This is a genomic window from Streptomyces sp. NPDC058691 (assembly GCF_042714775.1).
In the GTDB taxonomy this organism is placed as follows: Bacteria; Actinomycetota; Actinomycetes; order Streptomycetales; family Streptomycetaceae; genus Actinacidiphila.
In genome coordinates this window covers 91305-147155 of the sequence record NZ_JBHXSO010000012.1, presented here as the reverse complement: position 1 = coordinate 147155, position 55851 = coordinate 91305, and the positions used below count along the sequence as shown (strand labels likewise).

The following is a 55851-nucleotide window of genomic DNA, read 5'->3' as shown; positions in this document are numbered from 1 at the left end:
GTGAGCTCAGCAAAGACTCGACCCCCGTCGCGGCCGTGCGGCGGGGGTCGACTCACGGTGGAGGCTCCGCCTGGGGGTTGAGCGGAGGCCTCTACTTCCACACAATCTGATGCCGCTCTTGGAGGCGCGCACGCCGGGCGCAGCCGATTGCGTGAGGGCGGCGGCCCAACCCTGAGGGGGCTGTGGTTCCGCTGGGCTGGACCGCATCACCAGGATGCGGCCACCTCCGGCAGTCGGTCACGGGTGACGGCGACAGAGCCTGCCGCTACGCGGCAACAGGGGCTCTGTCATGGCTGGCGTCCGAAGGGAGCCCAGCGTGCCTGCCGCTCCCCACCCTGCCCACCACGTCAGCAGGCGCCTGTCGATCGCCGCCTCTCGGGTGACGGCGTCCGGCGCAGTCCTGAACGGAGACCCGGGACTACGCCGGACTGCTTGTCGCGCGGCCGCGCCGGAAACAGAAGCGCGGCTGCGACGAGTGAAGCCCCTCTTCCAGAATGCGCCTCAAATCCGCCGGGGTCAGCTTCGCCACCTGGAATTTGTCGCAGGGCCGCCGTGGACCACCCACTGCGTGGACTACCTCCGTACGCGTCACGGCGGCATCGGACACGATGGCGAGCCAGCCTAAACGCAGGGTGACCAGACTCGGGTGCGTGAGTGCGGGTAGGCGGACAGGTGGAATGACCGAAATTACAGGAGATGGTCCGTATGTCTCGCACACAGCCCGGCATCGAGCAGCACCCGGATCTGCTGGAGCTTCGCGCCGATTACGAGCGTGCGACCGCGACCAATCGCGGTCAAGCAGTGGAAGCGATGGGCCTGCTCATAGGTACCTACCTGGCTGCTTCACCGTGGATCGCGGGCTTCAACGCGATATTCGGCTTCAACACGCTGTCGACGATCGCCGTCAACAACCTCATCGCCGGCATCGCGTACGCACTGCTCATGGGCGGCGTGGGACGAGGCTTCGAGCGCACTCACTCCAAGGCCTGGGCGGCGGCCGTCATCGCCCTGTGGACGATCATCTCGCCCTGGGTTGTCGCGGGTGATGTCAGCAACTGGCGCACCATCACCAACAACGTGATCGTCGGTGTGATCGGCCTGGTGGTCGCACTCGCAGCGGCAACTACGCGTCCCGGCAGTACTCGCACGAAGGGGCACCCGATGTCGGACACCCCTGGAGGAATGAAGCGCGGCTGACACAGGCCTGTCGGCGGATCGGCACCGCAGGCCTGCCGGATGGCGCCCAGGCACGCGCTGTGGATCCTCGCCGCGGATAAGGCCAGGTGTCATCACGCTCCGTCAAGTCGATCGTCGGATTCCGCGCAAGCCCGGGCAACGCCGATATGGCAGGCCCAGCTTCGGGGACCGCCTTCCGATGCCCCACCGGCTGCTCACAGCGCCTGGATCACTGGTGCCTGTGGGCAGCCGATCGGCAGCCTGCTGCGTTGTCCGGAGTTGCAGCGAGCGCAGTCGAGGGAAGGCAGCCGCGGCTTGGGCATTGGCCCCGACGCTGGCTTCGGACTAGTTCCCGTGGCGCTGCTGGTGGCTGCTTTTACGTAGCCGGGCGGTCTGGCCGGTGAGGCTGGCGAGGATGGCGGCGAGCTCGGGATGGGCTGTCTCCAGGTGGGGATGTACGGCGGCGAGCGGGTCCACTAGGGCTGCCGCGTCGTCGTAGGCCAAGGCTCGGTCCACGGCTGAGACAGCGGGGTGTGCCGATTCGGGGAGGTCGGTCAGGGCGGTCACTCGTGCTGCGAGCCGACGGAGATCTGCGGCATTGTCACGTGCCCAGACGATGACTGAGCGATCGGCGGCCCGGCGGTCGCGGGTGGCCTTGACCCGCTGCTCCCCTGTGGTGCCGGCCGCTCCCGGCCGTAGGCGCAGATAGCGGCGTTCGGCCGCCTGCCGGCTCGCGACGCCGAGCGGCTCGGCCAGGTCGGCCCAGCTCGCACCAGCGGCGCGGGCGGTCTCGATCAGGCCGCTTTCCCAGCGGGCGAGTTGCTCGCGCACCTCACGCAGAAGGATGAGTGAGGCCAGTGCCTCCCGCGGCCCCTCGTCGGGGGTGGGTTGTGCCGCGGTGTCGTCGGCGGTGCGGGCGACGCGAAGGGCCTCCTCGATGGTGGCCAGGGCGGTCGCGGCGGCGGGGAGAGGAACGGCTCGGTCGCCGGGCGTTCGGGCAGGCGGGTCGGTCGCCAACGAAGGGGCTCCCTTGCTCGTCATCCTTTCGACGACGTCTTTTTTGTCATCGCTTGGATGACATGCTACAACGGAAGGCAGGTGAAGCGCATTGGCAGCTACTGCCCGAACGCTTGGAGGTGTTTCACGATGTTGATGCGCACCGACCCCTTCCGTGAACTGGACCGTCTGGCCCAGCAGATGCTGGGAGCGACCGGCACCTGGTCCAGGCCCACAGCCATGCCCATGGACGCTTACCGCGACGGCGACCAGTACGTGATCGTCTTCGACCTGCCCGGCATCTCGCCTGAGGCGATCGACATCGACGTGGAACGGAACATGCTCACCGTCAAGGCCGAGCGACGGCCCACAGCCAACGCCGAGAACGTGCAGATGGAGCTGTCCGAGCGGCCGCTGGGTGTCTTCTCCCGACAGCTGGTGCTCGCCGACACCCTCGACACCGAGCACATCCAGGCCGACTACGACGCCGGCGTTCTCACGCTGCGCATCCCCGTCGCGGAACGGGCCAAGCCCCGCAAGATCTCCATCACCTCGTCCGGCGACCGCAAGCAGATCAGCGGCTGATCCCGGAACCGGACGCAACCCCGCACCACACCGGCAGCGGAGGACGGGCGGCCATTCCTGCGCCATCCCGGCCCGTCCTCCGCGCCAGACAGCAAGGGGGCAGACCCGTGGTCATGCGATCCGAAGCGTTCCTGGCGCGGGTCCAGGAACGTGGTGAGTACTCCACACCGCAGGAGGCGGACCGGGCGGCCCGCGTGGTCCTGGCCCTACTGGGCGCGCACGTAGTCGGCGAGGAACGTGCCGAGCTCGCCGCACGGCTCCCGGAGACATACGCGCTCATCCTGCTCAACCCCATGCAGGCCACCGAACCACTGGACGCGGAGCGGTTCGTGCGGGCCACCGCCGCCTGGATCGAGGGCGCCACTGACCAGACCGCACGGTGGGACGTGGGCGCGGTGCTCAGCGTGGCCGCCGAGGAGGCCGGACCAGACCTTCTGCGACGGCTCCTGCTGCAACTGCCACCCGGCTACGACCTGCTGTTCGGCCACCTTGAACCCGGCTGACCCCGGTAGGCAAGAGCGAACGCCTTCCTCCCCTCCCTCCCATCACATCCAGTGCACAGAAGAGAAAGGGCACCCGCGATGTCCCAGCAGCCCCAGGCAGCGCGCCCTGCAGCGGCGATGTCGTTCGAGCACATGGTCGAGCACGTGCGGTATGAGGGCGCCTACGCCACGAGCGAACGGGCCGAGCAGGCCGTACGCGACGTTCTCGCCGCCCTCGGCCGGCAGCTCACCGGCGAAGAACGCGTCGCCCTGGCCGCCCGGCTTCCCCTCGAGGCCGCCCTTGAGCTCACCGCCCAGATCACCGCCACCACCCCCCGGACCGGCTTCGGCTTCGTCAGCGACCTGGCCAAACGCACCGGCGGCACCCCGGCCACAGCACGCTGGGATGCCGGCACCGTCTTCACCGTCATCGCCCAACTTGCCGGGGACGACCTTGTCACCCGCATCCTGAACCAGCTGCCCAACGGCTACGCACTACTGTTCGGCCGCGCCGAACTCACACTCTCTGCCTGACCCCGCACACCGCGGCCTGACCCGAACTCGGCAGCCGGAAGTCGGCACCAGGCCCGCAGGCTCCGGGCCGCCCCACGGATGCGTCAGTCTCCGGCAAGCAGGTACACAACCGGCACGGGAATGCAGACGGCCGCAGTGACGAGCACGACTGCCACGACGGCGCAGAGCCGGTTACGCAGTGCGTTGTAGCGCCGGTCGTATTCAGCGTTCAATTCGGTCCCGCGCCGCGAGATGCGGGTCAGCATTTTGCGAGCTAGGTCGAGGCGTTCGGCGATATAGAGCCGGACAACTTCGTCCCGCTGGGCGGTGGTCAGCCATGGCATGCGGTCGGCGAAGGCTGAAGCCGCGGCCTGGGCGTCGCCGATCTCGGCGTGCCACGACAGAAAATTTTCGCATTGCGCAATGCCCTCAGCGGCGGCCGGATCGCCGCCAGCGCTGCGAAGATCGCGCCCGGTCACGTCTGGCCGTCCTCGCCAAGGGGCTTCGCGATTCCCTTGCCGGGTTCGATGACGTCGCGGCGGCCGGCGTTGAGCTCCTGGTCCATAGCGGCGATGTCGGGGTGGTGCAGGTCGAAGGCGGGTGATTCGGAGCGGATCTTCGGCAGGGTCAGGAAGTTGTGCCGTGGCGGGGGGCAGGAGGTGGCCCATTCCAGGGATCGTCCGTAGCCCCAGGGGTCGTCGACCTCGACCGGCTTGCCGTAGCGGGCGGACTTCCACACGTTGTAGACGAACGGCAGCGTGGACAGGCCCAGCAAGAAGGCGCCGAGCGAGGAGATGGTGTTCAAGGTGGTGAAGCCGTCGGCTGCCAGGTAGTCCGCGTAGCGGCGGGGCATACCGTTCGCGCCGAGCCAGTGCTGGACCAGGAAGGTGGTGTGGAAGCCGATGAACAGCGTCCAGAAGTGGATCTTGCCGAGGCGTTCGTCCAGCATCCTGCCGGTGAACTTCGGCCACCAGAAATGGAACCCGGCGAACATGGCGAACACCACGGTGCCGAAGACGACGTAGTGGAAGTGGGCGACCACGAAGTAGGAGTCGGTGACGTGGAAGTCAAGCGGTGGCGAGGCCAGGATGACGCCGGTCAGGCCGCCGAACAGGAACGTGACCAGGAACCCGAGCGCCCACAGCATGGGCGTTTCAAAGCTCAGGTTCCCCTTCCACATGGTGCCGATCCAGTTGAAGAACTTCACCCCGGTCGGCACCGCGATCAGGTAGGTAAAGAAGGCGAAGAACGGCAGCAGGACCGCGCCGGTGGCGAACATGTGGTGCGCCCAGACCGTCGCCGACAAGCCCGCAATCGAGATGGTCGCGGCGATCAGGCTCACGTAGCCGAAGACGGGCTTGCGGGCGAAGACCGGGATGACCTCGGTGATGATGCCGAAGAACGGCAGCGCGATGATGTACACCTCCGGGTGGCCGAAGAACCAGAACAGGTGCTGCCACAGCAGCGGTCCGCCATTTTCCGGGTCGAAGACGTGAGCGCCGAACTTACGGTCCGCGTACAGGGCCAGCAGGGAGGCGGCCAGCACCGGGAACGCGAACAGCACCAGCACGGAGGTCAGCAGGATATTCCAGGTGAAGATCGGCATCCGGAACATGGTCATGCCGGGGCAGCGCATGCAGATGACGGTCGTCACGAAGTTGACCGCGCCCAAGATGGTGCCGAAGCCGGACATCGCCAGGCCCAGTACCCACATGTTGCCCCCCGCGTAGGGGGTGCGTTCGCCACTCGACAGCGGGGCGTAGGCGGTCCAGCCGAAGTCGGCGGCGCCCTGGGTGGTGAGGAAGCCGGCCACGGCGATCAGTGACCCGAACAGGAACAGCCAGTACGACAGCATGTTCAGCCGGGGGAACGCGACATCGGGTGAACCGATCTGCAGGGGCATGATCGCGTTCGCGAACCCGGCGAACAGCGGCGTGGCGAACATCAGCAGCATCATCGTGCCGTGCATGGTGAACGACTGGTTGTACTGCTCGTTCGACATGATCTGCGTACCCGGGCGGGCCAGCTCCGCCCGCATCAACAGCGCCAGAACCCCGCCGAACAGGAAGAACCCGAACGCGCTGCCCAGATAGAGCGACCCGATCTTCTTGTGGTCGGTCGTCGTCAGCCAGTCGACGATCACCGCCCCAGGCCTGGGCCGGACGGATCCCGCCGCCTGAGTCGGCTCCACCTGTACCGCCATAGCCACTCCTCACCTGTTTGGCCTACACCGACGGGCACCCTCCGCTGGAGCATCAAAGTGCATCAAGCCCGCCGCTTCAGGTGGTGCAGGCGCATCACGACACTCCTTGGTAACGGCCCGTTCCTCTCGCACCGGGGATTACGCCGCCGGTGGGCGCGGTTATCAGGAGCCCGCGTATGTCCTGACACGGAATCGGGCGACGGGCAGCGAGAAGCGATCCTGAAAACATCGGCGCAGCTGACCTGCACCCTGAGGCCATTCCGAACGACGCGCTCAATTGGTCCGCTTCCGATCCTGCGAAGTGGCTCGCTGCGTGGAACGTTGTGTCGCGCCCGGCTCAGGTGTCGCGGTCCATGGCTTTGCGGATCGTCTCGCGGGTGCGGTCCATCAGCGCCGCTACCGGTCCAGCGGCAATGTTCTTGGTGGCGCTCTCCACCCCCGGGTGCGGGTGCGTGGGTGCCATCTTCTCGGCGGCCTTGACGGCTTTGGCCATCGCTGCGAGCCGCTGCGGGCTGGTGGTGCGCCGCAGCTGGGCGAATTCGTACCGTTCCTCGGCCCTGGCGTGCTTGAGCACGTCGTCGCGCAGAGCCAGCAGGATGGGCATGAACTTCGGATCGTCGGTGTCCATCTCGTCAAGAGAGCTAAGTGTTTCCTTGGCAGCCCTCTCCTCCTCCAGCCGGTCCTGGACCACCTGGTCCCCGCCGTCGAAGGCGATGCGTGCCGCGGGGTGGACCACTTCTTCTTCGGCGGTCTCGTGCACGGCCAGCAGCCGTACCAGCTTCTGGAACGCCTCCCGTCGCGCGTCCCCTTGGCTGGTGCGAACTTCGTCGAACAAGTTGTGAATGTCGCCGTGCTGGCGCGTCAACAACGCGACTACGTCATCGCCGGCTACCGGGTCGCCGGTCCGGGCTTCCTGGGTCACGAGGGTCTCCTCTCACTGAATCCGTCAAGGCGACACTGCCGCCGTCCACGAGGCGCGGCCGGGACCAGCGGGACTATCGCTGGGGGTCGACCGGGTGCGGGCCTTCGGTTTCCTCGCGGTAATCCCGGCCGAACATCTCCTCGTGCTGCACCATCACCCGCTCGCTGGGAGGCGCCTCGCCCTCGTGGAGACGCTCTTGCATCTCCTCGAACCGCTCGTGCGCCTCACGTACGTAGCCGGTGCCCAAGGTCGTCAAGTCCATCTGCGTGGCCAGCAGCTCCCGCAGGTAGGCTTTGTTCGGCTCGAAGGTCAGCACATTGGGCAAGGCGGGGGCCAAGACTTCTTCCGGTTCGCGGCCGTCGTGGCGGCGCATCAGATCGCATGCCAGGCGCAAATGCTCCAGTTCCATGTTCAGGTGCAGCTCCCAAATGGCCTTCACCTTGGGGTAATGCAGGCTGACCCAGCCGGGTGGCCGTCGCGGAGCCACTTCGCAGTGCAAGTGAGCCGAACCTGCGCGTCCGGTCTTCCACCGATATCGAACCCATATGGCCGATTTGATGGAGTCATGGCGGGCGAAAGATCGCGTCAGCGCCCAGGCTCGATATGTAGCAGAACGGACTCCGCAACCCCCCGGGTGGAGTCGAGCTACCGCTGGCCCCCGCTGCGGCGAAGCGGCGGGGGCCGCCATGCCCGACCCAGAGCATGACGGCCCCGTCTGTCGGCATGGCAGCGCTCCCGGCGTAGCGAAGACGTGAGAAGGGGGCCGGCCCGCGGGTAGTCGTGGCCGACGGGCGCTGCTCGAGCCCCGGAGACCGTCGCCGTTAGCATCCGCCACGACGGATCCGGGCGCCCGCGGAACACCGGTTGGCTCTCGTCCGCGGGACTGCCGCACACACGCCGCGCCGCTAGACCCGTTCGTCGCGGCTGATCTCGGGATCGCGTCCGAGCCGTCCATGAACAAAAACCAAGATCTTCACGTGGCCGCCTTGGTCGGGTTACAGGTGCTGCCTGCGGCCCGAACTGTCACGCCGCGTCGCGTTGGCCCAGCTCGAGGCGCTGCCGCAGTGCTACCTCATGCAGAGCGGCAAGGGGCGTTAAGAGGTCGGGATGACGCAGCAGGGCCGTTGCCTGCTGATCATGGTCGTCGGGGCTGGTCAGTCGGCGGAAGTCGAAGACCAGTCCCGCCGCATGCTCGCATCCCGCCACTGCTGCCACGGCATGCTCGGCCACGGCAGGAGCAATGAGCAGACAGGCCGCCCAGCTGGCCACCACTTCATCGACCCAGGTCCGCCATGCGCGGTCTGCCGACTCGCGACCCGGCGCATCGGCTCCTACCAACCAGTCGAGCCTGCCCGAGCCGCCTGGTCCGGCCAATGTGACCCAAGCAGCGTCCGTGCCGGTCGGGTACCGCAGCCACGCGGCAACCGTCACCGCCTGGCGGGCCTGGGTCTGTGCCAGCGAAGCCGCCCATGCGCCGCCGGTATGCGGCGGGTAAGAACGCAGGAGCCATTGGGCGGTGGCTGCTATTACCGGGGAGAGATCCGCATTCATCCCGCAGCTCCTGCTCCATTCGACGGAGACCGCCCCGTCACCGGCGGCGACGCGAATCTACCTGGAGTAGAAAACGGGCAAAATGACCCACGTCACAGCTGCTGGTACAGCGAGAGGATCCGCCCGTCCGGAAGGACAGCTGGCGCCCTTCACGGGGGACCCCAACCCCGGCTGGCCGGTCCTCCTCCCCAAGCGGTCAGGTCAGCCCGAGGTGGAGGGGTCTGGAGCGACGTGGTCTCCTACTCCTTCGCGGAAGGCACTGCCAGCGGATCGCGCGGCGCGTCTGCCTTCGCCTTGTGCATCTGCTCGCCCAGCTCGGTCAGCAGGTTACGGCCCATGGCCTTGCGTACCTCCGGGAACCAGTCCTGCTCTTCCTCCTCGACGTGGTGGCGAACGTTCTCCATCAGGACGGTCATCTTCGCCTTGAAGCGTTCGTCCTTGGGATCCATGTCCTTCAGCTCCGACAGCATCCACACCACGGCATGGTGTTCCTCGACGCTCTCCAGCACGTGATCGCTGGTGTCAGGCGCCGCCTCCCGGGCGGCCGGGTAGAAGATCTTCTCCTCGATCCAGGCATGAACCGTAAGCTCGCCGATCACCTCATCGACGATCGCGCGCTGCTCCTCGTAGGCGTCATCATCAGCCTTCTCGAAACGCTTGAACAGCTTCTCGACCGTCTTATGGTCGTCCCGAAGCAGCACAATGCCGTCCACGGAGCCTCCCTCGTCCTGTGAGATGGCGGCCACCGCTCGCCGGCGCCGCTCACTCCGCCTACCCCCAAAGGCGCATTCAAGGGACGGCACCCGTCGGAAGGCACCCGAACAGGCGGCCCGGCAGAGGCGTAGATCCATCGCCATCTCACCTCGAGCAAGGACACACTGACCGGCTGCGTTCACGACCCCGGTCGCGCGCGTAGGGGAACGCAGCTTCCAGAGCTGCTCGGACGATCACCCGAGCCAGCACCACGCGACGCGCGCACATCCATTGGAGTGACCGCAGTCCTCACGTCGACGCGCCACACCCTCACCCGGCCGGCAGTCGGCTTCAGTGAGGAATGCGCACCGTGTCAGTCGCTTGCCGGGGCGCTCCGCAGGACCCCGCCAGGCCGTCACAACCCAGGCGGGGTCCTACGCAATCACCGCCCACGGCTCGTGCTGTGATTGCCGCCGGCGGGCGGTGAGGACGGCTTCCCCTCGCCGCCACCGGACCGATACTCGGCACCCGTTCTTGAATCGAGAGCTTGATCTCGATCTCGGAGGCGCCACGCCGGGCGCCGCCGATGGTGTAAAAGCGACCTCGCGCTGAGGGAGCTCCGGTTCCGCTGGACGCGACTGCACCCCACCAGGATGTGGATACCTCCGACAGCAAGCCTCAGCAGACAGCGACAGAGCCCCTGCCACTGCCCGGCGACTGGGGGCTCTGTCATGACCGGCGACGGGAGGGGGCCCAGTCTTTGCGTGCCGCTCCCACCCTGCCCAGCCTTGCTGCTAGGCGCCCGTCGATTGCCGCCTCTCGGGTGAAGGTGTCCGGCGCAGCCCTATGCGGAGACCCGGGACTGCGCCGGACCGCTTCTCCGCGCGGCTCCGCCCGAGGCGGAAACGCGGCTGGGGCGAACGGGTCCGCGCTTCCAGATGCGCCTCCATCCGGCCGGGGTCATCGAGGCCGGGAAGGCGGCCGTGATCGTGTGCCTGCCGGCGGAGGCCGGGGGCCGCCGCGTCTCATCGACGGCACTATCCTCGGCGTGGCCCACAGCCCGACTGATCTGCCGGAGTTCCTGCGCCGCGCAGGCCTCGACCTGGACACCGTGGACCTGGCGGCTGGTCCGGCATCACCGTCCATCGGTTCCCCCTGCGCTGCTACAGCCCCGGTCGCTGCCTGCGGTGCACCCGTTTGCAGACGACGGACGCCCCGCCGGGGGCCGACGCCTTGCGGCTCGTCCACGTCGCCGTCGAGGTCGATTACCTCACCGTCCAGCGTCCAAAAATCTATGCTGGCCGAAGTAGACATTGGGCGGTGGCGTGGCTATGGTTTCTCTCGTAGCCCAGAGAGACAGCAGAGCCTGGCAGAGACGACCTGCCGGGCAGCAGTACAGCTAGTTGTGGTGCGCAGGACGGTGCGGTGGTGGAGTTCCGGAGCCAGAGCGGTTGCAGGACGGCGACGGGACTGGCGGCCGGACCGGGTGGCCCGCAGTGATCAGGGGCCACCGTGAGCAGGACCTGTAAGTGCAGGTGCAGTACCCAGCAGTGAAGTCAGTGAGCAGTACCTCGGTGAAGGCGTCGGCTGCGGACGCGCGCACCGGGAGGTTCGGCAGTGGGGTTCTAAGCCAGAGCAGACGCAGGACGGGCGACGGGGCTGGCTGCCGGAAAGTGGCGGTGCGGCAGGTCACTGAGCAGTTCGCATCACCAGCAGTACGCAGGAGAGCAGTACCCGCAGTAGGTAAGAGATCGATTCCAGAGGGAAGAACGGAGGAGCAAAGCGCCATCAGGATCGCCCGGGCGGACGTCGTGAGCCCGGGTACCGCAGGACATCGATAGTGAGGTGGTCTCCGGTCACGCATCCGCGATCCCCGCACCCCCGACTGCATTCCGGTCGGGTGGACGGAAACAGTAGGCCGGCGCAGTAGCAGGGCCGGCAGATGGTGTAGCAGTTCCTTCGGGGCCCTGGTGCCATACGGCACCAGGGCCCCTCAGCGCGGTTTCACAGAGAGGTGCAATGACAGCAGACGACTCGTTCGGCCGTCTCGACGACGACGACTACCCCGCCTACACCATGGGACGGGCTGCCGAGATGCTCGGCACCACGCAGGGCTTCCTCCGTGCCATCGGCGAAGCCCGCCTGATCACCCCGCTCCGCTCCGAGGGCGGACATCGCCGCTACTCCCGCTACCAGTTGCGCATCGCCGCCCGCGCCCGGGAACTCGTCGACCACGGGACCCCCATCGAGGCCGCCTGCCGCATCATCGTGCTCGAAGACCAGCTCGAAGAAGCCCAGCGCATCAACGCCGAATACCGTCGCGCGGCCGACATCTGACCCCGCAGTCCGGGGCAACGTGCGGGCCGCGCATTCCTCCGCCGACTCCAGAAGACGAGCACATGATCGCCGAAGAGACTCAGCCGCCGGCACATGGGCGGGAGGCCCAGCCGCGCCCCAGCACCGGCGCCACGCCCGACGCCCTGCGTACTCCCGCACCTGATGGGCCTGTTGGCGCACCCGGTCGGCTGACTGCCGGGCAGAGCGCCGCCGGCCTGGAAGGCGGGGTGGAGCGCGCGGCGGCTGCGCTGAAGCCGAGGATGCGCGGCTGGCTGCACGCCGGCGTGTTCCCCCTCGCGCTGGTCGGCGGCATCGTCCTGATCGCCGTTTCGCGCTCGGCCGCGGCAATTGCGGCCTGCTCGGTGTACGCGCTGTCGGCCTGCCTGCTGTTCGGCACCAGCGCGGTCTACCACCGCGGAACGTGGGGTCCCCGTGGGGAGGCGGTCCTACGCCGGCTTGACCACGCGAACATCTTCCTGATCATCGCCGGCACGTACACCCCGCTGGCGGTACTGCTGCTGCCCGCGGGCCGACAGCTGGTGCTGCTGGCCGTGGTGTGGGCAGGTGCCCTGGCCGGCATCGCCTTCCGCATGCTGTGGATCGGGGCTCCCCGGTGGCTGTACACCCCCTGCTACCTCGTCTTGGGCTGGGTTGCCGTCTTCTACCTGCCCGACTTCGCGCGCACCGGCGGCACCGCGGTGGTCGAGCTCGTCATGGGCGGCGGCCTGCTCTACACCGCGGGCGCCGTCGTGTACGGACTCAAGCGCCCCGACCCCTCACCGGCCTGGTTCGGCTTCCACGAGGTCTTCCACGCCTTCACCATCGCCGCCTTCACCGCGCACTACACAGCCATCATCCTGGCAGCCACATGACTGCGTTCGACACATGCCGAAGCGCAGGACTAACTAGTTGGGCGAGCCCCAGCCGGTCCGGGAGAGGCTGGTGAGCGAGGCAGGCCCGAGGTCCCGTGGTGCAATGCAAGAGTGACCTGCACCCCACCAGGATGCGGCCACCTCCGACAGCGACAGAGCCCCCTGCCGCTGCCCGGCGACATGGGGCTCTGTCATGGCCGGCGATGGGGGCCCAGTCTTTGCCTGCCGCTCCCACCCTGCCCAGCCTCGCTGCCAGGCGCCCGTCGTTTGCCGCCTCTCGGGTGAAGGTGTCCGGCGCAGCCCTGTGCGGAGACCCGGGACTGCGCCGGACCGCTTATCCGCGCGGCCCCGCCCGAGGCGGAAACGCAGCTGGGGCGGACGGGTCCGCACTTCCAGAATGCGCCTCCATTCGGCCAGGGTCATCGAGGCCAGGAATGCCACGTGCTCGTGTGCCCGCCGACGGAGACCGGGGACCGCCGCGGGCGGCAGGCTGCGGCTGCTCGGATGCTGTGCTCACGATCAGCCCCTTGGTGTTACGCCCGTTCGGCTTCGGACTTGCCTCGCCGCTACGTCGGTCCGCACGCCCTACGTGACGACCCGTGCTCGCGCTCTGGGGTACGTGGCCCCCGCTCTGTTCACCACATCCCCCCGGCGGCCGTTCCGCATAACCTGCGGACAGCGAGCACCTAACTCGCTCTCAACTAGCGCGCGCCTCCAGGACCTCGTGCCGTATCGCCGAAGGTCCTTGGGGCGCCGCCCTGTCGCGGAACGGGATCCACGCAGGTCTCGCACTCACCGTCTGCCCGCCGCCTGGATGCTGGCCTCCAAGGCCGCGATCAGGTCGACGGCCGGGACCGGCTCGGCCGGCTCTTCCACGGTGCCGCCGGTCATCTTCGCGACGACCAACTGTTCCAAGGCGTGCGCGTACTCGTCATGCAGATCGGCGATGTCCACCCCGGCCAGCTGCTCCATCAGCATCTCGGCGAGCTGCAGTTCGCGCTCGGTCACCGGCGCAGCCGACGACAGGTCGTCCGGTTCGCGGATCTCCTCGGGCCACAGCAGCGTGTGGAGCACGGGCATCCCCCGCCGTGGCCGCAACACGGCCAGCCTCTCGCACGTCCTCAGCGTGACCTTGGCGACGGCGACCGTGCCGCGCCTGGCCAGGGCCTCAACCAGCGGCGCGTAAGGGCGTTGCGCCGCGTCTCCGCTCGCCCCGACCCAGTACGGCTTCGCGTAGAGCACGGGGTCGACGTCGGCCTCGCCGACGCAGCCCAGCACGTCAACGGTGCGCTTCGTCGGCAGGAGCCAGGCGGCCAGATCCTCATTGAGGAGCACCACCATCCGGCCGCTCCCAGCCCCCGAGCGATCTCCGACTGCGGAACCGGAGAGCCAAGCGCCGATCGCCGCGTCGAGGGCGTCGCCGTCCACGCGCTGCAGGACCCGGCGTATGGCCGCTTCCGATGGGCGAGGGATCGATGGGCTCGCGGCGGGTGCCGCCGAGAGCCGTGAGTGCAGCTAAGAGGGCATCGGCGGCCCACTCCGCGTTCATGGTCAGGAACGTTGTGCCGGTCTGCGGGCGGTATTCGGGGCGTGACCGGCGTCGTGCTGGAGTCAAGCCATGCCCCTGCACGTTGTGGGCGAAGCGCCCCCGTGTCACAAAGTCGGTCCGAGGTGGCGGCGGAACCAGTCGAGTGCCGCTGTGCTGGACTCCTTGAACCCGGACAGATATGGGTCGAAGTGACCGCCGGGCAGCAGCGCCAGACGCTTGGGCTCCAGCGCACGCTCGTAGGCGGCCAGGGCCAGGTCCGTCACGGTGACGGTGTCGTGTTCGCCGACCACGAGCAGCAGCGGTGTGGGTGAGACCCGACTGATCCAGGCGCCGGGTTCGTACATGCGGGCTGCACGCGTGGAGCGTACAGTCACCTGGTTCTCCCACGCCCCGGCCGGCACCGGCTGAAGGTAGAAGTCGATCGCATCCCTGGCGCGGTATGCGGCCGGTACGGCGGGGTCGTCGCTGACGACCGCCTGGGTGCGCGGCGGCTCGCCGCGGAACTGGGCCCTCTCGTCCTCGGCGAACACCTCCTCCAGGCCGCTGATGGCCTCAGGCAGGACTCGGCGCAGACCCTGTTCGAATCCGCTGATTGTGGGCACCTGCGCGACCACGCATCGCAGCCGTCGATCGGTGGCCCCGAGCACGATGGCGTGGCCGCCCGCGTAACTGGTACCCCACAGACCGATCCGGTCGATGTCGACCTCCGGCCGACTCTCGAGGAACGAGATGGCGCGGCGCCAGTCGGCGATTTGCCGCCAGGGGTCCACGTCATGGCGGGGGACGCCGTCGCTGGCACCGAAGCCTCGGTGGTCGTGCAGAAGGACCACGAAGCCGTTCTCGGCGAAGACCTCGGCGAAGCGCTCCAGCCCGAACTCCTTAACGCCCGCATAGCCGTGGGCCATGGTGATCGCAGGATGAGGACCAGGACTGTCCGGGAGGTACAGCCAGCCTCGAAGGGTGACGCCACCCTCTGCAGGAAATGCAACATCTGTGCGTTGTGTCATGATCGCTCTTTTTGTATGGCCGGTCGCGTGGGCAATCGGTCGCCGTTGTGGAAGTGTGTCGGGTCGATGCGGTCGAGCAAGCGATCCCGGAGTTCGGCCGAAAAGCGGAGTACCGCGCCGAGCGGTCGGTGATGGATTGTCACTCGTTCGATGCGTCCGCGCTCGTCCTTCGTCAGGATGGTCACGCCCTCCATGCGGGTTCCTCCGGAAGCCGTGGCTCTCCACTCCAGGTAGGTGCGCAGCCCCTCGGTGGCCTCGTGGGTGAATGTGAGGGAGTCGTAGATCCCGCTGGCGGCCGCCATCACTTGTTTGACCTGCTCACGGCCCTCGATCGGCCGGGTGAGTATGCTCGCGTCGAGCACGGCCTCCTCAGCGAGCGCCTCCCCGAAGGAGTCGGTGCTCTTGTCGGCGAAGGCCGTCGTCCACCGCTGCGGTGCTACATGGCCCGAGGTGTCACCCGGGGGCGATGTCTTGACCAGGAGCGCGTCCAGCAGTGCAGCGACCGCAGTCGGCTGCTCGATGTGCGGCCAGTGACCGGCGCCGTCCACCGTCTCCGATATGGCATCGCCGAACCGCCCGAGCACTCCTCGAACGACCACCTCGGCGGTGACGAATCCGTCGTCGGCGCCTCGGATCACCAGCACCGGCCCGGTGTAGCCGCTGGGCTTCTTGCCGTCCGGGTGTCCGGTGTCCCAGCAGCCCACGGCGGCACGTACCACCTCGGGACGCATCCGGCAGCCGACCACGATGACCCGGTCGAGGTCCGCCTCGCCGAAGCTGGTGGAAAGCTGCTGTCGCACAGCTCGCTGGGCGCTCGGATCGCCCCCCAGTGCACGGAAGGGCTCGATGGTCTCCTCCGGAAGGTGCGTGCCGGCGAGGGGGATGGGCGCCACCAGAACCAGGCCGAGAGTTCGCTCGGGGCGCGCCGCGGCAACGAGTTCCACGATCGGCGCGGCCATGCTCTGGCCGACGAGCACGACCGGCTTGCCGAGGGTGTCCACTACGGCCCCGACCTCTGACACGAACCGCTCCAGCGTGAACGGGCCGTTCGCCTCGGTGCGCTCACCGAATCCAGCCAGGTCGAGCTGGACGGTCTCCACGTCCGCGCTGCCCAGTTCCCCGATCATGCCGTCCCAGACGTGCTGGTCGTCCAGGAAGCCGTGGACGAGGACCACTGCCCGGCTCCCGGTGCCGTTGCGCCGGAACCTGACGTCGGTGTCCCCGACGCGCTCGATCTTCATGTGCCTCACTCCTTGCTGGCAACCGCCGTGACTCCAGAGGGAGACCACTGAGCAGTGTCGATCGGTGACCAACCGGCCGACCGTCCGGCGACACGGGCAACGCGCCGACGCTCGCGAGCGTCAAGTACGCCCCTGTCGAACGGAGTGGTGAAGACGTTGTCGACCAGGGGGTATTCGGCGGCCAAGCGGCCGGTGACGGGCAGGGCTCTGCCCGGGCTTCGAGCAGAAACCGTCTCTGACGTGGAACCGTGCGTACTCTCCCCGTACGACATTTGCGTGGGCTCCCACTGCATGATTCGGTTCACCACGTACTCGGTGTGACGTCTAGGCCAAGATGATCATCTGCGGCGTTCCATGTTGTTTCTTGCTTGCGTCGATGGGTCGGAGTGACTGGCGGAGCCACGGAATTGAATCGCCATAACGCTGGCACTTCACGCAAGGGTCGCAATCTGTGCCCGCAATGCGGATGGGCGGGCGACGCTCCAGGGACTATCGCGAACATGGCATCGCCGCCGAAAAGCGCCCTGCTGCGTCGATCGGGGGAATCCCGACTGAAGAGCCGGGGAGTGCACCGCGCGGGCACAACAAGTCCAGGAACTGTTGCGCAGCGTCGCTGGCCCACGGCGCCTGATACTGCGTCGTTGGGATCGTTCACGCACACGCCCGGTACGCGGGACAACCTCCGACGCCATTCTGGCAACATGCTCAACCCTTGACGGATCTGGCCGAGCCCCACAGTGCGCCTCGGTTGATCCGGTCAGGGTGGAGTTCCAGTATTCCACGGTAGAGGTCGAGGGTGCTCGATGTGCGCTCAGCGACCGCCTCGAAGTCGTGGATGTACTGCCGGGTCTCGGCGATGGTCCGCGGATCGTCAGGGCGACCGGAGTTCTTATGTCCTGCTACCACCACCCGCGGGTTGAGCGCGGCTATGCCGTCCAGGGCTTCGAGCCATGACCGGCGGCCCTCGGCGGACGATTCGGCGAGGTAGAGGTGGACGTCGTTGTAGACGGCGTCACCGGCCACGAGCAGGTCGATTGAGGGCACATGCAGGCATGTGGTGTCGTCGGTGTCCGTGTGACCGAGCCCCACGACGACGAGATCGTTGCCCTCCAGTTCCAGGCGGTCGCCGGCCAGCGGCTCCGCGGCCACGAGCCTGTCCGGAATCTGGCCGGGGAAACGCTTGTCCCAGAACGACGCGACGAACTCGGGGGCCATCTGCCTCTTCATCTGTTCGACCACGGCCGGCGTCGCGACGGCCTGCGCGTGCGGGAAGCGCTCAAGCAGGGCGCCGAGTCCGAACCAGTGGTCACCGTGGCCGTGGGTTACGAAGACTGTGGTGAGGTTCTTGCCGCTCGCGGCGACCCAGTCGACCAGTCGGTCGGTCTGCTCGACGGTCATCAGCGCGTCGACGAGCACCGCGTCATGCTCGCCCGTGATCAGGGTTGCCGTGGTCGGTGACCACATTCGGCGAGGAAGGTCGGGCGGGATGTCCTCGATCTCGGTGGGGATCGACGGTGTTACGTGGACCTGATAGTCCAGCGGCGTTCCGGGCATCGTGACTCCCTTGAGTCGATCAGACGGTCACGTGAGGGATGTAGCAGTCGCTCGTATCGCTCGGGGCGTAGGACTCGCTGACACTCACCATCTGCATGTAACGTACATCTATATCGCAACAGAACCAAAACCTATATGGTTATGTTGAGTGTGCACGGTTCTGAGCAGCCCCAGGCAAGGGAACGGCCACACCCATATCGGGGTGCATGGAGTTGGCGCCGTCGCTGACGGTGTCGAGGCCCATGAAGAAATAGGTGAGATTAATACACTTAACTCTAGCGTTCAGAGGTGGAACAGCGCCGGGTCGACGCTACGGGCGATGTCGTCTCGACCTGCGGCCCTAAGCGGGCACCACCCAATCGGATATGCGGCACCGTTCGGCACAGCATGTGAACGGGAAGCCGCGTGGACCACACGTACCCCTTCGAGGAGACGTCATCATGACCGCATCCCAGCCAAGCTCTCTCGCCTACGAGGTCTATGTCCTGGACGGGACCCCCAGGGCCGGCGACGAGCGTCTGCCGAACGGCGACCGGCTCGTCTCGTCGCCGCTTTCGGTGACGCTCATATTCGGCGAGGAAGACGCCGTACTGGTCGACCCGCCCCTCACCGTCGAACAAACCGAGAAGATCGGCGACTGGATCGAGCGGTCCGGCAAGCGCCTGGCATACATCTTCGCCACCCACGGACACGGTGATCACTGGTTCGGCACGGCAGAGCTGCTGAAACGGTTCCCCGGCGCCACCGTCTACGCCACCGAGGGCACGATCAAGGTCATGCACGAGCAGGCGACGGTGGGACGTGCAGACCTGTGGGACAAGCAGTTCCCCGGCCTGATCCCCGACACCCCGGTCCTGGCCGAGCCCATCCCGGACGAGGGCTTCCTGCTGGAGGGCAACATCATCCGGGCCGTCGAGGTCGGGCACACCGACACCGACGAGACCTCGGTGCTGCATGTACCGTCCATCGGCCTCGTCGTGGCCGGGGACGTCGCCTACAACGGTGTGCACCAGTACGTCCTCGAAGGCGGCGACGGCGGACTCCAGAAATGGCTCACAGCCCTGGATCGCGTCGCGGAGCTCGAGCCGCGTGCCGTCGTGGCGGGCCACAAGAACAAGGACCTCCCCGACGACCCCGCCATCCTCGACGAGACCCGGCAGTACTTGCTCGACGCCATCCGGGTGCTCGGCGAAAGCGCCACAGCCCGCGAGTACTTCGACCGAATGACAGCGCACTATCCGGATCGGCTCAACCCCGGACCGGTCTGGTACGGCGCGCTCGGACTGCTTGGAGGCTGACCCGGCGCGTTCGCGGCAGCCAACAGTGGCGCAGGACGCGCGGCGCCGAGGGGGACGAGGGGCGCGGGGCGATGGCGCCGTCACTATCCCCCTGCCGGCCGGTGCTGCGCCGCCTGCAGCGAGGTGCGGGCGGGGTGCGCCGGAGCCCCCCGACGCCGGGGAGTGTCAGGAAGCTCCCGGACCGCGGTTTCGGACGGGTCAGCGCCGCGAGTTCGGCGTTGGCACGCTCGGTGACCTGGGCGAGGACACGGCTTGCGGCGGCCAGGTCCGCGGCGGGAATCCCGTCCCGGGCGCGGGTACTGACGGGGCGGTCTCCGCGCCGACGGCGGCCCATCAGTTCCCGGCCCGCGCCCGTGGGGCGAAGACGCGCGCCGACCTCATAGACCTTCGCGATGCCCGTACCGGTGAAGATCTTGCCCTCATCGCCCCAGTCGACCTGAGCTTGGGCCCCCGGGATCACCTCGAAGCACCGGTGCACGCCGGCCAACTCCTTCGGCGATGCCTGTATGCCAGGCGCTTGCCGGACCGCTCGATCCAGTCGCCGATCTTCTCGGTCTGTTCGACGGTAAGGGGCGGGTCGACCAGTACGGCGTCTTCCTCGCCGAATATGAGCGTCACCGAAAGCGGCGACGAAACAAGCCGGTCGCCGTTCGGCAAACGCTCGTCGCCGGCCCTGGGGGTCCCGTCCAGGACATAGACCTCGTAGGCGAGAGAGCTTGGCTGGGATGCGGTCATGATGACGTCTCCTCGAAGGGGTACGTGCGGTCCACGCGGCTTCCCGATCGCGCAACGGAACCACCGCATCACGCCGTTGACGAGTCTGTGCAGGTCAGGGATCCGACCGGGACAGCGAAGCAGCCAAACCCGTGATCTCAGCTCGGCACAGTCCCTGGATCCGTCACGCCGTTGCCGCCAGGACCAGCCTGTCCATGCTGCGATGTATCGGCATGCTCGAGCCGGTCAGCGGAACGCCCGTCCCGCCCCGGCGCATAGCCACGATCTCCGCCGCGATCGACAGAGCGGTCTCCTCGGGCGTCCGGGCGCCGAGATCGAGGCCGATAGGCGACCTCAGCCGTGTCAGGTCCCGCTCGCTCACGCCTTCCTCGCGCAACCGTCGGTCGCGGTCCTCGTGGGTGCGGTGCGAGCCCATCGCGCCGACGTAGGCAACCGGTAGTCGCAGGGCCTCTGTGAGTAGGGGGATGTCGAACTTGGCGTCGTGTGTGAGTACGCACAGGACCGTGCGGGCGTCGGTCGCGGTGCGCTGCAGGTAGCGGTGCGGCCAGTCGACCACGACCTTGTCCGCCTCCGGGAAGCGAGCCTGTGTGGCGAAGACGGGCCGGGCGTCGCACACGGTCACGTGGTAGCCGAGGAACTTGCCCACGCGCACCAGCGCCGCCGCGAAGTCGATCGCTCCGAAGACGATCATGCGGGGTGCGGGGAGGGACAACTCGACGAGGAGGGTGAGGCCGCCGGGGCAGTGCGATCCGTCCTCCGACAGTTCGACCGTGCCGGTGCGGCCGCCGTCGAGCATGGCCCGGGCCTGAGTCGCCGCGGTCCGGTCCAGTTCCTGGTGGCCGCCGAGGGATCCTTCGTACGATCCGTCGGGGCGGACGAGCACGGCCTTCCCGAGGAGGTCGGCAGGGCCGCGGGTCACCCGGGCGAGTGCCGCCGGCTCGCCCGTGAAGGCGGCCCACAGCACGGATCGGAGCACGGCTCGCTCCTGCCCGTCCGCGCGGACCGGTGTGACCATGATGTCGATGGTCCCGCCGCAGGTCAGGCCGACTGCGAAGGCGTCCTCGTCGCTGTAGCCGAACCGCTCGCAGTGGGTCTCGCCGTCCTTCAGCGCCTGGACGCACAGCTCGTAGACCGCTCCTTCGACACAGCCGCCGGACACGGAGCCGATGACCGTGCCCTCGCTGTCGACAGCGAGGGCGGCGCCGGGACCGCGGGGCGCACTGCCTCCGGTGGCCACGACGGTGGCGACGGCGAAGTCCTGGCCCTCTTCGGTCCAGCGGTGCAGGTCCTCCGCGATCTCAAGCATTCTGCGTCTCCGTGCCCGCCATCAGGACGCGGTCGAGCCGGATGGGCAGATGCCGGTGACGGACGCCGGTCGCGTGCCAGACAGCGTTGGCGATCGCCGCCGCCGTGCCGACGATGCCGATCTCGCCGATGCCCTTGATGCCGATCGGGTCGTCCGGGTCCGGGCCCTCGTTCAGCCACTCCACCTCGATGCGCGGCACGTCCGCGTTCGCGGCGAAGTGATAGCCGGCCCAGTCGGCCCCGACCAGACCGCCCGAGAGCCGGTCCCGGACAGCCTCCTCGTGCAGGGCCATCGACAGACCCCAGGTCATGCCGCCGATGAGTTGGTTGCGGGCGGTGAGCGGATTGACGATGACACCCGCCGCGAACATGCCGAGCAGCCGCCGTACGCGCACCTCACCCGTGGCGGTGTCCACGGCGACCTCAGCGAACTGCGCACCGAAGGCGTGCCGTTCCTTCTTCGCGAGGGCGGCGAGGTTCGCCGCCGTGTTCGACCGGATGGTGATGCCCTCCACCGGGACGTCCGGGCTGCCGGCGATGCGCCCGCGGAGCTCCTCTGCGGCCTCCGCCACCGCCCAGCCCCAGGAGCGACTGCCCATCGACCCGCCAGCGATGATGGCCGGCCCGAAGTCGCTGTCCCCGACGTGTACTCGGATGCTGTCCGCCGGCACCCCCAGAGCGTCGGCGGCGATCAGGCGGAGCGCGGTCCGTGCTCCGGTGCCGATGTCCGCCGCGGCGATGCGCACGGTGAAGGTGCCGTCCGCTTCCGCCGTCGCGGTGGCCGTGGACGGCGCCGCCAGCGTGTAGAAGGTGGCCGCCGCCGTGCCGGTGCCGAGCAGCCAGCGCCCCTCACGACGCAGGCCCGGACGCGAATCCCGGTCCGCCCAGCCGAACCGGCGGCCACCTTCCCGCATGCAGGCGACCAGGTGGTTGCTGCTGAACGGCAGCCCGGAAATGGGCCCCGCCTCGGGCTCGTTGAGGGCGCGCAACTCGATCGGGTCGACGCCGCACTTCTCGGCGAGTTCGTCGATCGCCGATTCCAGGGCGAAGGAACCGGGTGCCTCCGACGGCGCGCGCATGTACGTGGGGGTCGGCACGTCGAGGCGTACGACCTCGTTGGCCGTGTGGTGCGCGTCGGCTTCGTACATGACACGACCGACCCCGGCGGCCGCCTCGACGAACTGGTACACGGAGGACGTCTGGCTCAGGGAGCGGTGCTCCAGCGCGCGCAGCCGCCCATTGGCGTCGGCGCCCAGCCTGATGTGCTGCCTGGTCGGGCTGCGGTAGCCGGTCAGAGAGAACACCTGGCGGCGGGTCATGACGACCCGGACCGGGCGCCGCAGGACGCGCGCGGCCATCACGGCGGCCACCTGATGGGGGCGCATGTCCACCTTGCCGCCGAAGCCGCCGCCGACGTGGTCCGATCGCACCCGGACCGAGGCGGGGTCGAGTGAGAACAGTCCCGCGAGATCGGTGGCGACCCGGAACGCACCTTGGTTGGAGTCGGCCACCTCGAGCCGGTCACCGTCCCAGAAAACCGTCACGGCGTGCGGCTCCATGGCGCTGTGGTGCTCTTCCGGTGTCGTGTACTCGGCGTCCACGACGACGGCGGACGCGGCGAGCTCGGCCTCCAGGTCGCCCTTCTCCGCCACCGCCGCCCCGGCCGGACCGGGCGCGATGTACGCGTCCGGACGGTCCGAGGAGAACGCGACGTCGAACGGCTCCTCCTCGTAGCGCACGACGAGCGCCTCGGCGGCCTCTCTGGCCTGCTCGGACGTCTCGGCGACGACCAGCGCCACCGGCCAGCCCATGTGCGGGACCCTGTCGTTCTGGAAGACCAGCGCGATCGGGTCCAGCGTCATTCCCTTGGGGTTGAGGTGGTCGACGTTGATGCGCGGGGCGTTGCCGTGGTGGAGGACGGTGAGCACACCCGGCATGCCGAGGACGGCAGCAGTGTCCACCGACCGGATGCGGCCGCGCGTGATGGTCGACACTGCCAGCCAGCCATGGGCGAGTCCGCTGAAGGAGACCTCTCCTGCGTAGCGGGCGGCTCCGGTGACCTTGTCCCGGCCTTCCAGACGGGGGTGCGCCGTGCCGATGGCACCCTTCGCCGCCTGCGCCGCGATCGTGTCGGATGTCATCGGGCGGTCTCCTCGGCGAGTTCGGACAGTACGGCCACGACCAGGTTGCGCATCAGAGTCACCTTGTAGGCGTTGTGCGGGAGCGGCCGCGCGGCCGCCAGTTCGGCGTCGGCGGCGGCGGCGAAGGTCTCGGCGTCGGCCGGGGCGCCCGCCAGCGCCCGCTCGGCTGCAGCAGCCCGCCAGGGCCGGGACGCGACGGCGCCGAAAGCGAGGCGCACATCGGCTACGACGCCGTCCTGGACGTCGAGAGCAGCGGCGATCGAGCTTGTGGCGAAGGCGTACGAGGCGCGCTCGCGCACTTTGCGGTAGCGGGAGTTGGCGGCCACGGGCGCAGCCGGGAGCGTGATGCCGGTGATCAGGGCGCCCGGCGGCAGGGTGGTCTCTTGGTGCGGGGTGTCGCGCACGGGCAGATAGAAGTCGCTCAGGGGTATCTTGCCCGGCCCGTCGGCCGTCTCGTACGAGACGACGGCGTCGAAGGCCGCCAGGGCCACGCCCATGTCGGACGGGTGGGTGGCCACGCAGTGCTCGGTGGTGTCCAGGATGGCGTGGTTGTGATGCACGCCCTCGACGGCGGGGCAGCCGCTGCCGGGGACACGCTTGTTGCAGGGGCTGGTCACGTCGGCGAAGTAGCCGCAGCGGGTGCGCTGGAGCAGGTTCCCGCCGACGGTGGCCATGTTGCGCAGCTGGCCTGAGGCGCCGGCCAGTACCGCCTGCGACAGTGCCGGGTAGCGGCGGCGCACTTCGGGGTGGGCGGCGAGGTCGCTGTTGGTGACGGTCGCGCCGATGCGCAGACCGCCGTCCTCGGTCACCTCGATCCGGTCGAGGGGGAGCTCGCGGATGTCGACAAGCCGGGCGGGTCGTTCGATGCCGGTCTTCATCAGGTCGACGAGGTTGGTGCCGCCGGCGAGGAAGCGGGCGGTCGGATCGGCGTCGAGCAGGGCGAGGGCGCCGGGGACGTCGTGCGCGCGCTGGTAACCGAACTCCCTCATGCCATCTTCTCCTTGGTCTCGGCGGCCGCACGGGCGACGGCCTGGACGATCGAGACGTATGCGCCGCAGCGGCACAGGTTGCCGCTCATCCGCTCCCGGATCTCCGCGGGCGACAGCGGCGGCGGCCCGGCCTCGGGTCGCACATCCCCGGTGGCGGCGCTCGGCCAGCCCGCCGCGTGCTCCTCGATCACCGCGATCGCGGAACAGATCTGCCCGGGTGTGCAGTAGCCGCACTGGTACCCGTCGAGGTCGAGGAACGCCTGCTGCACCGGGTGCAGTTCGCCGTCCTCGGCCACACCCTCGATGGTGGTGATCTCGCGTCCGTCGGCCGCCACGGCCAACTGCAGGCAGGACACCGCTCGGCGCCCGTCAAGCAGGACGGTGCACGCGCCGCACTGCCCTTGGTCGCACCCCTTCTTGGAGCCGGTCAGGTTGAGGCGTTCGCGCAGGGCGTCCAGGAGGGTGGTGCGGTGGTCGATGGTCAGCGTGTGCTTCGCGCCGTTGACTTTCAACGTCACGGCACTGGTCATGGAGGGGGGCATGATCATCTTCTTTCGCATGTCTGGAACACGAGACGCTCCGGCGGGTGGGCTGGCGGGTCCCGGCCGCTCGTATATGTGATCCCACCAGCGGTTCTGGAGGGAGAGCACGCTGTTCCGGGTACTGGCAGGTCCCCCCAATGGAGATACAGCGTCGGAGTCCGGCGGTGGCTTCGTGCCGCCGATGCCCCGGCGAGCACTCGGCGGATCCACGATTGGCCTGCCGCTGATCGGCCGCCTGGTTTCGCCGCGTTCAGGGGCGATGGAACAGTCCGGAACGCCGCTGCGGGTGGGAGCCGCGGGCACAGGCGGATGCGTTGCTCATCCGCCTGTGCCCGCCGGCGACGCTCGTGGTCACCCACGCACCTGCTCGGCCTTCCCGGCAGGCGAGACTTCCTCGTGCTCCGAGCCCCCCACGACCGTCGGCTGCGCGCCTGTGGCGGGGAGCTCCAGTTCGGAGCGACGCCGCCCGGGGAGCACGATCGCGGTCACGATGGCCGCCGCGCAGATCACGACTCCCAGCACGGCGGCGACGGTGTAGCCGCCGGCCTCCGGCAAGACTGTTCCGGACGGGGTGCGGGATTCGAGTACCACGGCGCTCAGTGCGCTTCCGGTGGTGAAACCGACGTAGCGGAGGACCTGGTTGAAGCCGATGGCGCTGCCGACCTCGCTGTGCGGCACCGCGGTGACGACCATTTCGGGTATCAAGGCGAAGGCGGTGCCCACGCCCAGGCCTGCCACGCCCATCACGGCGAACAGCTCCCACAGGCCGGTCCGGGCCAGCCCGAACATCAGCATCGACGCCAGGATGACGGCGCAGGACAGCGGCAGCGTCAGGTGCCAGGACACGCGGTGTGCCACCTGCTGGACGACCTTGTTCGCCACCAGGGTGCCGACCGAGAAAGGCAGCAGGATCAGCCCGGCGACGACGATCGACACCCCGAAGCCGTGGCCGGGGCTCTGGGGCGTCTGGGCCAGCCGGGTGACCAAGGAGAGCAGAAGGTACGTTCCCGTGCCCGCGATGAGTCCAACGACGGCCGCGGTCAGCACGACGCGGTTCCCGAGCTGGCGCAGATTCACCAGCGGGTTGTCGGTCCGCAGCTCGACCGTGATCCAGACTGCCAGGCACACCAGCGACGCGGCGAGCATGCCCAGCAGCGCCGGCGATGTCCAGCCCCACGACTCGCCCTCGCTGAGCACGAGCAGGAGGCCGGCCAGGACTGTCCCGAAGAGCACGGCGCTCAACAGATCCAGCGGGCGCGGACTCAGATGCCGGGTGCCCGGTACAACGAGCACGGCCGCCACCAGGGCGGCGGCGCTGACCGCCGCACCGAACCAGAAACTGGCGTGGAACCCGAATTCCTCGGCGATCAGGCCAGTCAGCGGATAGCCCAGGCCGACGCCGGCCACGACCGTCACCGACAGCAGCCCGATGGCCGAACGGGAACGGTGCGCCGGCAGGCTCTGCCGGGCGGTCGCGATGGACAGCGGGATCAGGCCGAGGCCCACGCCCTGCAGCCCTCTGCCCACGATGAGGCAGCCGAACCCGAACGGAAGGGCTGCCAGCACATTCCCCACCATGACGATCGCCAGCGTGCCCAGGATCGTCGCGCGCCGCAGCGGACCGTCTCCCATCCGGCCCATGGCTGGTGTGGCGACCGCTCCGACCAGCAAGGTGATGGTCAGGGACCATTGGGCTTCCGTGAGCGACACGTGTTCGGCGGCGGCGATGGTGGGGATCAGCGGCGCCCCGAGGCTGCTGATCACCGCCACCACGGCGCTCAGGTAGACGAGCACCGGTGCCAGTGCTCGTCCGCGCCAGGTGCTGGATGATCCGTGTGATGCCATGACTGCTCTTCCATCCTTGTCTCCCTCACCGCGGTGGCGAGCGGGCTCGCAGCCATGGACCAGGGCACCGGTGCGCGAAGCGCGGGCACTGACACGTCGGCGGATGACGCGGGAGGATCTTGGATTGTTCCTGGGTGTGTCGTGAGTTCGACGCCCCGGGCTTGACACGCGGAGCGGTGGTGCCGGGGTGCAGGACGCTGTTCAGCCATCAGCGAGGAGGGCACGGGTGCCGTGTCCAGGCCGGAACGCGCCGAAGCGTCCGGCCTGGACACCGGACGGCACGTGAGTGCCTCCTCGGGGGACGACCCTGAAGCGCCGTGCGGGGAACTCGACGAGGGCCGATTTCGCATGCGCGCTCGTCCGTTGTCCCCACGCTAGGCGCGGGTCCAGGATTGAGGCAGGCTCTGGTATTACCCGGAAGACCAGGCACTGTCACCGGCAGAGGAAGGGGCCTTTCCTGGAGAACGGCTGGATGCGTCAGCCGGCGCCACCCGGGTCGACCGCCTCGATCCGCCGCTCCTTGCAGGGGCGGGGGCCGGCCGCGCGACGCCGGGCGTTCCGTTACGAGGGATAGGGGCCTGCGTGCTCATCGACACCTATGGCCGCGTGGCCACCGACCTCAGAGTCTCCTTGACCGATCGGTGCAACCTGCGGTGCACGTACTGCATGCCCGAGGAGGGCCTGCAGTGGCTGGCCAAGCCGGACCTGCTCACGGACGACGAGATCGTCCGCCTGATCGACATCGCGGTCACCGCCTTGGGCATTCGAGAGGTCCGCTTCACGGAGAGCCGCTGCTGCGTCCCGGACTGGTCGGCATCATCGAGCGGGTCGCGGCCCTGCACCGCCGCCCCCGGATGTCTCTGACCACCAATGGCATCGGGCTCGCACGCACCGCGATCGCGCTGAAGGCGGCAGGCCTGGACCGGGTCAACGTCTCCCTCGACACCCTGCGGCCCGAAGTCTTCAGAGCGCTCACCCGCCGGGACCGCCACAAGGACGTCGTCGACGGCCTCCGAGCCGCCCGCGACACAGGCCTGACCCCGGTCAAGGTCAACTCTGTCCTGATGCCAGGCCTGAACGAGGACGAGGCCCCGGACCTCCTGGCATGGGCCGTCGAGCAGGACTACGAACTGCGTTTCATCGAGCAGATGCCCCTGGACGCCCAGCACGGCTGGAAACGCGAGGGCATGGTCACCGCAGGTGACATTCTCGCGGCCCTGCGCACACGTTTCGAGCTCACCCCGGAGGGCGTGGGCGAACGCGGCTCGGCACCCGCCGAACGCTGGCTGGTCGACGGCGGCCCGCACCGCGTCGGCGTCATCGCCTCCGTCACCCGCCCGTTCTGCGCAGCCTGCGACCGGACCCGCCTCACGGCCGACGGCCAGATTCGGACGTGCCTGTTCGCCGCCGAAGAGACGGACCTGCGCACTGCCCTTCGCACGGACGCACCGGACGAGGAGATCGCCCGTCTCTGGCGCCTCGCGATGTGGGACAAGAAGGCAGGCTCCGGCCTGGACGACCCGACGTTCCTGCAGCCGGAGCGGCCGATGTCGGCGATCGGGGGCTGAGTGCGCAGCCTGTCCACGCGGACCAGACAGCGCGCTCGGCGGACCCCGTCGACCGGGCGTGGCGCGGAGGATCCCGGATCGCCTCTGAACGGCCCGCTCCCACCAGACGAGGTCGACCGACTTGATATGGAGAGGGACGGGTTGACCCCGTGGTTTCGCCTGTCCCGGACCGAACCGCGGCACGATGGAGGCACAGCACCCATGAACGACCACCCCGGTAAGTGCGCGGCGCGGGATCCCATCAAACTCATCGCTGTCCGGGAGACGCCGCTGTCCGTCGACGAGGTGTTCAAGGCCGTTGGCGACGACGCGGCCGGAGGCGTCGCACTGTTCGTGGGAACCGTACGAAACCACGACGGAGGAGCGGACGTCGACGAACTCGCGTACTCGTGCCATCCCAGTGCCGAGGCGGAGATGCGGCGGATCGCCGAGGAGGTGGTCGCGGAGTATCCGGTGCGAGCGCTGGCCGCTGTCCACCGGGTGGGGGACCTCGGGGTCGGGGATCTCGCCGTCGTCCTGGCGGTCGCCTGCACGCATCGCGGCGAGGCCTTCGAGGCCTGCCGGAAGCTCATCGACGACCTCAAGCGCGAAGTGCCGATCTGGAAGCGTCAGCGCTTCTCGGAGGGTACCGAGGAATGGGTCGGCGCCGGCTGAGGCCTCTGTCGGTGCGGGCGCGCGACGGGGGTGAGCGTTCGTCAGCCCGGATGGTTGCCGCTCGGCCGGGCGTGCACCCCGAACATGTGTGGCCGTGCGATCTTGTCGCGTGAACCGCCCCGTGTGGCCACCGCGACGAGGCAGGTACCGCCATTACCTGGAAGCTCAGGCACTGCCACCAGTCGGCGGAACAGCGTTTGCTGGGGAAGGGCCGTTCAGGACGACCGACGCCCCTAGGGGCGACCTGCCCCAGCCGGGCAGCCGAACGGCGACGATGCGAAGGGCAGTGCCTTTCAGCCAGGTCGTCCGTCCCGAGTCGCGGGCCCCGACGACCATCTCAGACCTCAAGGAATCGATCATGAACCACACCACTCCGGGAGATCCGGAAACCTCCCGCATCGACCCCGGCGCCATGGGCATGTCTTCCCACCACACCGGTACAGGCAGCGGCATGCGGTACATCATCATCGGAGCGGGAGCGATCGGCGGTTCCATCGGGGCGCGGCTCGCCGAGGCGGGACACGAGGTGGTCCTGGTTGCGCGGGGTGCTCACTACACCGCGCTGAAGTCGGGCGGACTGCGCTTCCGTACTCCGGACGGGGAACGCACCCTCCGGGTGCCCGTGGTCGAAGGCCCGGACGAGCTGGGCGAGTTGCGTGCGGACGACGTGCTCGTGCTGGCCGTCAAGACACAGGACAGCGGGGCCGCGCTGGACACGTGGGGTTCGGTGCCCGTGACGGGCGGCGGCACGGCCGGGGAGCGGCTGCCAGTGGTCTGCGTGCAGAACGGCGTCGAGGGTCAGCGGATCGCGCTGCGACACTTCCGCCGCGTATACGGCGCCTGCGTCTGGCTGCCGGCCACCTTCGTCGAACCGGGTGTGGTCTCCGCGCTCGGCGCCCCGCTCACCGGCGTTTTGCACCTCGGGCGCCACCCCGATCGCGTCGACGACACCGTCCGCCGGATCGCCGCTGACCTGGAGACCGCCCGCTTCGAGGCCCCCGTGGTTCCGGACGTCGCACGCTGGCAGTACGCCAAACTGCTGGGCAACCTCGCCAACGCGATCAACGCTTTGAGCTGGCCGGTCGCCGGACAAGAGGCGTGGCGGCTGTATGCGCAGGTGCGGGCGGAGGGAGAGTCGGTGCTCAGGACCGCCGGGATCCCGTACGCGGACACGGAGGAACAGCAGCAGGCGTACGGTGACAAGGTGCGCTGGTCCGGAGGGGGCGCCGGCTCCTCCTGGCAGTCCCTCACCCGTGGCACCGGCACGATCGAAGCCGACTACCTCAATGGCGAGATCGTCCTGCTCGGCCGACTGCACGGCGTTCCGACCCCGCTGAACGAGCTCCTGCAACGCCTTGCCACCACGTTCGCGCGTGAGCGGCGGCCCGCCGGATCACTGCCCCTGACGGAGCTGCTGCGACTCGCCGACGCGGCGGTGGCCGCAGTCGCAGATGGTCGTTACGCAGGTGTCGAAGCGGATCACGCGGCGGGTTCCTCGCTGCAAGGCTGGTGACGATCTTGGGTTCTGGCCCCACTGTATGAGTGGTGGGGCCAGAACTTCCCCCCACGCGTGACCCCGTCATGGCCAGGGCAATCGGAGGCTGACGAGGTAGAGACGGCTGGTGGCGCCGCTGTGCCCGCCGCCACCGGTCGGGCGTGGCCACAATGTCAGTAGATCAAAGCGTGCGGCTGAACAAGTCCAGCAACGCTGTCCAGTGGCGTTCGGTAGCCTCCTCGCTGTGGCTGCTGGTGTCGGCCTGGGTGTAGCCGTGCTGGGCACCGGCGTAGATCTCGCCCCGGTGGCGGACCCCCGCGGCGCTCAGGGCCCTGTCCAAGCGGTCGATCTGCTCGGCCGGGTTCGCCGCGTCCTCGTCGGCGTGGCCGAAGTACAGCTCCGCTGTGATGCGGTCGGCAAGCAGGTGCGGGCTGTCCGGAGCGTCGGTGGCCAGGTGAGCGCCGTGGAACCCGGCCGCCGCCGCGATCCGGTCCGGGTACGTTCCCGCAGTGCGCAGGGCGAGCCCAGCGCCCATGCAGTAGCCGGTGACCCCGACGGGCTTCCTAGCGGTCAGCGGGGAGGCGGCCAGCCAGTCCAGGTAGGCGGCGGCGTCCCGCATCGCCCGGTCGGGCGTCAGCTTCTCCATGATCGGCAGGATGCTCTGCACGATCTCCGGACGCCGGGCAAGGTCGATGAACTCCGGCAGTTGCACCACAGGCGCCTTGCCGTGGCGGTAGAAGACGTTGGGCACCAGCACGACGTGTCCGGCCGCGGCAAGCCCGTCGGCCATGGCCTTCAGGTGCGGGCGCAGCCCGAACGCGTCCATGTAGAGCAAAACGGCGGGGTACGGGCCACCCCCGGCCGGGTGGGTCAGATAAGCGTCGGCAGTCCCATCGGGAGTGGGAATGCCGACGGAAGATCCCTGCGCAGTGCTACTCATGGAGTGTCCTTAAGAAATACGAGGCGCTGTCGCGCCTCAGTCACCAACCGCCCACTGGCCAAAGTCCGCAGGACCGGGAGACGGGACAGAGGCCGTCCCGAGAATGGCCATCAGAGGGGTGCGGCTCGAAGCTGCCAGTCACGAACCATCCGCCGTGACGAGGTGTGTCAGCGTTCGATTAGCTGCCTCGCCTTGTCGCTTTCGTCGCTCCCGGCGGCCGGGGGCAGGCTGTCGAGCTTGGCCAGTTGGTCGGCGGTCAGCTGGACGGTGTCGGCGGCGGTGTTCTCCTCGACGCGGGCGACCCGCTTGGTGCCGGGGATCGGGACGATGTGCTCGTCCTTGGCCAGCAGCCAGGCCAGGGCGACCTGGGCCGGTGTGGCGCCGGCCTCGTCGGCGAGGGCCCGCACCTCGTCGGCCAGGGCCAGGTTGCGCCGGAAGTTCTCGCCCTGGAAACGCGGGCTGGTGCGGCGCCAGTCGCCTTCGTCGAACTGCTCGGGCGAGCGGAGTGTGCCGGTGAGGAAGCCGTGGCCGAGCGGGGAGTACGGCACGAAGCCGATGCCCAGCTCGCGCAGCGCGGGCAGCACCCGCTCCTCAACCTCGCGGTTCCACAGCGAGTACGACGACTGGACCGCCGTCACAGGGTGCACGGCGTGGGCCCGGCGGATCGTGTCGGGACCGGCCTCGGACAGGCCGAAATGCAGGACCTTGCCCTCCCGCACCAGCTCCGCGACCGTGCCCGCCACGTCCTCGATCGGCGTGCCCGGGTCGACGCGGTGCTGGTAGTACAGGTCGATGTGGTCGGTCCCGAGCCGCTTGAGCGAGCCTTCGACCGCGGCGCGGAGGTTGGCCGGGCTGCTGTCGAGCACATACACGCCGCCGCCCGCGTCCGCGTGCGAGACCTGGCCGAACTTGGTCGCCAGCACCACCTCGTCGCGACGGCCGGCCAGCGCCCTGCCGACGAGTTCCTCGTTGACGTACGGTCCGTAGACCTCGGCAGTGTCGATCAGCGTGACACCCAGGTCGACCGCCCGCCGGATAGTGCGGACGGACTCGGCGTCGTCGCTGCCGGCGCCGGTGTAGTAGGACGACATGCCCATCGTGCCCAGGCCGATGCGGGAGACCTTCAAATTTCCCAGAGTGGTGTGGTTCATGATCGCTTTCTCGGGATCGGAGGTGGTCGACGTGGAACGCGACTCGGAACGGACGAGGCCACCGAGGATGTCGGCGCCGTAGCGCTGCCCCGGCCACGTCCTCGCTGCTCAGGCTCTCTTTTGTGGCCATCGCCCTAGGGCGATGGCCGTCCTGAGCGGTGGTCCCCAGAAAACGCCATTTCGCCGGCCGGTGGCAGTGCCTGACCTTCCAGGTAACGGCAGTACCTGCCTCACGACGGACCTCTCGCCTAGCGTGGAGACCATGGACGACCACGCCGAGATCAAGGAGTTCCTCGCCTCCCGCCGGGCCCGCATCACCCCCGAGCAGGCCGGGCTGCCCGCCTACGGCGGCCACCGGCGGGTCAAGGGGCTGCGCCGCGAGGAGGTCGCGATGCTGGCCGGCGTCTCGGTCGACTACTACGTGCGACTGGAACGCGGGAACCTCTCGGGAGCCTCCGACAGCGTCCTGGACGGCGTCGCCCGCGCCCTGCACCTCGATGACGCCGAACGCCAGTACCTGCACGACCTCGCCCGCCGCGCCCCCGCACCGGCCGCGGCCCGCCGCCGCGCCCCCGCCAGGCGCCTGCGGCCCGCCCTCCAGTACATGCTGGACGCCATCGGCGACGCGCCCGCGTTCATCCACAACGAACGCCAGGACCTGCTGATCACCAACCACCTGGCCCGTGCCCTGTACGCACCCCTCCTCGCCGACCCGCGCCGCCCGGCCAACATCGCCAGGTTCATCTACCTCGACCCGGCCGCCCGCGCGTTCCTCCCCGACTGGGACAGAGCTGCCGACGACATCGCCGCGATGCTCCGCGGCGAAGCTGGCCGCAACCCGTACAACAAGGACCTCAGCGACCTCATCGGGGAGCTGTCCACCCGCAGCGAGATCTTCCGGAAGCGTTGGGCCGCTCACAATGTGCGGCAGCATCGCACCGGTCCCAAGAAGCTGCACCATCCGGCCGTCGGAGAACTGGAACTGAACTTCGAAACGATGTCGCTGTCATCTGACGCCGCCCTCACGCTTGTGATCTACACCGCCGCTCCCGGCACATCCAGCGCCGACGCTCTGCGTCTCCTGTCCGCCTGGGCTGCAACCCAGGACCAGACGGAACCTGACACAACCAAGGAACGCAACATCTGACCGATGACGACAGCGCATGTGCCCATGGGTCCCCCCTCGACACCGACATCGATTGACACTGCGAGGGTCGGCTAGACGCGCGAGACCTTTGGCATGCCGACCGTGGCGGATGGGGTGGTGGCAGGATCATCGCCGCATTGCCCACCGAGTTGTCGCTGACCCGGCCCCGACAGCGGTCCCGCTGGGTCCAGCCGCACGATCCAGGGCCAAGGCCCAAGCGCCTGCCCTCTCCTCCGGCCTCACCGTGGGTACCGCCCCCGCGATCCCCGGCAGGCGGACGGTTGGGCCTTGTGTCTTCAAGAAGGAAGGTGCGGGTGTCGGCGATCGAACCGGGCAGTCATCGGCAGCATCGTCGGCCTGGCCCTGGTCGCGCTGATCTTCGCCCGACCGGAGAAGCCGGCCGCCTGACGCGCGCAGTCGTCAACGGTGGGCAAACGCCGTAGGGCTCCAATATCACGGCCCCCACGGCGGTATCGTGCCGCGGAAGTACGGGCCATCTCCGTTTCTCAAGGTTTCTCTGTCGCTCGGATGCTGGCCTCCAGCGCCGCCATGAGGTCGACGGCCGGAACCGGCTCGGCCGGCTCATCCACCTCGGTGCCGTTCATCTTCGCGGCGACCAGTTGCTCCAGAGCGGCCGCGTACTCGTCGTGCAGGTCCTCGATGTCGACCCCCGCCAACTGCTCCATCAGCATCTCGGCAAGCTGCACTTCCCGCTCGGTGACCGGGGCCGCCGACGACAGGTCGTCCGGCTCGCGGATCTCCTCCGGCCACAGCAGGGTGTGCAGCACGAGCATGCCGCGCCTCGGGCGGAGCACCGCCAGGCGTTCCCGGGTCCGCAGTGTCACTTTGGCGACGGCAACGGCGCCATGCCGTGCCAGCGCCTCCACGAGAAGCGCGTAGGGGCGTTGGCCCTGTTCGCCGGCCGGGCCGACCCAATACGGCTTGGCGTACAAGACCGGGTCGACATCGCGTTCGTCGACGAACCCGAGGACGTCGACCGTCTTCCGTGTCGGCAGGGGGAGCGCGGCCAGGTCCTCGTCGAGGAGCACGACCGTGCGGCCGTCGGGACGCTCCCAGCCGCGCGCGATCTCCGACTGCGGGACCTCCACGTCCTCGCTCTCGCAGACCCTCCGGTGCCTGATCCTGGACCCGTCACGCGCATGAACCTGATGAAACCCCGCCCCATGTTCGTCAGTCGCGCTGAAGAGCTGCACCGGGAGCGTGACCAGGCCGAAGCTGACGTACCCGGACCAGATCGCGCGCATACGGACAGCGTGCGGCCCGGGGCGGTTCGCCGCGCGGCGGGCTACTCCTCCCCGGCGAAGACCTGCATCCGGCAGCGCACCAGGCCGTCAGGCAGGTCGATGACCATGCTGCTGCCGCCTTCCCCAGATCGCGCGTTGATCCACGCCTTCACCCGCGCTACCTGCTCGACCGGACCCTGAAGGACGACGTCGACCGCATGGGGCCCGGAAGGCGGGAAGAGCTCCGCTTCGATTTCGCTCACCACTCCACAACGGGCCCAGGCTGGCCCGGGTCACCCGATCCAGGCATGACGCGGATCGCGGCCGGGTTCCACCAGTAGGTGCGCCAGTAGATCACCGGCCAGTTGTCGCCCTCCAGGAACTTCACCTTGCACTGCACCGCGTGGCGGCCGTCCTTGTACCGGATTTTGTGCCAGACCAGGGCGTCATGCCACCGGCCGCCTACCCGGACCTGCACCCGCGGCTGCTTCCACGGATCGAAGCCCTCGTACCGGCCGACGTCGTTCGACTCGACGTCGGTCCTGTGGACGCGGACGGCGTCACCGTCGTGGAAGTGCTCCTCGACCGGGCTGGTCCCCAATAGGGACGCCCGGAGCTCGAAGGCCTCCAGGTCCCACCAGAACCATGCCGTACGCCGCCCGTCCGGCAGTGCGGGCCACAGCATCAGGTGCACGGCCTCGCGGCCGTCGGCGTACCGGCGGCGCTCCCCCACCCGGCCACGGTAGGAGCGGCCTGCCACTCGCAACCCCACCCGCTGCTGCTCCTCGGCCGGATACGTCTCGACGTACGCGGGGACCTCCCCGGGCTGCCGGGGCGGCACCTCCACCGCATCACGCCACTCGCTCACGCGTTCGACTGTAGGGGGCTCGGTGACCCCGGCCAAGCCCGCCCGCCTCCGGCCACCCGTATGGGTTACTCCCCGGCGTAGTCCTCGCCGTACGCCGCTTTCCGCAGCGCACGACCCAGGTCGTAGGAGCCAAACTCGGCCTCAAGCCCGGACTCCTCGATCCCTGCCCGCAGCTCCACCGCCACCGTCCGCCACGCATCCATCAGCCGGTCACTCTCCGCCCGCGTCTCCTCGTCCCACTCCAGCACCGGGCGCTGCGTCCCGCGCTGGTGCACGCCGATCGCCTTTCGCGCCTCGTCGAAGGAACACTGCAGGTCAGCAAGGGCCTCCGGGACAGAGATCGTCTTCTTGGAATCGGCAAGGTGGACTGAGATGACGGCCATGCCGGGGACCCTAACCCCGACCACTGACAACCACCCCGGCCGCGAGAGCTGCCCGATTCCGGTGCTCAGCCAGCGGTGGTGACGTCGGGGCGCGGCCCGAAGGCTCGTGAGCAGCGCGGGTGCGAGATCGGCCACGCCGCCGCCTGCTCCACCGTGCGGAGCGTGCCGGTGGCCTTGTCCGGGTCCTTGTGGCTGGTCCAGCCGCATCCGGCGCCGTCGAAGACCTCCATGTGCGTCACGCCGGCTTCTCGGGCCCGGTTGAGGGTGCCCGCGTTGTAGGCCACTGCGCTCTTGGCGAGCGTCGCCGCCTCGGCCCACGCCTGCACCGGGTACCGGGCGCCGTGGCAGTAGATGACGTAGGCCAGCCGGCGCTCGGAAGCGAGCCGCTCGGCGAGGGACCTCGCGGCCTGCAGCGCCGTGGTGTTCCCTGCGGCCAGCAACGGCACCTCCCGGCGTGCAGCCTCCCGTACGGCCCGGTAGAACGCGCCGGCAAGGCGCTGCTCCTCCTGGGCGCGCACCAGGAATTCGGCGTAGGAGTCGGCGAGCGCCTGCGGGGCCTCGGTGTGGATGAGGGGCCACGTGAACCTGCCGCCCACGGCCTCGGCGGCGGCCTGGGCGCTCTGCTCGTACTACCAGCCCCAGAGATCGCCACCGCGGCTGGCGTGATCCGGAAGCCGATACGTGTCCCGACAGTCTTTGATCAGGTCCGCTGCACTCTTCCTCAGCCGAGAAGACTGCCCCTATTCTTCACGCGAGCGCGACAAGTTAATGGGGCTGGGGGGTCCGAACGTGCCAAGTGAGGCCACGAGTTGGCAGAAGGAGCAGGTCAGCCGGGCGTACGTACATGCCCTGGCCACTCAGGGCGGTTATACGATCGGCGAATGGAACGTAGACAAGGACGGCGTCGACGTCACGTTGCGTTCGCGGGGGTTGATGATCGACATTCAGCTCAAGTGCACGCAGAACCCGCGGGTCACGCGTGACGGGTACAGCTTCGATCTGGACGTCGAGACCTACGACAAACTTCGGCATCCCGAACGGTCAGCCCCGGGACACCTGGCGCTGCTGATCGTCCCGCCCGATGTCGGTCGCTGGATCACTCACCAGCAGGAATCGATAGTTCTGGCCTGCCACGGTTACTGGGCCGCCCTCCAAGGGATGCTGTCGGCCGATGGGAAGACCACCACCATCAAGATCCCGCGCCAGCAGGAGCTCACGGTGAAGGCGATGGGGACCATGTTCGATGCTGCGCGTCGAATAACCCTTGGAGCGTCGCGGGGGTTGAACTGACGTGGTTGACACCGAGCCGGACTTCGGCCCCAATGAGATCCGAAGCTACTTACAGGTCAACGGCTGGACACCCGTGGATGGCGGCCCGCTGGCAGAACTGTGGAGTCTGCCCGGCCTCTCGGACGAGGTCGTTCTCGTACCGCTAAAACCAGGTGCCCCGGACTTCGCCAAACGCGTTCACATCCTGCTCAACGACCTCGCGCGCGTCGAAACGCAAGGGGTCCGCACCGTCCACGACGCTATCGCCACGGTTTACAACGACGTCACGGACCTTCGCGCCGCGCACCCGTCGATGAGCGACGGCTCGATCCCGCTAGAGGCGGGGTACGAGCTCTTCGTCTCCGCGAAGCGCCTGCGCGTAGCGTCCGCAGCCGCCACAATCCGCCGACAGGGGCACTTCCGCAACTTCCCACCCCGCGCCCGCGAACAGGCCCGTGAAGTGCGGCTCGGCCAGACCCGGCGCGGGTCCTACATTGTGCCGATCATCAGCCAGGCCCGATCGCCGATCGAGGTCTACAGCCCTGGCCAGAGCAACATCGACGCGGACATCGAAGAGATCCTTTTCGACCGCCGCGTGACAGCGACGATGTCGCGGGCGCTCGGTGTCCTGGAAGAGCTGGCTACAGGCGATCGCGAGCCGACTCCCAGCGAGATCAACGACAGTGTGGGCGAGGGGGTCTCCTACGAGCTGTGCCAAGCACTGGCCAAGGTCGTCAACACCGACTCCGTCGGCACCCTCGATGTCTCCTTCAACTGGTCGCGCGTAGCTGCTGCGCCGTCGGGAGCTCCGCAACGGGTGGAGTTCAACCACGAAGCGATCGAGACCGTCGACATAGTAGCCAGGCAACTGAAGACTCGAACCTATGCGCGACAGCACCTGATCTATGGGGTCGTCACCGACCTGAGTCGCCAGCCCGACGACGATGACGGCCGCGTGGGAGTGAGGACGCTGCTCCAACGCCGCAGCCGGATCGTATGGATGCACCTGCCACCGCCCGTCTATCGTGTCGCGGTTCGCTGCCATGACGAGGGCATTCCCGTACGCGTTCAAGGCGTCCTAACCAGTCCTCCCGGAGGGCACGCCTTCATGGATGTCAGCGACTTCGGTCCCGACCCGTCCCTGCCGCTGAGCGAGGCCCCTGGGTAGGCGCGCGCAGCGCCACGCGCTGCTGTGAATCAGCACCGCTGCTGTGCCACGCTGCGGCTGTATCGATGGGGAGGTTGAGATGACTGAGAAGCTGCTTACCCACAAGCAGGCGCTCGCCGCAGTGATCCAGGCATTGGGCGGTGTCTGGGACACGCAACGTGCCGTACTGGCCCTGCGCGTCGCCGGCTATGAGCCGCCCAGTGATGAGGCCGCGGGCAAGGAGGCTCGACGCCACCTCCGCGACCTCGCCGATGACGGGGAAATCGTGAGGCCGGATCCGAACCAGGCCGTATATCGACTGGCGTGATTAGGTCCTCCAAGCCTCCGCCGCCTCACTCGCTCGGGCGGCGGGGCAGTCTGCTATAGAAGGACCATCGGCCGGCGCCAGATATGCCCCCGACGCACACCGTGCCGCTTCAGGCCGTCCGACGCTCACGCTTCAATGGTGGCGTCCGGCCGCAACCCGAACGCCCGCCTGCATCGCGGGTGGGAGATCGGCCACGCCGCAGCCTCCTCGACCGTACGCAGCGTGCCTGTGGCCTTGTCCGGGTCCTGGTGGCTGGTCCACCCGCAGCCGGCTCCGTCGAAGGCCTGCACCCACTGCACACCGGCCTCTCGCGCCCGGTTCAAGGTGCCCGCGTTGTAGGCCACTGCGCTCTTGGCGAGCGTCGCCGCCTCTGCCCACGCCTGCACCGGGTACCGGGCGCCGTTGCGGTAGATGACGCAGGTCAGCTGGTGCTCGGCGGCGAGCCGTTCGGCGAGCGACCTTGCGGCCTGCAGCGCCGTGGTGTTCCCTGCGGCCAGCAGCGGTATCTCGCGGCGTGCGGCCTCCCGTACGGCCCGGTAGAACGCGCCGGCGATGCGCTGCTCCTCCTGGGAGCGGATCAGGAAGTCGGCGTAGGAGCCGGCGGCGAGCGACTGCAGGGCCTCGGTGTGGATGAGGGTCCAGGTGAACCGGCCGCCCACGGCCTCGGCGGCGGCCTGGGCGCCCTGCTCGTACAGGTGGGGCAGCTGGCGGCCGACGAACGCGCGGGCCTCGGCGTCGACACGCTGCTGGAAGTCGGTAATAGCCGCCTGGAACTCTGCTGTGCGGGCGACGATGTGCGGGGCCCGGCCTTGCTCGACCAGGGCGGCAAGGACGGCGGCCTGCTGGTCGGCGAGGCGCTGCCAGGCGTCCTGCAGCACCGCGGCGACCCGGCGTGCGACCACGTCGGCGTCGCCGGGTACGAGCGGAGGGAACTCGTAGGCCACGGCTACAGCCGTTCCCAGCGGTAGGTGCGGCGCTGCAGCGGGGCGACGACCAGTTCGGTGCCGTCTGCGATGTCGTCGGGGGCCTGGGCGCCCTGCACGTCGGCGATCTGCCGTTCCAGGCCGGTGAGGTTGTTGCTGTTGTCGAGGGTGACGACGCCGTTGACGGTCAGCTGCAGCGGCTCGGCCAGGAGTCTGGCACGCCGTTCGGACAGCACTTCCAGGGCGACAGCTCTCGCGCTGCCCAGCCGGCCGTAGCGCGTCTGTAGGTCGCTCTGGTCGGTGGCGGGGCCGAGCTGCGACAGCAGCCAGGCCAGGACTGCGGGGTCCACGGGCGGGGTCCTTCCGGGGAGCGGCGCGGCCCGGCACCCCTGCGCTTGAAACACGGGTGCCGGGCCAGGCCGGGCTACTTCTCGTCGGCCTGCTTGCGCGCCCGGGGCTGGGGCTTCGGCTCAGCCTCAGCCTCGGGCGTGCGCGTGCGCGTGGGCGCGGGCATGGGCTCGGGCACAGGCTGAGCCTCGGGCGTGGGCTCCGGTTCCGGCGCGGGCTGGGGCTCCGGACCCGGATCGTCGAATGCCAGCGTGGGCGGCGTTGCCCCGATCAGTGCCGGGTCGTCGAGCGTCAGCGCCTCCGGGTCCTCCTCCCACGCGTCCGGGTTGGTGATGGCCGTGGCCACCACCTCATCGGGCTCGTCGCCCGGCTGCAGGATCAGCAGTTCGTGCGTCTCGGGGTGCTCGATGTGCACCGCTGTCGCCAGTCGCCGTCCCATGTCACAGCACCTTCGCCACGATGTGGCAGTCCGGCGTGAACAGCACAGGCATGGCCACGGCCGCGCCCTTGCTCCACACCTGCGGCGGGTCGTCCTGCGTGCCCTTGGTGATGATCAGGCCCGGCGCGTCCTCGCGGGTGATCTCCGGGTTGGAGCCACGGGACAGCACCAGGGACTCCGCCGTGGTGCCGTACATGGTCTGGCCCCACTTGGTGCGGTCCGGCGGCACCATCACCCACCGGTCGTCGGGCAGCGGCCGCACGTTGGAGCCGTCGACCCGCACCTGCCCCTTGTACAGCTGGATCGGCGGCAGGTTGTAGTTGCCGCGCACCACGTTGACCTGCTGCGGAGTCAGCGTCGCCGTCGGCGTGTTCGACGGGTTCACCGAACCGTAGTAGGCGGCCCGGTAGGCGTCGTTCTTCCCCAGGTAGGAGCTCGCGCGGCGGCTGGTCAGGACCAGCTCCGGGTACGGCGCGCTGATGGAGTCGAGGTAGTCCAGCCACCCCAGCTCGTCCTTGATGGGGTCCGAAGTCGGGTCGGACCAGGCGACCGGAGCGGTCGGCATGTTCGATGCCGGCACCTGGTAGTCCAGGTCCATGGTCAGCCCGTTCTCCCCCGAGAGGGAGAACTTGCCGTCGGTGAGGACATCGCCGGCGGCCAGCTCCAGGCGGGAGTTGACCGCCTCGACGTGCCGCTCGACGTCGTCGTACAGCAGCTCGATCAGGCGGTCATGGTCGGCCCCGCGGGAGGCCTCCTGCAGCAGGATCTCCATCTCGCCGACGAGCAGCTTCTGGCCTAGGGCGGGCAGCATGCCCTGGGTGCTGGTCGTCCACGCCTGGCGGTCCGCGAACGGCACGGACGCGTCGTAGCTGCGGTACTTCGCCGCGTTGACGTACCGGCCCTGGTTCTTGATCCGCCACATCACGTCGGCGACCTTCACCTTCGGGAAGATCGTCTGCGTGAGCAGGAAGTCAGCCGGGGTGGGGATGGCACGGGCGAACGTCGTCAGGTCCTTGACGGTGACGCCCTTGATCAGGTCCTGGATGGTCATGGCTTTGGGCCTCCTTCCTTACACGAAGCGGATCTGGCAGATCGCGGACGGGGCGACCGCCGCGACGGCGACGGGGAGCTTGGCGGTCTTCACCGAGCCGTGCCACAGCAGCGCGGCCCCGACCTTCGTCTGGGCGGGCGCGAACAGCACCTCGGCGAAGATGAAGCCGGCCAGGTTCTGCCGGCCGTCGGCGGCCCCGGTGGCGTACAGCCCGTACAGCCCGCTGGCGGTGATCTTGCCGACCGGCAGACCCGACAGGAGACGGCTGTAAGGGACGTTCGAATCGACCGACGGCATGAAGTGCGTGCCGGACACGAAAGTGGACAGGTCGAGGGTGATCGAGTCGACGTCGCGCGTTCCGTGAAGGCTGGCAAGCCAGGACCGGTCGGCCGTCAGGCTCTGGGTGGTGGTGACCGGCTGAACGGTCATGAGTCCTCCCGTGGACGATCAGACGAGTGGGGCAGTTCGTCCGCTCACCGACCGGTGGCGTCGTCCACGTGAGAGGGGCGTGGTCCCCGTCAGTCCGGCCTTGACCCGCCGGTGGGAAGTTCAGCCGCTGGTGACGTAGCCGCGCCGGCGCGCCATCTCCTCGCCCTGCTGACCGGGCTTGGGCATGTTGGCGCCGCGCGGCGGCGGACCACCCGCGGGAGACCCACCAGGCGCGGCAGGCGGCACCAAGTCCACGGCGGACGCAGTGAACAGCTCGGGCCTGCGCGCCCGCAGAGCGGCAGCGGCCTCGGCGATGGCGTCCTCGTCGGCGTCGTCCTCGACGGCCAGAAGCCGTTCGGCGTCCAGCAGGTCGTCACCGGTCGCACCGAGCGCCACCAGGGCGGCCCGGCGTACCGCGGCACGCTCACGAACGATGGCCTGCGCCTCACGCTGCTCTGCGGCGGTCGTCGCCGCGGCGGCGGCCCGCTCACGGCGCTCGATCTCGGACAGCTGCGCGGCCTGCGCGTCACGCTGCTCCTGCACGAACGCCGCCAGTTCGTCGGTCTTGGCGAAACCCAGCTGCTCAACGAGCTTGCGGACCGCAGCACGTTCGCCCTGCTGCTTCTCGCGGGCCAGCAGTCGGTTCAGCGCCTCCTGGTCGAGCGGATGGCCGACCGTCGGCGGTCCAGCCAGGTCCGTGACCGGGCCGGGCGGCAACTGCTGGTTGGACGGATCGGTGGGGTCAGCGCCCAGGATCGGAAAGATGGGGCGGCCGTCACGCCGGCGACCGACGAGCGTACGGGGATCGGGCAGAAGCCTGTCCATGCGGGATCCAGTCCTCCAGCAGCAGCGCCCCCGCGCCGACGATCAGTGTAGTCCGCCAGGAATCCCGTGCCGCGCCGCGCTACTGAGTGATGCTCGTCAGTCGTCGTGACCGTGCTTCTTGTGATCCTTGCCTTTGTGATCTTCACCCTTGCCGCGAGGGCCCGACGGGGTCTGCGATGACGGCGACGTGACAGTTACCGGCGTGGAGACTTCGCCAGAGGGTACGGAGGGCGCAGTGACGGCAGAGGAGGGAGAGGATGCCGGCCCGGGTGACGATGAGCCGCCGTCATCGGAGCTCCAGGCCGCACCGACGGCGGCCGCAGTCCCGAACACGGCGACCACGGCAACACCGATAAGGCTTCGAATGCGCCGCTGCTGCGCGGCACCGCGCCCGTACAGGCGGGACGGAGCGGCGTCGGGCAGGACTGCCGTAGGCGTCGGCTCGGTGCCAGCGGGCATGGCCGCCTGCGGCTTGTCGTTCTGGCCTGCCGAGACGGCGAGCCAGCCGGCTATCTGTTCGGCGGTGGGACGTTGGCCCGGCTCCTTGGCCAGCAGCGACAGGATGTAGTCCGCGAGAGCGCCCGGCACCGCCGGGTTGAGCTGCCTGACGGGAACCGGGGCCGCGGCGACGTGCTGGTGGATCACTGCCAGCGGGGTTTCTCCGACGAACGGAGGACGGCCGGCCACCAACTCGTACAGGACACAGCCAAGGGCATACACATCCGAGGCGGGTTCGGCAGGGCGACCCAGCGCCCGCTCCGGTGCCAGGTAGCCGCTGGAGCCCATCACCCGGCCGGTGGCGGTGAGCGCCCTGGAGGCCTCATCGGTGAAGCGAGCGATCCCGAAGTCGGCGATCTTCACGCTGCCATCGGTGGTCAGCATCACATTGGCCGGCTTGATGTCACGGTGGATGACACCCTGCCGGTGCGCCGCAACCAAACCAGCCGCAGCCTGAGCACCGATCTCCGACGCCCGCAAAGAGTCCACAGAACCATGCGTAGCCAGTTCCTGAGCCAGACTGTGCCCGTTGACCAGCTCCATCACCAGGTAAAACTGGCCGGCATGCGCGCCGAAGTCATACACGCCGACGACGTGGGGATGGTTGAGGCGGGCCGCTGTCTGGGCCTCCAGGTGAAACCGGCCGGCCGCCTCGGCATCCGCCTCACCCGGCAGCATCAGTTTGACCGCCACCGATCTGCCGAGCACCTGGTCGGCAGCGCGCCACACCTCGCCCATGCCCCCACGACCCAACGGCTCGTCCAGTCGATACCGCTCCGCCACCAGCACGCCCGCACCGTCCCTTGACCCACGACAACAGTTGGGTGCCACACCTACCGATGAAAAATATTTATGGCGCAGCGCGATTCAGCCTACAAACCTGGTGTGAGTCCCTTTGACCGTACCTTGCCAATCTGCAGGCGGCACGCATGCGCAGCGCGCATGGGCCGGACGTCCCACGGCCTGTGTAGAGCCCCCTGCTGATAGAGGAACCCGCGGGCGGGGAAGCCAGCACCTGAGCCCCTCGCGGATGCTCACCTTGAGGCGATGAGCGTCGCGGACCTCCGGGACGGGGACGACGGGCGGCCACGGAGGCTGGGCCCGAAGGCAGGGGTGAAACGGGATACGCGGACACATGCGTCCCAGGGCACTGTGCCCCGTCAGATATCAGTCGCGACTACTGTCTTCCACTGAGCCATCGCTGCGGGAAATGTCCGCGGCTGAGGGACTAACGGCACCGGTGGCACGCCCGTGTCGGCCTGCAGGCCCAGGTAGTCGCGTGCCGTGCTGTTGTCGCGGGTCGCGTCCGCGAGGCGGGCCGGCCTGGTCGAAGGCCCGCTTCTGGATGCGGCTCCGCCGGTCACGACGACCTGCGCGATGTGCGAGCCGGAGCCGCCGAGGAATCTTTCCAAGAGCGTCACAGGTACTGCGCACCGCCTTCGGGAGGTGCCGTTAGCGTTGCTGGCCGCCGATCCCGCACGCGAACGGGAACAGGCCGCCGACGTTCACGGCGGCGCCGTTAGCACAGAGAGACCACAGATGGACTACTGCTCCTCATGCCGTCGGCACCTCAATGGGGCCCTGGTATGCCCAGGGTGCGGCGCATACGCGCCGGACGTCGCCCCGCCCTCCCATGGCCACTATGGGGCTGCGACGACCGCCATGGCGTGGGAGCACCCCCTGGAGGGGTTCCCCGCCTCAGAGCCGTATCCCGGCACTCCTCGCTTCGATGCCGGCCCAAACGGGGCCGCCGCGTCCGAGGACGTAATGGCGGAGGCACCGGGCGCCGGTTCGGAGTCAGCAACCGCCGACCCCGCCATGCAGGGACGCGCGGCCCGGCGTCGGCAGATGGCGCGTTGGAAGAAGCACCGGCGCCGGGCCGCGGCCGCGACGGCCTTCGCGCTCGTCGGTGGCGGACTGACCATCGCCGCGCTGCCGAACGGGGCTTCCAAGGGCCAGTCCAACGCGACCTCCGCACCGGAGTCGGTGACCGCAGCCAATACCCGGACGAGGCCGGTTGCCGCGGCATCGGCGCAGCCGGACACCCCGGTTGCGCGGCATCCCGGTAACCGCCCGCCCACAACCGGCCCGCACCAGCGGAACACAGCTCTCGCGGTGCCGCATCCTGCGACGACGTACGCGCCGCCTGACACCGCGCCCGCGGCGAACAGCGGGACGAAGGTTCACCAGGCAGGCACCACAGCCACGCTGACGCACACGGCCGCTACGGCCACGCCAGCGCCCGCGTCCACCGAGGGTGCTTACGCGGCTACCTCGCACGCCAGCCCGGCGCCCACGGCGCCGGCCACCCCAACCCCCACCCCAACGCAAACGGCGCCCCCGAAGCACCTGTGCCTGCTCGTTGTGTGCCTCGGCTGACTGCGCCATGCGCCGTCGCCCCGTCGGCATCCGTCCGCTCTGACGGAAGCGTGGAAGGCTCCTTGCGGGGCGGGCGTCGGGTCGGCGCGTGGGCGGTGCCGACGCTGATCCGGAAGCCGGGCGCTCAAGAAGCCGAGGCTGGTGATGTGCCGACCCTTCCCCGCCCCGCTGCCCGGCTTCGCCACCGACGAGGAACTGGCAGCGGGGCGGCGCACTGTTCGTTGCGCCCTGTGCCACCACCCCTCACTGGCCAGCAGGCGCGCCTGCGGGGCTCGGTAACGATTGCGCGCACAAACTCGGGCTGCGGCCGATCCGCGGGCCGGGCAGGTTTGAGGTCGAGCAGGAGACGCTGCCGGGGGCATAGTCACGCCGACAACTTCCTGTCACACCTCGGCCACGGCACCCATCGGCGGGCAGACCCAGAGAGTGCCCGAGTCGCGCGAAGCTTACGGGCCCCGATCTCTCGCCCCATGGCAGCTTCCGCCCAAAGCCGATACGCCGACCTCTGCTCTGACCTCACCTTTTCCCGCGAGCACCCGGAAGCGGTGCCCCAGCACCTTTCCGAAGGCGGCAGTGAAGTGAGGATCAAGGGGCGGCCGTCGTCGAATTCGAAGCCGAGGTAGGCGAAGGCGAAGGGGTAGCGCTGGGTCGGCCGGCCCCGTCCAGTCCGACAACAGCACCGTTCCCCACTGCACGCCAAGGTTCGACAGGGCAACAAGAGCCATGGCCGCGCAGCCGGTTGAGCCGCTACGTTGAGCGATCCGAGTGCTTCGTCAAGGGAGTACACATGCCGACACGAACCGGCACGCCTGAGTATGAGGCTGCCCTCGACGCGATGACGGTGATCCTCACCGCCAAGGCGTCAGAGGGCGTTTTGATCAATTACGAGAAGGTCTCCATCGCCCTCAAGGGGCAGGGTCACACTGTCCACCACCGAGGCGAACTCATCGGCCAGCTTCTGAAAGACCTGTGCCTGCAGGAAGCGAAGAAGGGTGCCCCGATGCTGTCAGCGATCGTCGTGAACGCGCCGATCACTCGCGGCCGACCGTCGCAGGCATTCTACGACCTCGCCCGCTCCTACCCCTTCAATCGCGACGCGGACTGGACCTGGGAGCAGGAACGGGATCGCGTGTTCACCTACTACTCGCAAGAGAAGCGACCTATCTGACGGAACGCCACTTTGCACCCGGCGTGCCTCAAAGGGTGGGAACGAGCGCTACATCGTGGTCACCACCGCGCTGACGGAGACAAGTTCACAGGGGCGGGGGGCAGTTGCGTGAGCAGGACCAGCCTATGGCTGGCGGTCTGCTACACGGTCTACATGGGGATGAGCGGCACCGGCGGAACGCCGGAGTCGGCCTCAGGCAAGCCGAGGTACTCACGCACCGCGGCGTTGTCGCCGGTCGCGTCCGCGAGGCGGGCGGCTTGGTCGAAGGCCCGCTGCTGGATGCGTTCGACCTCCCCGGCGACGTCGTCGATGGGGTAGCCCGCTTCCTGCAGCAGCCGCACTGCGGTCTCCAGGGAGAACACGCCCGCGCCGTAGCCGGAAACGACGTCGGCCAGGACAGTGGTGCGGTCAGTGGGGGTGTGTGCGCCCCACACCAGGCGTGCGGGCAGCGACTCGCCGGCGGGCCACGCCTGCCCGGCCTGGTGGAGGCGCTGCACCATGCGGAGCAGCAGCTGGTACTTGTGGGCGCGGGCCAGACGCATCGCGCCGACGAGGGAGTCCAGCGGGCCGAGCGCCAGCTGCAGCGCGTACCCGGACGGCACCGACGCCGGGTCGAGGCTGCCGAGCCCGGCTGTGGTCAGGCGGGTGTTCGCGGCGAGCCGGGTCAGCATGTGGTCGGTGCGCTGGCGGAGTTCGGCGAGCTGCGGGGCGGTGTTGAGGGTGTCCATGCGGCCGCCTTCGTTCAGCTGCCACACCGTTCCGGCCTCGACGCGCACTGGCATGGGCTGCCCGGTGGAGCGGTCGATGGGCAGCCGGGCGCCGGCCAGCGACACGATCGGCGTGCCGGTGGTCGCGGACGCCGAGGCGCTGTCGGTGTCGGTGGCGGCCAGCTCGTCCAGCAGCTGCAGCACTGTGCCCAGCGACGACTTGCCCCAGTGCTCGCCGCCGTCCGGGATCGTGTTCGGGACGTGCACGACGGGGATGAAGTCACACATCAGGTCCAGGCGGTTCAGGACCTGCCCGTCGGAGCGCACCCGATAGACGGCCTTGTCCGGGGGCAGCGCGTACAGGTCGTGGGCGGCGCCGAGGTCTTCCAGCAGCCATTCGGCGTCCGTCAGGTAGCACGTCGTCCCGGACGGGCGGCCCGGCGCCCACGGGTAGGTGCGCAGCACGCCGCCGCTCACCGGGTCGGGGATGTCGCCCACGGTCAGCACCGGGTCGCCGTCAGCGCCCACGACCTGCTCGCGGATCGCGCGGCCGTCCTCGGTGACACCGGGCTGCGTTGCCGCACCGATAGGCCCCAGCTCGTAGGTGACACGCCGCACCCGGGCTTTCAACCCGCGCACCGGGTCGGCAGCCAGCTCCCACGCGAAGTGCACCCGCGAGGGGTACTCGGCGGAGTCCTGCTCGCCGTCGTCCCACTCCGGGAAGTAGAACCCCGGGTCGTACGTGCGCAGCAGCACCCTCTGCTTGGCCGGCTCCCACGCCAGGGTGTACACGCCGTCGCCGCAGCGCACCGCGCACCGTTCGGCCTGCTGGACCCGCAGCGGCCAAAGTTCCTTGTCGGCCCATGCCCGCAGCCGCTCCTGCACATCGGCAGCGTGGGCTGCGCCGGCGGGCGGGTCGTCCTGCTCGGCCTGGTCCGCTTCGGGGACCACGATGGTCTGCTCCGCGCCCAGCAGGTAGCCCAGCGTGGTGTCGATCAGCTTGGACGGATCGCCCAACTCGCGTCGGTCCAGTCCGTGGTCATCGCCGGCGACGGCGGCGAGTTGCCCGGCCTGGTTGGAGTCGTACGCGGCGAGGAGCTTGTACGCGGCCAGCCGGCGCAGGTCCTCGGCTGGCACCCAGGAGCTGGCCAGTTCAGGGAAGGCTGCGCTGTTCGCGGGCCGGTCCGGATCTGCCATGACGGGCTTGTAGTTGAGCCAGCTCCAGGCGTCGATAACAAGCGTGCGCAGACGCACAGCCCCTCCAGGCGTCGACCCCCGCGCCCGCAGTCAGCTTAGAGGCAGCGCGTGATCACGTCGCCGATTCGTCGGCGGCCTGCGCCCGTTTCGCGTCCTCGATGTCGAGACGCCGCATGAGGAAGCTGGCGAACGCCAACATCTCATCGGCCTCGTCGCGGTTGTCCTCCCGGTCCGGCCCATGACTGCGAGGGTTGCGGATGGCCTGCACTGCCCCTTTGAACAGTGCCTGCATGCCGTTCTGCTCGCTCTCCAGGGAGCCGTCCGTGGAGCGCGTCACGGTGATCAACGGCGGGTCTGGCTTGTTGCTGAAGGCCACGCCCATGAGCCGGTCACCCACATCCCTAGTCGGCCCGACCAGCACGTGTACCCGGTGCTCCACCGCCTGGATGGCACTCCTCACCGCGTCGCTGTAGGCGCCGCGGTCGTACCTTTCGGCAGCAACTTCCGCGATCAGCGGATGCAGGACGCAGGTGACAGACATGGGCTCCGGTGAGTCGCCTGCTGGAGCGGCCGGGGCGGGCGGCCAAGGTTGCAACACGGCCTCCGTGCGCGTGGTGGGCTGCTTGGAGAACGGCCGTCTGTCGGCTTCGGCCCGCTCCGGTCCCTGTAGCTCGCGGATGCGCCAGTAGTCAGCCACTGTGTGCGCGTTGGCGTACGGCCGAACGGTCCGGTCGAAGCTGATTGACCAGTCCAGGTTCTCCCGGTTGATGCTTCCGCCGCGGAAGCAGCTTTCGCGTTGCGCGAGCGCGGCCGCAGCGAAGGTGATCGCTTTGGTCAGGAGTGCCGGGTCGATCCCCGGGGGCGGTACAAGGTCTTCGGGCCGCATCCACGGGGATGATGCATCGCGGTCCGCTGGCACCCAGGCCACTTCCAACTTGACTGCTGCCTCCACCATGTCGAGGAAGACAGCGAGGGCTGGCCCGGTCCCGGTGCAGTTCGCAGCGCCGGCAACGCTCAGAGACAGCTCGTAGTGGCCGTGGGGCAACTGCGAGATGTCGTGCGAAAGCCCGAGCAGCAGTGCAGGGCACAGCTGTTGCAGGACCTCTTCGATGTCCAGACCCTGCACGAACAGCTGCCGGTCGATGTCGTCGAACGTCGGCCAGCGGTAGTGCTCACCGAAGTACGCCCAGACCGCGTCAAGGAGAACATGGCCCTCTTCTCCCGTGGGGCGCGGCATGCCCTCCGGCGCGATAGTCCGAACGATCGTCACGTGCTGTCCCCCAGCGTCCGAGCCTCACAATGTGCGCAGGCTACTACGGGGCGTCCGGGGCGGCGAAGCAGCCGGTTATCCAGTTTGCCCACACCAAGGCGTGCTGCTCGGCGGTGGACTTGCGGTCCCACCGTGCCTGGCACAGGTCCTCGCTGGGAGTCTGCCCCGCCTGCAGGATCGCCAGCTGCTCCTTGCGGCCCTCCAGCAGCGAGGCCTCTACGCGGGCGTGCGCGGACGCTTTGATCTGCTCCGAGATCTGCTCGTGTGTCGGCGCGGGTTTATCGGCTGGCATCAGCACGACGGCGCCTGCGACAACGGCCCCCAACACCACTGCCGCCGAAGCGACTTGGATGGCGACTTTCCCCCTGATCGTCATGGCCGGGAGGGTAGCAGTGCGATATGGCCAGGGGACTTTGCCTTTATGGGGCCGTTTCCGGGGTCAGCGGCGTCCTCCGAGGCGGTCGTCGTGGATGTGTCCGGATACGGCGGCGAGCTGGTCGGGGTCGGCGAGTTCGGTGAGTCCGTGGACGACGGCGTCCATGCGGTCGGGGGAGTCCATGCCGACGACCCAGGTGACCATCTGTTCCTCCAGGCGGACGTGGGCGCCGACGTGGTGGATCAGGCCCTGCTCGTACAGCTGGGCGATGGGCTCGGCCCGCAGGCGCTTGCCGACCTTGGCCTGCACTTCGAGGACGCGGGGCATGAGCTGTCCGGCGGTGGTGCCGTCGCGGCGCAGCTGCTCCCATGCCTGGGAGAGGACCTGGCGGGCCATGTCGCCGCCGTAGTTGGACTCGACCACGATCGCGTCGGCCTTGAGGGCGAGGGCGAGTCGGCAGGCGGTGAGGCCCCAGTCGTTGGCGCCCATGGATGCGGAGTGGTCCTCGAGGACGTATAGGTGGCCGTCGAAGCCGCGGGCGGCGCCGATGACGCCGGTCTCGTCGCCCATGGAGGACTCTCCGCCGGCGGGGTCGACGGCGACGATGACGCGGGCCATGTCGAGGCCGCCGAACTCGACGGTGGTGAGCCGGTGGTCGGTGATCCAGGCGCGCTGCCACACGCCGCCCTCGGGGGGCCGCGGCTTTTGCTGGTAGAGCGCGGCCCACACGCGTTCGCCGACGCGGCGGCGGGTGGTGGCGTGGTGCTCGACGTCGAAGCGTTCCGGCCACAGGGGTTCGCCGAGCTTGCGGCCGAGCGGGTCGGTGTCGCTGTCGGCGAGGGCGGGCAGGTCGATGATCTTCCACTCGTTGGCCTGCGCGTCGGCGAGGATGCGGCCCGCGAGGTCGTCTTCGTTCCAGCGGGTCTGGATGACGCAGATCGCACCGTCGGGTTCGAGTCGGGTCTGCAGGACGGACTGCCACCACTCCCACGTCTTGCGGCGCATGCTGGGCGAGTCGGCGGAGGCCATGTCCTGCACGGGGTCGTCAACGAGGGCGATGGTGGCCCCCTTGCCAGTGAGGCTGCCGCCGATGCCCGCGGCGACGAGGCCGCCCTGGTGACCTGCGATGTCGAAGCGCATCGCGGCCCGGCTGGAGGGGTTGAGGCGGATGCCGAGCTCGTCGCCCCAGGTCTCGATGGCGTCGCGGATCCAGCGGGAGTGCTCCTCTGCGAGGTCACCGGAGTACGAGGCGATCATGATGCGGCGGTCGGGGTGCTGGCGCAGATACCACAAGGGTGCCCAGCGGGAGGCCCGGCGGCTCTTCCCGTGCCGCGGAGGCATGGTGATCATGACGCGGTCGGCGCGGCCCTCGGCCATGTCGATCCATGCCTGGTCGATGAGGTGGAGGTGCCGGGCCTGCATCTCGCGGCGTTCGGTGAGGACGGCGGCCATCGCACCGGGCGACGCGTCCATCGCCATGCGGCGCTCGATGCGGGCGAGTTGGACGCGCAGCTCCGGTGAGGCCTTCGCCGCCAGGACGCGGCGCTGCGCCGGCGGCCGGGTGCGGTAGGCGGCCAGCAGTTTGGTCTCACGCTCGCTGCTAGTCAGCGGAGCCATGTGCGGCCTCCTCCGAGATCCCGATGAGGGCTTCGAGCTCGTCGAGAGCGATGTCGGTCAGCTCGCTGCCGGTGGCGGCAGGGGTGACGAGCTCGGTCTTGTTGGGCTTGTCGAGGCCGTTCATGCGGGCGCGGCGCTCCATGATGCGCAGGGCCCGGTCGATGGCGGGCAGGTCGCCGTCCTTGACGGCCTGCCGGTACGCGACGAAGAACAGGCGGTCCAGGCGCAGGTTCTCCACGGCGCGCAGCTCGTCGGCCTTGTCCTCGACCTCGGTGGTGCGCTGCCTGAGGGCTTGGCGCACGTCCTTGCAGGCCGCGTTGATGAGCTGGTCGTCGGCCGGCGGTTCCAGGCCCTTGTTGTACCGGTCGATGCCGTAGCCCTGGGGGTAGGCGATGCGGTCGGAGTTGACGGCCGGGTCGGCGGCGAGCTTGCGGGCGACGGTGTGCCAGTCCACGCCGGCCAGGCGTAGGTCGATGGCGTCCGCTCGGCGCTGCGCGATGGCGGCACGCGTGGCCTTGTCGGGGCGTCCCACCGGCGTGGTCCCTCCGCTGCTGCGCGCCCCCACGCCGATGAACATGATGGCACTGCAAGATACGAACAGGGCGTGGCGACTTGGTGCTAACGGCTATCTAGGGATGCGATACCCGCGTGTGGTGATGCATGTGCGCTGCCCGGACCGGCTGCCGCAGGTGACCTACCGGCAGGTCTTGGAGCAGCTACGGGAGCTGTCGCCGGAGGTGCAGGCCCTGCCGTCCGCGGCGGCCCTGGTCGACCTGCGCGGCGCGCTGCGCTACCACGGAACGACCGGCCTCCCACTTGGGGGAGATCCGGCGGCTGCGGACGGTCTCCTGCTACGACATCGACGTCTGCGTCTACATGGGCCCGACCAGAAGTCGGCAGGTCCGCGGATTCTTGAAGGCCCAAGACGGCGAACTGGCGGGCCACCTGAGGTCGAGACGGCGATCGGCCAGCCGGTTGAGGCAGCAGACGCTCGTACGCTCTGTGCTCGGGTGGGCTCAGGTCGGCCGATGGTCAAGCCCGGCGCGAGTTCGATCGCGTCCCGCCCGAGCGGCTCTGTCTCGTACCTGAAGACGATCGGCGACGCGGGGCAGCCTTGATCTCGACGAGTACAGCGGGGCCTTTCCGACGGTCGTCGCAGTCCTTGGCCTCCGAAGCCCACGCGACCTCATCGCGTACGGACGAAGGTTCCGGGGGCCCCGGGGAATCGACGATGACTTCGCCGGGGCCCCCGGCTTGTGGGTTGCGGTGTTTAGCCGCGAGGCGGCTGATATTCCGGGCGCCATCCGACGGACAGGCCCCAGTGGACTCCGGCGCTGGCCGCTATCGTGATCTTCACGTCTTTCTTACTGCTGCCTAGGCCGATCTCGTTGTAGCTCGTTGCGGGTGCGGCCGTGCACGGGACGATGTAGGTGGCCAATTTTCCGATGACTATGGTCGTTTTGCCTACGCCGTTGCATTCGGTCGCTACAGCGACCGTCCCGGCCTTGATGGTGTCGATCACGGCCACCTCTTGCGACCCTGTCCGGTTGGCCAGGCGGACGAGGGCCTTGGCCGAGCCGGAGATGTCGGGTGGAGTTTTCGTCACATCAACAACAGGGGCGCCAGCAGATGGGGTTGCGGAGACGCTCGAAATTTCCTTCGGCGATTCCTGACTTTTCTGTGCCGTGCAGCCCGCGCTGAGTGGAATGCTCGCTGCCAGGGCGATCGTCAAGGCCGCTTGGGCCTTCGTCAGCTTTGCCACGTGTACCAGCCGACGGTGTAGGACGTCGTGGAGGCCGCGCCGAGGGTCGCGCTGACGCCGAGGGACGAGCGAGTGTCGACGATCTTCGAAGAAGGCGGGACGGGGAAGAACCCACCATTGGAGACGGTACTGGTACCCGCGTGCGCCAGGCTCCCCAGGCCGAGCCATGCGAGTGCCGAGAGGAGTGCGACGGCCAGTGCCAAAGGTCGGGTGCCGAGTACGTCTGGCTTGAAACATCTATGGATCCCACGCTTTTGTGGACTTCATCCCGACGATGGATCATGTCCGATGTCAGCGGAGCGTAAGGGCCTCGCTTGAACGGTCAATGATCATCGACTCAAGGAAATGCAAAAGACCGCGATGCGTGAAGGGCTCTGAGCTAGGCGAATCAATCACTCTAGCACCCGTCCGAAGCGTCACGGCTGGGCGGGCGTTGCCCATTACAGGGGCAAGGAGTTTGCCTATAGCGCGCTCACGCCGGGCAGCTTTGACCAAACCACGCACGCACTCTCAACCAGTCCCAAAGGAAGGCTAGTTAATAGTCCAGCCGTAGATTGTGATCTTGCTGTCGGGGTCAATCGGAAGCTCTTCTCCTGGTGGAGTTGATGCTCACTGGGCTGGTCTCTATCCAGCCGAGCCGCCGGCCGGATCTTCTGCGCCGTCTACTGCCCTCCGCTATGAGGGTGCGGGGCGGAGCGGCCCGGCGACCTGGCGTGGCCCCGGGCCGCGCGACCTACAGCAAGGTCAGCTGCTGGGGAGCGTCAGGATCCTTCCGCGGCCGCCAGCTGGGCGGCGGCGCATCGGGGGCGGCGCGGTTGGTGCGCAGCCACCACGCGAACTGCCAGTTGCGGCAGGTGCGGTACAGGTACTGGTGGCGCCTGGGTGCGGTGGCGGGTATGGAGTGCTCGCCCCATCCGGTGATGGGGCGCGCGTTGTCCAGGGTCACGCGCAGGCCGGGCACGAGGGCGGGGCCTTCCCACTGGTGGCCTTCGGCGTAGTCGAAGGCCAGGTGTGCGTTCGCCTTCCAGTCCCAGGGGTGGGGCAGGGCGCACAGGTACCAAGCCAACGGCGGGTGCTCCGCTCGCAGGGTGACGCTCTGCTGGGGCTCCTTGGGGTTGAGCGGGTGGCGGTCGGGCAGGCCGAACGTCTCCAGGCAGTGCTTGTCGAGATTGACGTGGCGGACCCCCGCCAGCCACATGATCAGGTACGGTGCGGCGGCGGTAATACCTACCCTCACGGGCGGTTGCGGCATTGCGTATAAACCCCTCTACGGAGGGCCGTGGATCAGTCGGCCCGGCTATTCCTTTCTGATACCAATTTTATCAAAATTTCCACGAGTTGCTTATGGCGTCCATGTCGGAAGTCATTCGGGTAAGGCATGTTGAATTCCTCATCCAGTGCTTTCGCGTAATCGAGATCGGAAAGTGACAGGGGCTTCTTGCATACGGCCCGGAGTGTCGCGTTGGAGCGGCCGGCGACCGTCACTTCCTCGAAGTACGCCTCCAGCAGCTCTTTCAGCGATTCGGGGGTGTGGTAGCGGATCCGCATCCACTTGCCCTGCATGAACCGCATGTCGACGTTCTCCGCGTCCAGGAACGACAGTCGGGTGGAGTCGTTGGCGCTGGTGGCGTGCTGCTTGGCCTCGAACGCCTGCTCGGCCAGCAGGTTGCGGGTGCCGATGCACACGGTGCCGTCGCCGGCGACGAGGGCGTTGACGGCGCACAGCACCCAGTGCTGGTAGTCCAGCGACGTGGTCGCGTTGATGACGGAGTCCAGCACCACCATCTCGTACAGGCCGTGCGCGGCCACCCGCTTCTCGATCGTGCGGATCATCGAGACGACGCCTCGGATGTCGACGGCGTACTTGCCCGGGGTGGTGCGGTACGGCTCGTAGTCGTCGATGCTGTAGCCCTCGGGCCGAAGCTTCTTCGCGTAGTCGCCGTGCCCGGCTCCGAAGTCCACCACCCGCGTCTCGGGGCGCTCGCGCAGCCGGGGCAGAGCCAGCTTCTCCCACACCTCCGACTTGTACGCCAGCTTCCCCTCCTTCCTCAGCGAGGTGTACTGACGCAGCCGCTTGGGCTGCACGATGTGCTGGTTGTAGACCGGCGCCTGGTCCTCAAGCCCCGACCAGT

53 protein-coding genes and 3 pseudogenes (1 of these 56 cut by a window edge) are annotated in these 55851 nt (G+C 68.7%); 15 read left to right on the top strand and 41 right to left on the bottom strand.

All coding sequences use genetic code 11. From position 1 onward, the window contains the following. Positions 1-705 precede the first annotated feature (705 nt). Positions 706-1197: an SPW repeat protein gene (locus ACFWVC_RS11605; RefSeq protein ID WP_384282473.1), complete on the top strand. Its 492-nt coding sequence runs from the start codon at positions 706-708 to the stop codon at positions 1195-1197. Between the two features lie 324 nt (positions 1198-1521). On the opposite strand, the gene ACFWVC_RS11600 is transcribed toward ACFWVC_RS11605, so the two are convergent. Next, positions 1522-2217, bottom strand: coding sequence for an HSP18 transcriptional regulator (locus ACFWVC_RS11600; protein WP_384282470.1), 696 nt, complete (start codon positions 2215-2217; stop codon positions 1522-1524). Between the two features lie 105 nt (positions 2218-2322). Here ACFWVC_RS11600 and ACFWVC_RS11595 point away from each other — a divergent pair, with 105 nt between their 5' ends. The 3 genes from ACFWVC_RS11595 (at position 2323) to ACFWVC_RS11585 (ending at position 3773) form a co-directional block, all read left to right on the top strand. Beyond that, positions 2323-2757, top strand: a complete 435-nt coding sequence (locus tag ACFWVC_RS11595) for an Hsp20/alpha crystallin family protein (RefSeq protein ID WP_384282467.1) — start codon at positions 2323-2325, stop codon at positions 2755-2757. A gap of 113 nt (positions 2758-2870) precedes the next feature. Further along, positions 2871-3260: a DUF2267 domain-containing protein gene (locus ACFWVC_RS11590; protein ID WP_384282463.1), complete on the top strand. Its 390-nt coding sequence runs from the start codon at positions 2871-2873 to the stop codon at positions 3258-3260. Between the two features lie 78 nt (positions 3261-3338). Next, complete coding sequence (locus ACFWVC_RS11585) at positions 3339-3773, top strand: DUF2267 domain-containing protein (RefSeq protein WP_384282457.1); 435 nt, start codon at positions 3339-3341, stop codon at positions 3771-3773. Between the two features lie 83 nt (positions 3774-3856). Here the strand turns inward: ACFWVC_RS11585 and ACFWVC_RS11580 are convergent, their stop codons facing one another. The 6 genes and pseudogenes from ACFWVC_RS11580 to ACFWVC_RS11555 form a co-directional block, all read right to left on the bottom strand. Further along, positions 3857-4231, bottom strand: coding sequence for a hypothetical protein (locus ACFWVC_RS11580; protein WP_384282450.1), 375 nt, complete (start codon positions 4229-4231; stop codon positions 3857-3859). Then, positions 4228-5955 (bottom strand): cytochrome c oxidase subunit I, encoded by a 1728-nt coding sequence (gene ctaD, locus ACFWVC_RS11575; RefSeq protein WP_384282446.1) that lies wholly within the window; start codon positions 5953-5955, stop codon positions 4228-4230. The genes ACFWVC_RS11580 and ctaD overlap by 4 nt, the downstream gene beginning before the upstream one ends. A 337-nt stretch (positions 5956-6292) precedes the next feature. After that, a complete protein-coding gene (locus ACFWVC_RS11570; RefSeq protein WP_384282441.1) occupies positions 6293-6877 on the bottom strand; it encodes a hemerythrin domain-containing protein in 585 nt (194 codons plus the stop codon). Positions 6878-6950: 73 nt separating this feature from the next. After that, positions 6951-7322 (bottom strand): annotated as a pseudogene (locus tag ACFWVC_RS11565) (hypothetical protein); the annotation flags it as partial. Positions 7323-7900: 578 nt separating this feature from the next. Continuing rightward, positions 7901-8428 carry a hypothetical protein gene (locus tag ACFWVC_RS11560; RefSeq protein ID WP_384282436.1) on the bottom strand — a complete coding sequence of 176 codons (528 nt, stop codon included), beginning with the start codon at positions 8426-8428 and terminating at the stop codon, positions 7901-7903. Between the two features lie 239 nt (positions 8429-8667). Further along, complete coding sequence (locus tag ACFWVC_RS11555; RefSeq protein ID WP_384282432.1) at positions 8668-9141, bottom strand: hemerythrin domain-containing protein; 474 nt, start codon at positions 9139-9141, stop codon at positions 8668-8670. Positions 9142-11140: 1999 nt separating this feature from the next. Here ACFWVC_RS11555 and ACFWVC_RS11550 point away from each other — a divergent pair. Both ACFWVC_RS11550 and ACFWVC_RS11545 read left to right on the top strand, forming a co-directional pair. Next, entirely contained in the window at positions 11141-11458 is a 318-nt protein-coding gene (locus tag ACFWVC_RS11550; RefSeq protein WP_384282428.1) for a MerR family transcriptional regulator, read from the top strand. 62 nt (positions 11459-11520) lie between these two features. Continuing rightward, positions 11521-12330 (top strand): hemolysin III family protein, encoded by an 810-nt coding sequence (locus tag ACFWVC_RS11545; protein ID WP_384282425.1) that lies wholly within the window; start codon positions 11521-11523, stop codon positions 12328-12330. Between the two features lie 792 nt (positions 12331-13122). Here the strand turns inward: ACFWVC_RS11545 and ACFWVC_RS11540 are convergent. From ACFWVC_RS11540 to ACFWVC_RS11525, 4 genes are all read right to left on the bottom strand, one after another. Further along, positions 13123-13758: a Ku protein gene (locus ACFWVC_RS11540; RefSeq protein WP_384282418.1), complete on the bottom strand. Its 636-nt coding sequence runs from the start codon at positions 13756-13758 to the stop codon at positions 13123-13125. A gap of 225 nt (positions 13759-13983) precedes the next feature. Beyond that, the gene (locus ACFWVC_RS11535; RefSeq protein ID WP_384282412.1) at positions 13984-14886 is read right to left on the bottom strand and encodes an alpha/beta hydrolase; all 903 of its coding nucleotides are present in this window, start codon (positions 14884-14886) and stop codon (positions 13984-13986) included. Further along, positions 14883-16061, bottom strand: coding sequence for an alpha/beta fold hydrolase (locus ACFWVC_RS11530; protein ID WP_384282409.1), 1179 nt, complete (start codon positions 16059-16061; stop codon positions 14883-14885). Before ACFWVC_RS11530 ends, ACFWVC_RS11535 begins: the two co-directional genes overlap by 4 nt. Before the next feature lie 771 nt (positions 16062-16832). Continuing rightward, on the bottom strand, positions 16833-17681 hold the full coding sequence (locus tag ACFWVC_RS11525; RefSeq protein ID WP_384282407.1) for an MBL fold metallo-hydrolase: 849 nt from the start codon (positions 17679-17681) through the stop codon (positions 16833-16835). 440 nt (positions 17682-18121) lie between these two features. Here ACFWVC_RS11525 and ACFWVC_RS11520 point away from each other — a divergent pair, with 440 nt between their 5' ends. Further along, on the top strand, positions 18122-18979 hold the full coding sequence (locus tag ACFWVC_RS11520) for an MBL fold metallo-hydrolase (RefSeq protein WP_384282404.1): 858 nt from the start codon (positions 18122-18124) through the stop codon (positions 18977-18979). Between the two features lie 379 nt (positions 18980-19358). Here ACFWVC_RS11520 and ACFWVC_RS11515 read toward each other — a convergent pair. From ACFWVC_RS11515 to ACFWVC_RS11485, 7 genes and pseudogenes are all read right to left on the bottom strand, one after another. Next, positions 19359-19502, bottom strand: a pseudogene (locus ACFWVC_RS11515) (IS21 family transposase); the annotation flags it as partial. Then, positions 19436-19714, bottom strand: coding sequence for a hypothetical protein (locus ACFWVC_RS11510; RefSeq protein ID WP_384282545.1), 279 nt, complete (start codon positions 19712-19714; stop codon positions 19436-19438). The pseudogene ACFWVC_RS11515 and the gene ACFWVC_RS11510, both read right to left, overlap by 67 nt. A gap of 163 nt (positions 19715-19877) precedes the next feature. Next, positions 19878-21020 (bottom strand): XdhC family protein, encoded by a 1143-nt coding sequence (locus ACFWVC_RS11505; protein WP_384282399.1) that lies wholly within the window; start codon positions 21018-21020, stop codon positions 19878-19880. Continuing rightward, complete coding sequence (locus ACFWVC_RS11500; RefSeq protein WP_384282393.1) at positions 21013-23160, bottom strand: xanthine dehydrogenase family protein molybdopterin-binding subunit; 2148 nt, start codon at positions 23158-23160, stop codon at positions 21013-21015. The genes ACFWVC_RS11505 and ACFWVC_RS11500 overlap by 8 nt, the downstream gene beginning before the upstream one ends. Continuing rightward, positions 23157-24149 (bottom strand): FAD binding domain-containing protein, encoded by a 993-nt coding sequence (locus ACFWVC_RS11495; protein ID WP_384282388.1) that lies wholly within the window; start codon positions 24147-24149, stop codon positions 23157-23159. Before ACFWVC_RS11495 ends, ACFWVC_RS11500 begins: the two co-directional genes overlap by 4 nt. Further along, the gene (locus ACFWVC_RS11490) at positions 24146-24691 is read right to left on the bottom strand and encodes a (2Fe-2S)-binding protein (protein WP_384282385.1); all 546 of its coding nucleotides are present in this window, start codon (positions 24689-24691) and stop codon (positions 24146-24148) included. The genes ACFWVC_RS11495 and ACFWVC_RS11490 overlap by 4 nt, the downstream gene beginning before the upstream one ends. A gap of 351 nt (positions 24692-25042) precedes the next feature. Next, complete coding sequence (locus ACFWVC_RS11485; protein ID WP_384282382.1) at positions 25043-26536, bottom strand: MFS transporter; 1494 nt, start codon at positions 26534-26536, stop codon at positions 25043-25045. Between the two features lie 582 nt (positions 26537-27118). Here ACFWVC_RS11485 and moaA point away from each other — a divergent pair. From moaA to ACFWVC_RS11470, 3 genes and pseudogenes are all read left to right on the top strand, one after another. Then, positions 27119-28104: pseudogene (gene moaA / locus ACFWVC_RS11480) on the top strand (GTP 3',8-cyclase MoaA). Positions 28105-28305: 201 nt separating this feature from the next. Further along, a complete protein-coding gene (locus ACFWVC_RS11475; RefSeq protein WP_384282376.1) occupies positions 28306-28758 on the top strand; it encodes a molybdenum cofactor biosynthesis protein MoaE in 453 nt (150 codons plus the stop codon). Positions 28759-29209: 451 nt separating this feature from the next. Continuing rightward, positions 29210-30271 carry a ketopantoate reductase family protein gene (locus ACFWVC_RS11470; RefSeq protein WP_384282539.1) on the top strand — a complete coding sequence of 354 codons (1062 nt, stop codon included), beginning with the start codon at positions 29210-29212 and terminating at the stop codon, positions 30269-30271. 163 nt (positions 30272-30434) lie between these two features. On the opposite strand, the gene ACFWVC_RS11465 is transcribed toward ACFWVC_RS11470, so the two are convergent. After that, on the bottom strand, positions 30435-31193 hold the full coding sequence (locus tag ACFWVC_RS11465; protein ID WP_384282373.1) for a dienelactone hydrolase family protein: 759 nt from the start codon (positions 31191-31193) through the stop codon (positions 30435-30437). A gap of 167 nt (positions 31194-31360) precedes the next feature. Further along, the gene (locus ACFWVC_RS11460) at positions 31361-32344 is read right to left on the bottom strand and encodes an aldo/keto reductase (RefSeq protein WP_384282365.1); all 984 of its coding nucleotides are present in this window, start codon (positions 32342-32344) and stop codon (positions 31361-31363) included. Positions 32345-32606: 262 nt separating this feature from the next. On the opposite strand from ACFWVC_RS11460, the gene ACFWVC_RS11455 reads away from it, so the two are divergent. Then, positions 32607-33491 carry a helix-turn-helix domain-containing protein gene (locus ACFWVC_RS11455; RefSeq protein ID WP_384282361.1) on the top strand — a complete coding sequence of 295 codons (885 nt, stop codon included), beginning with the start codon at positions 32607-32609 and terminating at the stop codon, positions 33489-33491. A 506-nt stretch (positions 33492-33997) separates the two neighbouring features. Here ACFWVC_RS11455 and ACFWVC_RS11450 read toward each other — a convergent pair. The 5 genes from ACFWVC_RS11450 to ACFWVC_RS11430 form a co-directional block, all read right to left on the bottom strand. Beyond that, positions 33998-34756, bottom strand: coding sequence for a Ku protein (locus tag ACFWVC_RS11450; RefSeq protein WP_384282357.1), 759 nt, complete (start codon positions 34754-34756; stop codon positions 33998-34000). Positions 34757-34797: 41 nt separating this feature from the next. Continuing rightward, positions 34798-34998, bottom strand: coding sequence for a hypothetical protein (locus ACFWVC_RS11445; RefSeq protein ID WP_384282354.1), 201 nt, complete (start codon positions 34996-34998; stop codon positions 34798-34800). Further along, positions 34995-35603 carry a hypothetical protein gene (locus tag ACFWVC_RS11440; protein ID WP_384282351.1) on the bottom strand — a complete coding sequence of 203 codons (609 nt, stop codon included), beginning with the start codon at positions 35601-35603 and terminating at the stop codon, positions 34995-34997. Before ACFWVC_RS11440 ends, ACFWVC_RS11445 begins: the two co-directional genes overlap by 4 nt. A gap of 65 nt (positions 35604-35668) precedes the next feature. Continuing rightward, positions 35669-35986: a hypothetical protein gene (locus ACFWVC_RS11435; protein WP_384282342.1), complete on the bottom strand. Its 318-nt coding sequence runs from the start codon at positions 35984-35986 to the stop codon at positions 35669-35671. 65 nt (positions 35987-36051) lie between these two features. After that, complete coding sequence (locus ACFWVC_RS11430; protein WP_384282336.1) at positions 36052-36582, bottom strand: hypothetical protein; 531 nt, start codon at positions 36580-36582, stop codon at positions 36052-36054. Between the two features lie 193 nt (positions 36583-36775). Between ACFWVC_RS11430 and ACFWVC_RS11425 the strand changes: the two genes are divergently transcribed. The 3 genes from ACFWVC_RS11425 (at position 36776) to ACFWVC_RS11415 (ending at position 38730) form a co-directional block, all read left to right on the top strand. Next, a complete protein-coding gene (locus ACFWVC_RS11425; RefSeq protein ID WP_384282331.1) occupies positions 36776-37276 on the top strand; it encodes a DUF4365 domain-containing protein in 501 nt (166 codons plus the stop codon). Between the two features lies 1 nt (position 37277). Then, complete coding sequence (locus ACFWVC_RS11420; protein WP_384282328.1) at positions 37278-38423, top strand: hypothetical protein; 1146 nt, start codon at positions 37278-37280, stop codon at positions 38421-38423. A 79-nt stretch (positions 38424-38502) separates the two neighbouring features. Beyond that, positions 38503-38730, top strand: a complete 228-nt coding sequence (locus tag ACFWVC_RS11415) for a hypothetical protein (protein ID WP_384282326.1) — start codon at positions 38503-38505, stop codon at positions 38728-38730. A 125-nt stretch (positions 38731-38855) separates the two neighbouring features. On the opposite strand, the gene ACFWVC_RS11410 is transcribed toward ACFWVC_RS11415, so the two are convergent. From ACFWVC_RS11410 to ACFWVC_RS11380, 7 genes are all read right to left on the bottom strand, one after another. Next, positions 38856-39674: a hypothetical protein gene (locus ACFWVC_RS11410; protein ID WP_384282324.1), complete on the bottom strand. Its 819-nt coding sequence runs from the start codon at positions 39672-39674 to the stop codon at positions 38856-38858. 2 nt (positions 39675-39676) lie between these two features. Further along, a complete protein-coding gene (locus ACFWVC_RS11405) occupies positions 39677-40003 on the bottom strand; it encodes a hypothetical protein (protein WP_384282321.1) in 327 nt (108 codons plus the stop codon). Positions 40004-40077: 74 nt separating this feature from the next. Beyond that, positions 40078-40440: a hypothetical protein gene (locus ACFWVC_RS11400; RefSeq protein WP_384282318.1), complete on the bottom strand. Its 363-nt coding sequence runs from the start codon at positions 40438-40440 to the stop codon at positions 40078-40080. A 1-nt stretch (position 40441) separates the two neighbouring features. Next, positions 40442-41491, bottom strand: a complete 1050-nt coding sequence (locus ACFWVC_RS11395; RefSeq protein ID WP_384282315.1) for a major capsid protein — start codon at positions 41489-41491, stop codon at positions 40442-40444. Between the two features lie 18 nt (positions 41492-41509). Further along, positions 41510-41920 carry a head decoration protein gene (locus tag ACFWVC_RS11390; RefSeq protein ID WP_384282312.1) on the bottom strand — a complete coding sequence of 137 codons (411 nt, stop codon included), beginning with the start codon at positions 41918-41920 and terminating at the stop codon, positions 41510-41512. A 120-nt stretch (positions 41921-42040) separates the two neighbouring features. Continuing rightward, positions 42041-42745: a hypothetical protein gene (locus ACFWVC_RS11385; RefSeq protein WP_384282310.1), complete on the bottom strand. Its 705-nt coding sequence runs from the start codon at positions 42743-42745 to the stop codon at positions 42041-42043. Positions 42746-42841: 96 nt separating this feature from the next. After that, entirely contained in the window at positions 42842-44032 is a 1191-nt protein-coding gene (locus ACFWVC_RS11380; RefSeq protein ID WP_384282307.1) for a serine/threonine-protein kinase, read from the bottom strand. 2377 nt (positions 44033-46409) lie between these two features. On the opposite strand from ACFWVC_RS11380, the gene ACFWVC_RS11375 reads away from it, so the two are divergent. Beyond that, the gene (locus tag ACFWVC_RS11375) at positions 46410-46790 is read left to right on the top strand and encodes a hypothetical protein (protein WP_384282305.1); all 381 of its coding nucleotides are present in this window, start codon (positions 46410-46412) and stop codon (positions 46788-46790) included. Positions 46791-46939: 149 nt separating this feature from the next. Here the strand turns inward: ACFWVC_RS11375 and ACFWVC_RS11370 are convergent, their stop codons facing one another. The 9 genes from ACFWVC_RS11370 to ACFWVC_RS11330 form a co-directional block, all read right to left on the bottom strand. Further along, positions 46940-48751, bottom strand: coding sequence for a hypothetical protein (locus ACFWVC_RS11370; protein WP_384282302.1), 1812 nt, complete (start codon positions 48749-48751; stop codon positions 46940-46942). 55 nt (positions 48752-48806) lie between these two features. Beyond that, positions 48807-49964, bottom strand: coding sequence for a TIGR02391 family protein (locus tag ACFWVC_RS11365; RefSeq protein ID WP_384282297.1), 1158 nt, complete (start codon positions 49962-49964; stop codon positions 48807-48809). 43 nt (positions 49965-50007) lie between these two features. Then, positions 50008-50256 (bottom strand): hypothetical protein, encoded by a 249-nt coding sequence (locus tag ACFWVC_RS11360; RefSeq protein WP_384282287.1) that lies wholly within the window; start codon positions 50254-50256, stop codon positions 50008-50010. Between the two features lie 147 nt (positions 50257-50403). Next, a complete protein-coding gene (locus ACFWVC_RS11355) occupies positions 50404-51957 on the bottom strand; it encodes a terminase large subunit domain-containing protein (protein ID WP_384282283.1) in 1554 nt (517 codons plus the stop codon). Further along, positions 51941-52534, bottom strand: a complete 594-nt coding sequence (locus ACFWVC_RS11350) for a hypothetical protein (RefSeq protein ID WP_384282278.1) — start codon at positions 52532-52534, stop codon at positions 51941-51943. The genes ACFWVC_RS11355 and ACFWVC_RS11350 overlap by 17 nt, the downstream gene beginning before the upstream one ends. A gap of 693 nt (positions 52535-53227) precedes the next feature. Then, positions 53228-53719, bottom strand: a complete 492-nt coding sequence (locus tag ACFWVC_RS11345) for a hypothetical protein (protein ID WP_384282275.1) — start codon at positions 53717-53719, stop codon at positions 53228-53230. Beyond that, positions 53707-53922, bottom strand: coding sequence for a hypothetical protein (locus ACFWVC_RS11340; RefSeq protein WP_384282270.1), 216 nt, complete (start codon positions 53920-53922; stop codon positions 53707-53709). Before ACFWVC_RS11340 ends, ACFWVC_RS11345 begins: the two co-directional genes overlap by 13 nt. A gap of 530 nt (positions 53923-54452) precedes the next feature. Next, on the bottom strand, positions 54453-54917 hold the full coding sequence (locus tag ACFWVC_RS11335) for a hypothetical protein (protein WP_384282265.1): 465 nt from the start codon (positions 54915-54917) through the stop codon (positions 54453-54455). A gap of 86 nt (positions 54918-55003) precedes the next feature. After that, positions 55004-55851, bottom strand: the 3' portion of a protein-coding gene (locus ACFWVC_RS11330; protein ID WP_384282261.1) for a ParB N-terminal domain-containing protein. 631 nt of this gene lie beyond the right edge of the window; only the last 848 of its 1479 coding nucleotides appear in the window; its start codon lies beyond the right edge, outside the window — the gene reads right to left on this strand; it ends in the stop codon at positions 55004-55006.

Bases quoted from the DNA above. Each gene is read 5' to 3' on its own strand.
- ACFWVC_RS11605 (WP_384282473.1), top strand. From the start codon at position 706: ATGTCTCGCACACAGCCCGGCATCGAGCAGCACCCGGATCTGCTGGAG.
- ACFWVC_RS11600 (WP_384282470.1), bottom strand. From the start codon at position 2,217: ATGACGAGCAAGGGAGCCCCTTCGTTGGCGACCGACCCGCCTGCCCGA.
- ACFWVC_RS11595 (WP_384282467.1), top strand. From the start codon at position 2,323: ATGTTGATGCGCACCGACCCCTTCCGTGAACTGGACCGTCTGGCCCAG.
- ACFWVC_RS11590 (WP_384282463.1), top strand. From the start codon at position 2,871: ATGCGATCCGAAGCGTTCCTGGCGCGGGTCCAGGAACGTGGTGAGTAC.
- ACFWVC_RS11585 (WP_384282457.1), top strand. From the start codon at position 3,339: ATGTCCCAGCAGCCCCAGGCAGCGCGCCCTGCAGCGGCGATGTCGTTC.
- ctaD (WP_384282446.1), bottom strand. From the start codon at position 5,955: ATGGCGGTACAGGTGGAGCCGACTCAGGCGGCGGGATCCGTCCGGCCC.
- ACFWVC_RS11560 (WP_384282436.1), bottom strand. From the start codon at position 8,428: ATGAATGCGGATCTCTCCCCGGTAATAGCAGCCACCGCCCAATGGCTC.
- ACFWVC_RS11550 (WP_384282428.1), top strand. From the start codon at position 11,141: ATGACAGCAGACGACTCGTTCGGCCGTCTCGACGACGACGACTACCCC.
- ACFWVC_RS11545 (WP_384282425.1), top strand. From the start codon at position 11,521: ATGATCGCCGAAGAGACTCAGCCGCCGGCACATGGGCGGGAGGCCCAG.
- ACFWVC_RS11535 (WP_384282412.1), bottom strand. From the start codon at position 14,886: ATGACACAACGCACAGATGTTGCATTTCCTGCAGAGGGTGGCGTCACC.
- ACFWVC_RS11525 (WP_384282407.1), bottom strand. From the start codon at position 17,681: ATGCCCGGAACGCCGCTGGACTATCAGGTCCACGTAACACCGTCGATC.
- ACFWVC_RS11520 (WP_384282404.1), top strand. From the start codon at position 18,122: ATGACCGCATCCCAGCCAAGCTCTCTCGCCTACGAGGTCTATGTCCTG.
- ACFWVC_RS11510 (WP_384282545.1), bottom strand. From the start codon at position 19,714: ATGACCGCATCCCAGCCAAGCTCTCTCGCCTACGAGGTCTATGTCCTG.
- ACFWVC_RS11505 (WP_384282399.1), bottom strand. From the start codon at position 21,020: ATGCTTGAGATCGCGGAGGACCTGCACCGCTGGACCGAAGAGGGCCAG.
- ACFWVC_RS11500 (WP_384282393.1), bottom strand. From the start codon at position 23,160: ATGACATCCGACACGATCGCGGCGCAGGCGGCGAAGGGTGCCATCGGC.
- ACFWVC_RS11495 (WP_384282388.1), bottom strand. From the start codon at position 24,149: ATGAGGGAGTTCGGTTACCAGCGCGCGCACGACGTCCCCGGCGCCCTC.
- ACFWVC_RS11490 (WP_384282385.1), bottom strand. From the start codon at position 24,691: ATGCCCCCCTCCATGACCAGTGCCGTGACGTTGAAAGTCAACGGCGCG.
- ACFWVC_RS11485 (WP_384282382.1), bottom strand. From the start codon at position 26,536: ATGGCATCACACGGATCATCCAGCACCTGGCGCGGACGAGCACTGGCA.
- ACFWVC_RS11475 (WP_384282376.1), top strand. From the start codon at position 28,306: ATGAACGACCACCCCGGTAAGTGCGCGGCGCGGGATCCCATCAAACTC.
- ACFWVC_RS11470 (WP_384282539.1), top strand. From the start codon at position 29,210: ATGCGGTACATCATCATCGGAGCGGGAGCGATCGGCGGTTCCATCGGG.
- ACFWVC_RS11465 (WP_384282373.1), bottom strand. From the start codon at position 31,193: ATGAGTAGCACTGCGCAGGGATCTTCCGTCGGCATTCCCACTCCCGAT.
- ACFWVC_RS11460 (WP_384282365.1), bottom strand. From the start codon at position 32,344: ATGAACCACACCACTCTGGGAAATTTGAAGGTCTCCCGCATCGGCCTG.
- ACFWVC_RS11455 (WP_384282361.1), top strand. From the start codon at position 32,607: ATGGACGACCACGCCGAGATCAAGGAGTTCCTCGCCTCCCGCCGGGCC.
- ACFWVC_RS11450 (WP_384282357.1), bottom strand. From the start codon at position 34,756: ATGCGCGCGATCTGGTCCGGGTACGTCAGCTTCGGCCTGGTCACGCTC.
- ACFWVC_RS11435 (WP_384282342.1), bottom strand. From the start codon at position 35,986: ATGGCCGTCATCTCAGTCCACCTTGCCGATTCCAAGAAGACGATCTCT.
- ACFWVC_RS11415 (WP_384282326.1), top strand. From the start codon at position 38,503: ATGACTGAGAAGCTGCTTACCCACAAGCAGGCGCTCGCCGCAGTGATC.
- ACFWVC_RS11400 (WP_384282318.1), bottom strand. From the start codon at position 40,440: ATGGGACGGCGACTGGCGACAGCGGTGCACATCGAGCACCCCGAGACG.
- ACFWVC_RS11395 (WP_384282315.1), bottom strand. From the start codon at position 41,491: ATGACCATCCAGGACCTGATCAAGGGCGTCACCGTCAAGGACCTGACG.
- ACFWVC_RS11390 (WP_384282312.1), bottom strand. From the start codon at position 41,920: ATGACCGTTCAGCCGGTCACCACCACCCAGAGCCTGACGGCCGACCGG.
- ACFWVC_RS11385 (WP_384282310.1), bottom strand. From the start codon at position 42,745: ATGGACAGGCTTCTGCCCGATCCCCGTACGCTCGTCGGTCGCCGGCGT.
- ACFWVC_RS11375 (WP_384282305.1), top strand. From the start codon at position 46,410: ATGCCGACACGAACCGGCACGCCTGAGTATGAGGCTGCCCTCGACGCG.
- ACFWVC_RS11360 (WP_384282287.1), bottom strand. From the start codon at position 50,256: ATGCCAGCCGATAAACCCGCGCCGACACACGAGCAGATCTCGGAGCAG.
- ACFWVC_RS11355 (WP_384282283.1), bottom strand. From the start codon at position 51,957: ATGGCTCCGCTGACTAGCAGCGAGCGTGAGACCAAACTGCTGGCCGCC.
- ACFWVC_RS11350 (WP_384282278.1), bottom strand. From the start codon at position 52,534: ATGTTCATCGGCGTGGGGGCGCGCAGCAGCGGAGGGACCACGCCGGTG.
- ACFWVC_RS11335 (WP_384282265.1), bottom strand. From the start codon at position 54,917: ATGTGGCTGGCGGGGGTCCGCCACGTCAATCTCGACAAGCACTGCCTG.